The 57,671-nt window shown below is 46.3% G+C and carries 51 protein-coding genes, 2 pseudogenes and 1 other annotated feature (1 of these 54 running past the window's edge); of the genes and pseudogenes, 44 read left to right on the forward strand and 9 right to left on the reverse strand.

Annotated elements, in window-relative coordinates; translation table 11 throughout:
• The 9 genes and pseudogenes from OB236_RS19265 to OB236_RS19305 all read left to right on the forward strand — a co-directional run.
• A pseudogene (locus tag OB236_RS19265) lies at nucleotides 1–507 on the forward strand (hypothetical protein); the annotation flags it as partial.
• Nucleotides 508–801: 294 nt separating this feature from the next.
• A pseudogene (locus tag OB236_RS19270) lies at nucleotides 802–1,591 on the forward strand (sensor domain-containing protein).
• A 462-nt stretch (nucleotides 1,592–2,053) separates the two neighbouring features.
• Nucleotides 2,054–2,431: a MarR family winged helix-turn-helix transcriptional regulator gene (locus OB236_RS19275; protein WP_256711410.1), complete on the forward strand. Its 378-nt coding sequence runs from the start codon at nucleotides 2,054–2,056 to the stop codon at nucleotides 2,429–2,431.
• Nucleotides 2,432–2,759: 328 nt separating this feature from the next.
• Nucleotides 2,760–3,461, forward strand: a complete 702-nt coding sequence (locus OB236_RS19280; protein WP_076233748.1) for an SDR family oxidoreductase — start codon at nucleotides 2,760–2,762, stop codon at nucleotides 3,459–3,461.
• A 488-nt stretch (nucleotides 3,462–3,949) separates the two neighbouring features.
• A complete protein-coding gene (locus OB236_RS19285) occupies nucleotides 3,950–4,600 on the forward strand; it encodes a DJ-1/PfpI family protein (protein WP_262685458.1) in 651 nt (216 codons plus the stop codon).
• Between the two features lie 115 nt (nucleotides 4,601–4,715).
• Entirely contained in the window at nucleotides 4,716–5,480 is a 765-nt protein-coding gene (locus OB236_RS19290) for a DeoR/GlpR family DNA-binding transcription regulator (protein ID WP_262685459.1), read from the forward strand.
• Nucleotides 5,481–5,523: 43 nt separating this feature from the next.
• Nucleotides 5,524–6,147 carry an HAD family hydrolase gene (locus OB236_RS19295; RefSeq protein WP_262685460.1) on the forward strand — a complete coding sequence of 208 codons (624 nt, stop codon included), beginning with the start codon at nucleotides 5,524–5,526 and terminating at the stop codon, nucleotides 6,145–6,147.
• A 49-nt stretch (nucleotides 6,148–6,196) separates the two neighbouring features.
• On the forward strand, nucleotides 6,197–7,492 hold the full coding sequence (locus tag OB236_RS19300; protein WP_262685461.1) for an ankyrin repeat domain-containing protein: 1,296 nt from the start codon (nucleotides 6,197–6,199) through the stop codon (nucleotides 7,490–7,492).
• Nucleotides 7,493–7,593: 101 nt separating this feature from the next.
• Nucleotides 7,594–7,791: a hypothetical protein gene (locus OB236_RS19305; RefSeq protein WP_372237370.1), complete on the forward strand. Its 198-nt coding sequence runs from the start codon at nucleotides 7,594–7,596 to the stop codon at nucleotides 7,789–7,791.
• Nucleotides 7,792–7,815: 24 nt separating this feature from the next.
• Here the strand turns inward: OB236_RS19305 and OB236_RS19310 are convergent, their stop codons facing one another.
• Nucleotides 7,816–8,733 (reverse strand): LysR family transcriptional regulator, encoded by a 918-nt coding sequence (locus tag OB236_RS19310; protein ID WP_262685462.1) that lies wholly within the window; start codon nucleotides 8,731–8,733, stop codon nucleotides 7,816–7,818.
• Nucleotides 8,734–8,860: 127 nt separating this feature from the next.
• Here OB236_RS19310 and OB236_RS19315 point away from each other — a divergent pair, with 127 nt between their 5' ends.
• Nucleotides 8,861–10,015, forward strand: a complete 1,155-nt coding sequence (locus OB236_RS19315; RefSeq protein WP_262685463.1) for an MFS transporter — start codon at nucleotides 8,861–8,863, stop codon at nucleotides 10,013–10,015.
• A 72-nt stretch (nucleotides 10,016–10,087) separates the two neighbouring features.
• Here OB236_RS19315 and OB236_RS19320 read toward each other — a convergent pair whose 3' ends face one another.
• Together OB236_RS19320 and OB236_RS19325 are read right to left on the reverse strand one after the other, a co-directional pair.
• The gene (locus tag OB236_RS19320; protein ID WP_262685464.1) at nucleotides 10,088–11,335 is read right to left on the reverse strand and encodes an acyl-CoA dehydrogenase family protein; all 1,248 of its coding nucleotides are present in this window, start codon (nucleotides 11,333–11,335) and stop codon (nucleotides 10,088–10,090) included.
• Nucleotides 11,336–11,382: 47 nt separating this feature from the next.
• Nucleotides 11,383–12,750, reverse strand: a complete 1,368-nt coding sequence (locus OB236_RS19325; protein WP_262685465.1) for an LLM class flavin-dependent oxidoreductase — start codon at nucleotides 12,748–12,750, stop codon at nucleotides 11,383–11,385.
• Between the two features lie 309 nt (nucleotides 12,751–13,059).
• Between OB236_RS19325 and OB236_RS19330 the strand changes: the two genes are divergently transcribed.
• Entirely contained in the window at nucleotides 13,060–14,250 is a 1,191-nt protein-coding gene (locus tag OB236_RS19330) for a M20 family metallopeptidase (RefSeq protein WP_262685466.1), read from the forward strand.
• Between the two features lie 48 nt (nucleotides 14,251–14,298).
• Nucleotides 14,299–14,571: a glutaredoxin family protein gene (locus OB236_RS19335; protein WP_262685467.1), complete on the forward strand. Its 273-nt coding sequence runs from the start codon at nucleotides 14,299–14,301 to the stop codon at nucleotides 14,569–14,571.
• Between the two features lie 109 nt (nucleotides 14,572–14,680).
• Here the strand turns inward: OB236_RS19335 and OB236_RS19340 are convergent, their stop codons facing one another.
• The gene (locus tag OB236_RS19340; protein WP_262685468.1) at nucleotides 14,681–15,604 is read right to left on the reverse strand and encodes a LysR family transcriptional regulator; all 924 of its coding nucleotides are present in this window, start codon (nucleotides 15,602–15,604) and stop codon (nucleotides 14,681–14,683) included.
• A gap of 217 nt (nucleotides 15,605–15,821) precedes the next feature.
• Here OB236_RS19340 and OB236_RS19345 point away from each other — a divergent pair, with 217 nt between their 5' ends.
• The 16 genes from OB236_RS19345 to OB236_RS39830 all read left to right on the forward strand — a co-directional run bounded on the left by OB236_RS19345 (nucleotide 15,822) and on the right by OB236_RS39830 (nucleotide 34,540).
• Nucleotides 15,822–17,411: an ABC transporter substrate-binding protein gene (locus tag OB236_RS19345; RefSeq protein WP_262685469.1), complete on the forward strand. Its 1,590-nt coding sequence runs from the start codon at nucleotides 15,822–15,824 to the stop codon at nucleotides 17,409–17,411.
• A gap of 25 nt (nucleotides 17,412–17,436) precedes the next feature.
• The gene (locus OB236_RS19350; RefSeq protein WP_076233733.1) at nucleotides 17,437–18,384 is read left to right on the forward strand and encodes an ABC transporter permease; all 948 of its coding nucleotides are present in this window, start codon (nucleotides 17,437–17,439) and stop codon (nucleotides 18,382–18,384) included.
• A gap of 17 nt (nucleotides 18,385–18,401) precedes the next feature.
• Nucleotides 18,402–19,316, forward strand: a complete 915-nt coding sequence (locus tag OB236_RS19355) for an ABC transporter permease (protein ID WP_083689485.1) — start codon at nucleotides 18,402–18,404, stop codon at nucleotides 19,314–19,316.
• Nucleotides 19,317–19,352: 36 nt separating this feature from the next.
• Nucleotides 19,353–20,402 (forward strand): ABC transporter ATP-binding protein, encoded by a 1,050-nt coding sequence (locus OB236_RS19360; RefSeq protein WP_262685470.1) that lies wholly within the window; start codon nucleotides 19,353–19,355, stop codon nucleotides 20,400–20,402.
• Nucleotides 20,389–21,420 (forward strand): ABC transporter ATP-binding protein, encoded by a 1,032-nt coding sequence (locus OB236_RS19365; RefSeq protein WP_262685471.1) that lies wholly within the window; start codon nucleotides 20,389–20,391, stop codon nucleotides 21,418–21,420. Before OB236_RS19360 ends, OB236_RS19365 begins: the two co-directional genes overlap by 14 nt.
• Before the next feature lie 27 nt (nucleotides 21,421–21,447).
• Entirely contained in the window at nucleotides 21,448–21,969 is a 522-nt protein-coding gene (locus OB236_RS19370; protein WP_262685472.1) for an OsmC family protein, read from the forward strand.
• Nucleotides 21,970–22,024: 55 nt separating this feature from the next.
• Nucleotides 22,025–22,289 (forward strand) — a binding site (T-box leader).
• 91 nt (nucleotides 22,290–22,380) lie between these two features.
• On the forward strand, nucleotides 22,381–23,448 hold the full coding sequence (gene asd / locus OB236_RS19375; protein WP_262685473.1) for an aspartate-semialdehyde dehydrogenase: 1,068 nt from the start codon (nucleotides 22,381–22,383) through the stop codon (nucleotides 23,446–23,448).
• A gap of 226 nt (nucleotides 23,449–23,674) precedes the next feature.
• Complete coding sequence (locus OB236_RS19380; RefSeq protein ID WP_262685474.1) at nucleotides 23,675–24,637, forward strand: ABC transporter permease; 963 nt, start codon at nucleotides 23,675–23,677, stop codon at nucleotides 24,635–24,637.
• A gap of 14 nt (nucleotides 24,638–24,651) precedes the next feature.
• Nucleotides 24,652–25,539 (forward strand): carbohydrate ABC transporter permease, encoded by an 888-nt coding sequence (locus tag OB236_RS19385; RefSeq protein WP_262685475.1) that lies wholly within the window; start codon nucleotides 24,652–24,654, stop codon nucleotides 25,537–25,539.
• A gap of 44 nt (nucleotides 25,540–25,583) precedes the next feature.
• Nucleotides 25,584–27,128, forward strand: a complete 1,545-nt coding sequence (locus tag OB236_RS19390; RefSeq protein ID WP_262685476.1) for an ABC transporter substrate-binding protein — start codon at nucleotides 25,584–25,586, stop codon at nucleotides 27,126–27,128.
• Nucleotides 27,129–27,149: 21 nt separating this feature from the next.
• A complete protein-coding gene (locus tag OB236_RS19395) occupies nucleotides 27,150–28,007 on the forward strand; it encodes a sugar phosphate isomerase/epimerase family protein (protein WP_262685477.1) in 858 nt (285 codons plus the stop codon).
• A gap of 108 nt (nucleotides 28,008–28,115) precedes the next feature.
• The gene (locus OB236_RS19400) at nucleotides 28,116–29,876 is read left to right on the forward strand and encodes a sensor histidine kinase (protein WP_262685478.1); all 1,761 of its coding nucleotides are present in this window, start codon (nucleotides 28,116–28,118) and stop codon (nucleotides 29,874–29,876) included.
• Between the two features lie 36 nt (nucleotides 29,877–29,912).
• Nucleotides 29,913–31,031: a Gfo/Idh/MocA family protein gene (locus OB236_RS19405; RefSeq protein WP_262685913.1), complete on the forward strand. Its 1,119-nt coding sequence runs from the start codon at nucleotides 29,913–29,915 to the stop codon at nucleotides 31,029–31,031.
• 186 nt (nucleotides 31,032–31,217) lie between these two features.
• Nucleotides 31,218–32,825 carry a response regulator transcription factor gene (locus tag OB236_RS19410; protein ID WP_262685479.1) on the forward strand — a complete coding sequence of 536 codons (1,608 nt, stop codon included), beginning with the start codon at nucleotides 31,218–31,220 and terminating at the stop codon, nucleotides 32,823–32,825.
• Nucleotides 32,826–32,865: 40 nt separating this feature from the next.
• On the forward strand, nucleotides 32,866–34,299 hold the full coding sequence (locus OB236_RS19415; RefSeq protein WP_262685480.1) for a M20 family metallopeptidase: 1,434 nt from the start codon (nucleotides 32,866–32,868) through the stop codon (nucleotides 34,297–34,299).
• Nucleotides 34,300–34,423: 124 nt separating this feature from the next.
• Complete coding sequence (locus OB236_RS39830) at nucleotides 34,424–34,540, forward strand: VOC family protein (RefSeq protein WP_317259360.1); 117 nt, start codon at nucleotides 34,424–34,426, stop codon at nucleotides 34,538–34,540.
• Between the two features lie 134 nt (nucleotides 34,541–34,674).
• Here OB236_RS39830 and OB236_RS19425 read toward each other — a convergent pair whose 3' ends face one another.
• The 5 genes from OB236_RS19425 to OB236_RS19445 form a co-directional block, all read right to left on the reverse strand.
• On the reverse strand, nucleotides 34,675–35,925 hold the full coding sequence (locus tag OB236_RS19425; RefSeq protein ID WP_262685481.1) for an MFS transporter: 1,251 nt from the start codon (nucleotides 35,923–35,925) through the stop codon (nucleotides 34,675–34,677).
• A 55-nt stretch (nucleotides 35,926–35,980) separates the two neighbouring features.
• On the reverse strand, nucleotides 35,981–36,832 hold the full coding sequence (gene opp4C / locus OB236_RS19430; RefSeq protein WP_408638502.1) for an oligopeptide ABC transporter permease: 852 nt from the start codon (nucleotides 36,830–36,832) through the stop codon (nucleotides 35,981–35,983).
• Nucleotides 36,833–36,924: 92 nt separating this feature from the next.
• Nucleotides 36,925–37,875: an ABC transporter permease gene (locus OB236_RS19435; protein ID WP_262685483.1), complete on the reverse strand. Its 951-nt coding sequence runs from the start codon at nucleotides 37,873–37,875 to the stop codon at nucleotides 36,925–36,927.
• 24 nt (nucleotides 37,876–37,899) lie between these two features.
• Complete coding sequence (locus OB236_RS19440) at nucleotides 37,900–38,898, reverse strand: ABC transporter ATP-binding protein (RefSeq protein WP_262685484.1); 999 nt, start codon at nucleotides 38,896–38,898, stop codon at nucleotides 37,900–37,902.
• Between the two features lie 20 nt (nucleotides 38,899–38,918).
• Nucleotides 38,919–39,923 (reverse strand): ABC transporter ATP-binding protein, encoded by a 1,005-nt coding sequence (locus tag OB236_RS19445; RefSeq protein WP_076233715.1) that lies wholly within the window; start codon nucleotides 39,921–39,923, stop codon nucleotides 38,919–38,921.
• 86 nt (nucleotides 39,924–40,009) lie between these two features.
• Between OB236_RS19445 and OB236_RS19450 the strand changes: the two genes are divergently transcribed.
• From OB236_RS19450 to OB236_RS19525, 16 genes are all read left to right on the forward strand, one after another.
• Nucleotides 40,010–40,222, forward strand: a complete 213-nt coding sequence (locus tag OB236_RS19450) for a hypothetical protein (protein ID WP_262685485.1) — start codon at nucleotides 40,010–40,012, stop codon at nucleotides 40,220–40,222.
• A 243-nt stretch (nucleotides 40,223–40,465) separates the two neighbouring features.
• Nucleotides 40,466–41,026 (forward strand): ANTAR domain-containing response regulator, encoded by a 561-nt coding sequence (locus tag OB236_RS19455; protein WP_076233714.1) that lies wholly within the window; start codon nucleotides 40,466–40,468, stop codon nucleotides 41,024–41,026.
• Nucleotides 41,027–41,083: 57 nt separating this feature from the next.
• Nucleotides 41,084–41,722, forward strand: coding sequence for a transglutaminase-like domain-containing protein (locus tag OB236_RS19460; RefSeq protein WP_262685486.1), 639 nt, complete (start codon nucleotides 41,084–41,086; stop codon nucleotides 41,720–41,722).
• A gap of 174 nt (nucleotides 41,723–41,896) precedes the next feature.
• A complete protein-coding gene (gene speB / locus OB236_RS19465) occupies nucleotides 41,897–42,883 on the forward strand; it encodes an agmatinase (RefSeq protein ID WP_262685487.1) in 987 nt (328 codons plus the stop codon).
• Between the two features lie 88 nt (nucleotides 42,884–42,971).
• Nucleotides 42,972–44,615, forward strand: a complete 1,644-nt coding sequence (locus OB236_RS19470) for an ABC transporter substrate-binding protein (protein ID WP_262685488.1) — start codon at nucleotides 42,972–42,974, stop codon at nucleotides 44,613–44,615.
• 156 nt (nucleotides 44,616–44,771) lie between these two features.
• Complete coding sequence (locus tag OB236_RS19475) at nucleotides 44,772–45,767, forward strand: Gfo/Idh/MocA family protein (RefSeq protein ID WP_262685489.1); 996 nt, start codon at nucleotides 44,772–44,774, stop codon at nucleotides 45,765–45,767.
• A 6-nt stretch (nucleotides 45,768–45,773) separates the two neighbouring features.
• On the forward strand, nucleotides 45,774–46,526 hold the full coding sequence (locus tag OB236_RS19480) for an IclR family transcriptional regulator (protein ID WP_262685490.1): 753 nt from the start codon (nucleotides 45,774–45,776) through the stop codon (nucleotides 46,524–46,526).
• 38 nt (nucleotides 46,527–46,564) lie between these two features.
• Nucleotides 46,565–48,337, forward strand: a complete 1,773-nt coding sequence (locus tag OB236_RS19485) for a sensor histidine kinase (protein WP_262685914.1) — start codon at nucleotides 46,565–46,567, stop codon at nucleotides 48,335–48,337.
• Complete coding sequence (locus OB236_RS19490) at nucleotides 48,330–49,952, forward strand: response regulator (protein WP_262685491.1); 1,623 nt, start codon at nucleotides 48,330–48,332, stop codon at nucleotides 49,950–49,952. The genes OB236_RS19485 and OB236_RS19490 overlap by 8 nt, the downstream gene beginning before the upstream one ends.
• Nucleotides 49,953–50,050: 98 nt before the next feature.
• The gene (locus tag OB236_RS19495) at nucleotides 50,051–50,941 is read left to right on the forward strand and encodes a carbohydrate ABC transporter permease (protein WP_262685492.1); all 891 of its coding nucleotides are present in this window, start codon (nucleotides 50,051–50,053) and stop codon (nucleotides 50,939–50,941) included.
• A 15-nt stretch (nucleotides 50,942–50,956) separates the two neighbouring features.
• Nucleotides 50,957–51,844 carry a carbohydrate ABC transporter permease gene (locus OB236_RS19500; RefSeq protein ID WP_262685493.1) on the forward strand — a complete coding sequence of 296 codons (888 nt, stop codon included), beginning with the start codon at nucleotides 50,957–50,959 and terminating at the stop codon, nucleotides 51,842–51,844.
• 26 nt (nucleotides 51,845–51,870) lie between these two features.
• Entirely contained in the window at nucleotides 51,871–53,259 is a 1,389-nt protein-coding gene (locus OB236_RS19505) for an ABC transporter substrate-binding protein (RefSeq protein WP_262685494.1), read from the forward strand.
• A gap of 74 nt (nucleotides 53,260–53,333) precedes the next feature.
• Nucleotides 53,334–54,797, forward strand: a complete 1,464-nt coding sequence (locus OB236_RS19510) for a fibronectin type III domain-containing protein (protein WP_262685495.1) — start codon at nucleotides 53,334–53,336, stop codon at nucleotides 54,795–54,797.
• A 39-nt stretch (nucleotides 54,798–54,836) separates the two neighbouring features.
• Entirely contained in the window at nucleotides 54,837–56,102 is a 1,266-nt protein-coding gene (locus tag OB236_RS19515; RefSeq protein ID WP_262685496.1) for a sialidase family protein, read from the forward strand.
• A 14-nt stretch (nucleotides 56,103–56,116) separates the two neighbouring features.
• Nucleotides 56,117–56,860 carry an RraA family protein gene (locus tag OB236_RS19520; RefSeq protein ID WP_262685497.1) on the forward strand — a complete coding sequence of 248 codons (744 nt, stop codon included), beginning with the start codon at nucleotides 56,117–56,119 and terminating at the stop codon, nucleotides 56,858–56,860.
• Nucleotides 56,861–56,906: 46 nt separating this feature from the next.
• On the forward strand, nucleotides 56,907–57,671 hold the 5' portion of the coding sequence (locus tag OB236_RS19525) for a sialidase family protein (RefSeq protein ID WP_262685498.1). 252 nt of this gene lie beyond the right edge of the window; the window shows 765 of its 1,017 coding nt (coding positions 1–765); it begins with the start codon at nucleotides 56,907–56,909; its stop codon lies beyond the right edge, outside the window.

Here is a 57,671-nt window from a genome sequence, read left to right on the forward strand (position 1 = left end):
GTCTATGTCTTCGCTTGGAAACCAACCAACTTCCTGAACAATTTTAGTTCAACTTATATAGATGCTGATGCAGAGGCGTTTTGGAAGAGTAATCCAACATTATGGAATAAGTATAGACCGATTGGTAATGCTTTGATGGAAGAAAAATTTAATGAACAAACTATAATAAGTTATAATGGATCAACTGTTACCTTAGTTAATAATGAAAAAGAGTATACAGTCACTTTTGCTTCAATGAAATCAATTGAAGATACCTTTTTGACGAGCGATCCTTTAGGTGATTATAATTGGTCTGAAAGTATTAAATCAGCTATTCGTCATGAAAATGTAAAAGTTGGTATGACAAAAGAAATGGTTGTTCTCACTTGGAGAAATCCAAATGATATAAAAAAATATTCTAATAAAAATAGCTATATCGAGCAGTGGATTTACAAAGGAAATAGGGAATTTAAGTACGATTTCGTTTATTTCGATGTGTCAGGTAAAGTTACTAGCGTTCAGGAATAGATAGAGTTGACAATTAGGTCCTATGCCAAGAACTTCCTAAAGAGGAGGTTCTTTTTTTACACATTTTGACTCACTTAGACAGAAAAATAAGGGCTAGTAGAATGAAGAGATCAGAGCGAAAGGATCGCGGAAAATTAGTGTCTTTGCTTCAATAAGTTTATCTGAACAGGATCAGTCCTAGTCTAAAGCCTAGGTTCAGACCCTCCCTAAGACGGTTATGTCAGGCAAATAAGACGGATATAATGGATTTATAACTTAGAGCGTGACTTATGAAACCAAAGGAAGTGTTTGAATATGAAAACAATAGAAGCGACTGCAAAAGCGCCAACAGGTAGAGTGAGTTGGGTGCTTTTTAATCCAAAAACCTATGCAACGATCCTCTTTTTATTGCTGTCTCTCCCGTTAGGGATTATCTATTTTACAGTAGCGATAACGGGACTTGCACTATCAATCGGTTTAACTCCAATATTTATCGGAATACCGCTGTTTTTTGGAGTAGCTAAGCTGATGAATGGGATTGTAAATTTTGAACAAAGCATGATTAGACAAATTTTAGGTTTACCGACTCCTCCTGTTTCGTATACCTACAATCAACAGTCTGAGGCTGGGCAGAACTGGTTGATGCGAATGGTGAGAGATTTTGACAGTGGGCTATTCATTCGAAATCTGCTGCTCGTATTACTAAAATTTGTAACAGGCATTGTCTTTTTTGTTATTATGGTAACGGTGATTTCACTAGGACTAGGACTTATTGCTCTTCCAGTCGTGCATATCATTTTGATGAATGAAATGCAGCTTGATATATTAGAGAATAACTTGTTTAGTTATTTTCATATAGATTGGACCTATAATCAGCAATATATGCTGTACGTAGGCGTTGGCCTTGTACTTTTCTGGATCGCGCTTCGCGTTGTGAATGGGCTCATGCAAATTCAGCGCAGAATCATGTATGTGGATGAGCCATATCAGCAGCCGCCAGTGCCAGTGGAAGCACAAATACATGCGCCGGTTCAGTCGCAATATTATGAGTACCAAGGATCAGCCCACTCAAGGGATGATGCAGCCAGCCTATAGAGAGCTTTAGAGCTCTCTTTTTTTGATGTTTGAAACTCTCTACTCAGGGCGTCCAATTTCCCTATTGCAAAAAGGGATGTATGAAGTGACGTTCGAAGGAACGGGCAATGTAGGTTTTTACGTGAAAAATTAATAATCAATTAAATCCGTAACACCTCCATTAAACAACTTTATTTATTTTTCAGGAAAATGAATTCTCTTTTTTCTCAAACAAAACCTAGCATATGATTAAACATCTTTATTTCATCTTGCCATTGTTAAGGACTTACATATCAAGGGCCTCGGCAACCTTGGCCAAATTAGTCATTGTAATATCCTTTTCACCACAAAAATAAACTATGAAGGGAGCTTATTATTAGAGCAAAAAAATTGTATGTCATAAAAAAAGCTTGCTTTTGTGCATATACACATATATATTGAATACATGAATGATCTTGGACCTTTATCCTGTCACTGTTTAGTCGCGCGGCAAATGACCCGGTACGTAACAAAACTGTATGAACGTCATCTTGAACCGTCTGGAATAACTTCGACTCAATTAGCGATACTAAACTTCATTGAGCGCCATCAGGAACTGACAATGAATGAGCTGGCCGAGATGCTGCTGATGGATCGCACAACTTTAGTGCGCGCCCTGAAGCCTTTGCAAATTCAAGGTTATGTATTGACCACTCGTCATCTCAACGAGCCGCGTCGGCACTTGCTCTCTCTGTCGCCGAGCGGATGCCTCAAAATCGAAGAAGCAATGCCTTTATGGGAAGCAGCGCAACATGAATATGAAACTGAAATTGGTTATGAGCACGCACGCGCTCTTCGAAACGACTTGTTGAGGATCACGGGAGCACTGTGAAACGTCTCCCGATGATTTATTTACTTCAAACTGTGCATATACACATTTTGATTCAGCTGGGATGACATTTCCATTGTAATCATTCGCTGTAGCAGGGGGATCTAGCATCATTCAAAATTCATTTCGAGGGAGTATCAACTCATGACAAAATTACTAGAAGGGAAGATGGCTGTTAGTACTGGATTTTTTCGTTTTAAATTAACTTAATTTTTTTTAACTTTTTGAGAACGATAGTTCTCAAAAGGATTGAGACAAGATTGAATAAGCTGGTGACGATAAAAAGCAATAATTGAGTACACTAAAGAACAAACAAAAAAGGAGTAGTGACATGGATATTTCTAAACAAGTTGCAATTATCAGTGGTTCTAACCGAGGTCTTGGCAAGAATTTGGCCCAGGAGCTTCTTAAAAGAGGAGCTAAAGTATATGCTGGAGCGAGGAATCCAGCTTCAATTGATTTGCCAGGCGCTATGCCGCTTCAACTCGATATTACAGATCCCGAATCCGTGGCCGCCGCTGCAGCCGCTGCTGGCGATGTAACCCTTCTGATCAATAATGCCGGTACATCAACAGGAGCTGACCTTTTGACGGGTAAGTTTGACGATATTAACTTGGAATTCAACACGCATGTTTTTGGCACATTATCTATGATTCGTGCCTTCGCACCGATAATTGAAAAAAATGGAGGGGGGACGATACTAAACATTTTATCTGTATTATCTTGGTTCAGTATTGGCAATGAAGGAGCTTATTCTGCTGCTAAATCAGCCGAGTGGGGAATGACGAATGCATTACGTTTAAGTTTAGCCTCAAATAATATTAGAGTTGCAGGACTTCACGTTGCTTTCATGGATACGGACATGACAGCCAACGTCAAAGCACCGAAGGCAGATCCAAGGGATATTGCGAAAATCGCAATAGATGGAGTTGAGTTAGATCTATATGAAATTATTGCTGATGATGTAAGTAAAAAAGTGAAAGAGGGACTATCTGGAGAAATTTCTTCTTTGTACCCACAATTATTTCAATAAATTTGCCGAGAAAACTTCTAAAACAAAGAGTTACGGGTAGAAAAGCAATTCCCGAAATTGTCGAGACATTAATCAAACAACGTATTAAAGTATAAAAAGCCGCCTCCAATCCCAGGATCATTATGGATTTAGAGGCGGCTTTCTGTATTGTTTGGGACGGTTACTTTCTGCTATACATTACCGCCTTAATCGCTAGTAAAATAAGCAAGACAATCGAAGCTTTCCAAAGCACGGCTGTTTATTGTTATTAAGAATAAGCAGGGACAGACAATTGACTTCTCGGAGGTGAAGATAACACTTGGGATGTCGCGATAATGGAGTTTGTTGAATTGCTCATTATTATATTACTGACATACTGTTGTCAACATTATACGTTTACCATTAGCTGTAGGAAAGGAGAGCGGTACTAATCGACAGTCAAGTCGACGGCATATGGAAACGAACGATCCTTTCAAGTGAAGAAAATATAGATAATCAAGGAGGAGTCCATGAAATACGCTTATGCTTATGTGCTAGATACGATGGCGGATTGGGAGCTTGGCTTTGTAATTGCAGAGCTCAACTCGGGTCAATATTTCAAAAGTCGAGGGAGCCGTATTCCTGTCAAAATGGTTGGGGCTTCCAATCGTCCGATCACGACAAAGGGCGGCATGACGATCCTACCGGATCTGACGGTAGATGAGATCACGCATGAAACATCCGCGATATTGCTCTTGCCGGGGGCAGACAATTGGAATGATCCCGAACATGCGCCAGTTGTCGAAAAAGCAAAACAACTGCTGGACGTCGGCGGCAATGTTGCAGCAATATGCGGAGCGACCACCGCACTTGCCAATTCCGGTTTATTGGATGATCGTCAACACACGAGCAACAGTCTGGAGTATTTGACTCTGTTCTGCCCCACATACAAAGGCGCTGCCTGTTATAAAGACGAGAAGATCGTTGCAGATGGCAGCAATCTTATCACAACCGGTGCTGCCGGCGGACTTCTATTAGCGCGTGAGGTTATTGCGCTGCTGGATCTATTTAAAAATGAAACGTTAGAAGCGTGGTATAACTACTTCAATACTGGCGACTGTAAATATTTTTATACCATGATGGAGACGCTGCAAGAGAGCAATTCATCCATCAGAAATTAAATTCCCACCAATATTGTTATAAGAATAAAAAAGTCATCACAAATTAGGTTAGTTTAAGTGATAATTGTTGAGTTATCGCTTAAACTAACTTATATTTATGTTAAGGAGGGAATTTATGAATCAAGAGGAACGATTAATAAGTATCTTAAATTATTTAGAACTGCATAAAACGATTAATATTAAACAAATATGTGAGAAGTTCAACGTTTCTCGGGATACAGCCAGACGAGATATTGTAAATCTGACTAATCAAAATTTAGTAACCAGGACATACGGTGGAATTGCAATACCCTCTTTTCATAAGCAAATTGAGGATTATCAGGAACGACTTCAAATCGAGCCATTTTCAAAAAATTTACTTGGTAAAGCTGCTGCAAATATGATAAATGACTCGGATTTGGTATATTTGGACATTTCTACGATGGTAAACTTTATACCTCAATATTTGGAATCAAAAGAAGTTACAGTTGTTACAAATTCAATTGATTGTGTGTACGAACTGGTGCAATCAGATAAAGCAACCATTCATATTTTAGGCGGTATAGTGAACAAATCATCACGACATGTTTCTGGTTACTCTGCTATTGAGAAGTTAAGTGACTTTAACTTTAATAAAGTGTTCATTGGAACTGCTGGAATTACAGAAGATGGCATTTATTATGGTTTTGAAGAAGATATTTACTTTAAGCGAGAGTTAATAAAGAATGCGAATCACGTCATTTTATTAGCTGATTACACGAAGTTTAATAAACATCATAAATATAAAGGGCTGCCATATAGTTCAATTCATACAATAATTACGGACAAAACGCTACCAGATAATCTTAATAAAGTTATTTCGAAAAATGGCATAGAGATTAAAGTCGTGAACAAAGAATAGATCAGTTTTGGTTTCTAAAAGTAAATGAAGAGGAGTGTTGGTAATGCCTGAATATAACACTGTAATATTTGATGTTGATGGTACATTGATTGACACTGAAAAAGCGGTCTTAGCTTCGCTTCAGAAATTGTTAAGCATAGATTATAACAAAGATATTGATCAATCAGATCTCAAATTTGTACTAGGAATTCCAGGCGCTATTGCATTACCACAACTCGGAATTACTGACATTGCTGAAGCAAATGAGAGATGGAATTATTTCATGAAGGACTTCTTTCATACAGTTACTATATTCGATGGTATTATTGATTTAATGAACAGGCTAGGTAATATAGGTATACAACAAGGGATTGTGACTTCAAAAACAAAGATTGAACTACAAAACGATTTTGTCCCGTTTGATCTGATGAAATATTTATCACATGTTGTTTGTGCAGATGATACTGCAAAACATAAGCCTAATCCAGATCCATTACTAAAATTTTTAGGGATTTCAAACGCTAATCACGAGGCTTCAATTTATATTGGAGACACTATTTATGATTATGAATGTGCTCGCGATGCTGGCATTGATTTTGGTTTAGCTTTATGGGGATGCAAGAATCATGAGCATATACCTGCAAAATATAAGTTTGTTAAACCGCAAGACCTACTTAAGATCATATAGATAGGCGGTACAGGGGAGCCTATACGAAAGTTGATTGGAGGCTAAAGACATGAACGAGCAGATGGTCGTTGAACAGTTCAAACAGGCGATCATGAGCAATGATACGGTCGCGACGAGCCGATGCCTAAACGAGCATCCCTTTCTCGTCAAGCAAATTAACGAGCCGTGGTTTGCCTTCGATACGCCCGCGATCGTCGCCGCAGCGGCAAACGGGAACCGAGAAGCCGTGGACGTATTGCTTGCGTACGGCGCTGATTTGCATGCAAAAAGCAGCTGGTGGGCTGGAGGATTCGGGGTTTTGCATCATGACCATCATGAGCTTTCCCGATATTTGATTGAACGAGGAGCTCCCGTTGATATACACGCGGCCGCAGCGCTGGGCATGTTGGATACTGTGAAAGAAATGGTCGAGATGAATCCCGCCGCCGTCAATCAGCGCGGACCCGATGGACAGGTTCCACTTCATTTTGCAACTGAACCTGAAATCATTGATTTTCTGCTCGCTCACGGCGCCGATATCGATAGGCGCGATATCGATCATGGCAGCACACCAGCTCAATGGGCGATCGATAACACGGCAAAATGCAGGTTTCTCATTGAGCGTGGCTCGGCAGCGGATATTTTTATAGCGATCCATATCGGAGATCCGGAGCTGGTCCGCTCTTTCATTCGTGCTGACCCCGAGTGCCTTCAAGCTCAAGTCGGACGGGGTAGTTTCACGTCCGGCGATTCAAACGGGGGACACATCTACACGTACAAAATAGGCGCAAATACGCGACCGTTCTATCTTGCGGCGCGCATCAATCATCCCGAGATTGTGGATCTGATCTCGAAGCATAGTCCTTCAAATCAGCGTCTGCTACTTGCCTGCATGCAGGCCGATCCGGCGGCTGTGCAAACTCTGCTTGAGCAGGATTCAAAACTGGTACAGTCGCTCTCGCCCGAGGATCTAAGCTTAATTGCCGATGCCGCATGGAACAATGAGGTTCAAGCTGTTCGTACGATGCTCGAAGCCGGGTTCCCTGCCGATTCCCGCCGCGATGACAAGGATTTTACGGCGCTTCATAACGCAGCTATGCGAGGAAACAACAAAGTGGTACAGTTGCTGCTTGCCTACGGCGCATCCGTTCATCTAACCCACGGTTACGGAGGCAAAGCATTGGACAGCTGCATGTGGGGATCCGTTCACTTTCGAGATCTGGCTGGGGATTATTCGGCAGTGGCGGAGCAACTCATTCAAGCCGGCGCTCCCTTGCCCAACGAAGCGTCGGGCAGTGAAGAAGTAAAGGAAGTGCTAGCGCGTCACGGAGTCAGGGTCATGAAAGGACAGGATAGTTCGAATTAATATTTAAGGCTTTATTTTCACAGGACACCGGTAACACTCAGGGCGATTTTCTCATATGCTGATTCGAGGAGGGATCACCAGTGCCCTGGCAGCAGAAAGCCATGTCTTTGATCGGCCGACCGGTAGGTGTTTCCTTGGCGACCGGCCAAGGGGTTTCCGGTATTTTATGCGGAATGCATAATGGCCAAATATTTGTACTTCAATATATGTACCACTCCCAATTTGCAACCATGCACTATACTTTTGCACAGGTTCAGGATATTCATCCTTTTCCGTCCTGCTATCCGCACCCTACATGATATTAAAACGAAAGCGTCCTTCTCTTAATAGAGAGCAGGACGTTTTTTATTTGTACTATTTGTTCCATCGAAGAAGTCAATAAGCCCATCCGTTAATAGTCGATGAGAGCTGCTAATAAATCGATCCGTACAGTAGATGAGCTCCAGATGACGTACAGGCGTTGGTCCTGTAAATGGTATAGCTACAATATCGGTGCGTTCTGGATGCTGTTTAAGCAATTCTTTAGGCTGTATAGTAGCACCTACACCAGCAGAAACTAATTGTAACAGTGAAATGGCTGAACTGGTCTCCATAACTGTAGCTAATTCAATCCCCTCAATTATGCAAACCTTATCAACCAAATCACGACCCAGAAAGCCTTTCGGATACATAACTAATGAATGCTGCTCCAGTTCTTGCAGCGTGATCTCCTTCCTGCTAGCGAGCTCGCTTGCCGAATTAGCGTATAGATAATAGGGCTCTGATCTCAGCGGAACTTGTATTAATCTTTTATCAGGTGGACCTTGTATTCCAATACCGATATCGACTTTATGGTTAAGGACCTCTTCTTGTACATGTATAGTAGAGAAAACTTGCAGCTGGATGTCAGGATATTTCATCTTAAATTGAACGAACAGTGGAACAAGCTGAAAATCCAAATCAGAGGGCAGCACGGCTAGCCGAATGGTTCCCCGTTCGCCAGACAGGAGTTCTTTGATAGCATCTTTGGCATCCTGTTCGGCTTGGAGCATCTTCACTCCATACAGCCGCAGGAGGTTGCCGGCTTCAGTTGCGACAACCTTTTTACCGATGCGATCAAAAAGCGGTGTTCCCAATTCCGCTTCAAGTATGCGAATTTGCTGACTTAATGTAGGCTGTGAGATTCCAAGCTTTTCGGCAGCCTTTGTGAAATGAAGATGCTCAAATACGGCCATAAAGTATTGTATATTTCGAGAGTCCATGCAACGACTCCTTTTATCGATAGTTTTTTACTATCATAATAATATAAATTATAGGATTGAACAATGATATTTGAGTCGATATACTTGATTGAGTGTTACACAGCTAAGAAGGAGGGAGGCAGCGCATATGAAGAATTATTATTTATTGTTAGCCATATTTATCGCAGCTTTAAATCTAAGACCGATTATTACATCTGTTGCCCCTTTAATTGGTACTATGCAAAGTGATCTGGGAATGAGTGGACTAACAGCAAGTCTGCTAACTACATTTCCTGTGTTATGCATGGGGATTTTTGCACCCGCGGCAACCGCACTACGTGATCGAGTAGGTCTTGAGCGTACCATTTTTATTGCTTTAATACTAATTACTGGGGCAACCGCATTGCGGGGCGTAGTTAGCTCAGTCTTTATATTGGTTGTAAGTGCTCTAGTTGGCGGAATCGGGATCAGCTTGGCAGGACCTCTGCTGTCCGGATTTATTAAAAAGTATTTCCCCACAAAGCCCGGTATTGTGAGTATTTATTCCGCATCCATGACCGTAGGGGCCGCATTGGCTTCTGCATTTTCTATTCCTATATACAATCGAAGTCATCACAGCTTAACGTTGACCTTGTCATGCTGGGCCATTTTAGGCGTTCTTGCAGTAATCGTGTGGTCGGTTTTTCTTCGAAATAGAGCTAATAAAGAAAGCTTAGTACGTTCCAAGCTTCCTATCCGTAATAAAGGAGCTATTCTGTTAACGATATTTTTTGGATTAATGGCAAGCATATTTTATTCTCTTACGGCATGGATTTCACCGATAGCACATAGCTTTGGGTACAGCCCGGCAAGCTCGGCTATGCTCCTTACGGTCTTTACTATTATTCAAATTCCTGTATCATTAACGATTCCCTTTTTAGTATCCAGAACGGGTAAACGAAGGTTTTTTCTAATCTTTTGCAGTGTGTCTGAGCTGGTAGGGATTGTTATGCTATTACTCCATCTGCCAATGCTGCCAGCTGTAATATTCCTCGGAATTGGAGCAGGAGGATTATTTCCACTAGCCCTTATGCTGCCGATTGTCGAGACGGATACCCCGGAGGAAGCTGGGGCATGGTCGGCGATGTCTCAGTGCGGCGGGTACCTTATAGGTGCGATGGGTCCATTATTAATTGGAGTGATTTATGACAGCAGTGGAAGCTATATGGCTGCGCTTCTCGCCATGCTTGTAATTATTGTTGCGATGATCGGAGTACAACTGCTTATCACCAGCCGTAAAACTGTAGGTCACACAAGCGCCTAGTTCCTTTTCCCGATAAATAAAGTAAATGCCAGTTACCCTCAATTCCGAAGAATGAGGGTAACTTTTTGTATATTAGCGAGCTTTGTCTGGAAGGGGGACAGGCTCTGCCAAGCCCAGCTCGTATTTGCCTACAGCTTCCCGTCTGCGATCGACCGGATCATGCAGGGTTAGCGTTCTGGCGTTGCGGTAATAAAGATCGAAACCGTATTTTTGCGTTGCCGAGGAAGCTCCCATAACCTGAAAAATCGAATTCGTTACATCTAGCGAGACCTCGGTTGCTGTAATCTTGGCATGGGAAGCGGCAATATGAATGCTGCTGCGCAGGTCGGGATACGTCATATATGCCAGCAGCATTCGAGCGGCGCGAATGACCGATTGTTGTGCAGAGGCGAGCTTGGTCGCCATATCGGCTACGCGCAGCTGAATAAAAGGATCTTCAGAAGCATGCGCATGCTCGCCCCAAGGACGAGCGCGGTCTTTAACGTAATTCAGCGCGTCACGATAAGCGCCCTGAGCCATGCCGACGAACTGGGCTGCGAAGTTGATCTGGAACTGAGCCGCGAAATAATCGGCGCATTCCTGGTAACTGCCGGGCTTCCCGAATAAATGCTCGTTCGGAATCCATACGTTGTCTGCCGTCACATGGCCGCTGCCCGTACCCCGTTGTCCGATCCCGTTCCAGTCATCGGTTATGGTAACGCCGGGTGCGGACAACTGAACAATGGGCATGACATAACGGTCATCCTGTGTGCCTCCCACATCCCCGGACACCGAGCGCCAAAATGCCCATTTGGAGCCGGTAGACGAGGTGGCGAACTGCTTGCTGCCGGTCAGTCGATAGCCGCTGCTGCCGTCGGCTTGTCGAAGCGTGCTGTCAAGCTGAAAGCGATTCGGTCCGGCCTCACTGCCGAAGCTGGCAAACAAATGGCCATCCAATGCCTCCTGGAAAAAGTATCTCTGCTGCGCCTCATTGCCCATGGCATGAACGAGCTGCACACCCGTATGATGCAGCGTAAACACCTGCGAGGTCGAGGAGCACCAGGAAGCAATTTCCATTAATGCGAGCGCGAGCATCAAGGTGTCACCGTATACGCCTGCCCCTGAACCGCCTGAGGCTTTGGGTACACACAAGCCTGTTAAACCGGCTTGCCTGAGTGCGTTGATACCAACAGTCGGAAAAGTTCCGTCGCGATCGGTTTGTCGTGCTGCGGGTCCAATCTGTGTGCGCCCGATTCTGCGTATTCGCTGAACGAGATCGTACTGCTCGTTCGTATATTCGAATTGTTCGACACGGCTGGCGTGATCATCAAAGCTGAACATGTGACTTCCCTCCGGGTACATTCATTGATTTTATCGACCCAAGAGCATTAACTCAAGCGGCTGGCGTCACGATAGACCGCGCCTGGATGATGATGAGGCAGCTTGGCTACGCCTTGGCCGAACAAGCGCTCACGGAACGTGCCCGGTGCGTAATCCTTTTTGAAAATTCCTCTTTCCTGCAAAATAGGCACAACCAAATCGACGAAGTCGAGATAAGAGTCAGGCAGTATATAAGGCTCCAGATTGAACCCGTCAACATCGGTTTCTTCCACCCAACGCTCGATTTGGTCGGCTATTTTATCCGGTGTGCCGATGACCGTCAGCCCGCGAAATCCTTTGGTAGAAAAATCGTCGATCACATCCTGAACCGTTTTGCGGCTTTGGCTGTGCTTGGTAAAGCGATCGGTATGGGTTTGTCCCTGCTCGGTATGGATATTTTCAAAAAATGACTGCGGGTCCAACTGCGTCAAATCGATTCCCGTTACGCTCTGGTAGCTGAGCAGGGTCGCTTCCTTGCTTTTGTAATGCTCGTATTCCTTATATTTGCGCTGCGCTTCTTCCTCTGTACGGCCGACGATGGCTGAGAGTCCGGTGAAAACTTTAATGAAGCTTGGATCTCTGCCGTACGATTGGGCAATATTGCGGATATCCTTGACTTGATCGCGCAGCACCTGTGTTGTCGGTGCTTTAAGGAAAACACCTTCGGCGTGCCGTGCCGCAAAGGCTCTTCCGCGGGCAGAGCTACCAGCCTGAAATAAGACCGGGGTACGCTGTACCGACGGCTCTGTGCCGTGATAGCCGGTCAATTTGAAATATTTGCCGTCGTGGACGATTTTGTGAACCTTGGCAGGGTCGGTGTAGACGCGGTTTTCCCTGTCCATACGTACAGCATCATCGTCCCAGCTGCCTTCCCACAGCTTGTAGCTCAGCTCCAGATATTCATCAGCGATATCATACCGTTCATCATGGGGAACAAACACATCACGTCCGAACAAATCGGCAGCGGCTTTACTACTGGTCGTTACAACATTCCAGCCAATTCTTCCCTTGGTTACATGATCAAGCGTAGAGAAGCGGCGTGCATTGGCATAAGGCGCTTCATAGGTTGTTGAGGTTGTCATCGTAAACGCAATATGCTGGGTAGAAACAGCCAAAGCCGGGATGATCAGCATGGGATCGTTCGAGGGGGAGCCGGAAGCTTCGCGGAATGCCAGCTCCTCTTTTTGCTTCGGATAGCCGTACGAATCGGCGAAAAACATAAAATCAAATTTACCTCGTTCCAAAATTTGCGCAATCTCGATCCAGTAGTTGATGTCCTTGTAGTTCACCCGATTTTGATTGGGATGTGTCCAGATGCCTTGGGTCAAATGATTGATGCCGTTGACTTCAAAAACGCCGAGATGAATTTGCTTCATGGGGATTCCACCTTTATCCATTGTATTTAAATTGAGTTAACCGATTGGAATAATAAATAATTTCGTATCAAAAGCATAAAACATAGGTCATGATTTGTAAAATTGAAAAAAGCAAACAGCAAATTTAGTAATTATAAATTGACTGAGGCTTTTCTGTTAAAAGTATGGATAATCGGTCAGTTTATATTTTATAAACAGAACGATTAGTTTTTCCAATTATACATATCGGATTGGATGAATTATTATTGCGTTATGCAAAACCAGAAAACAGATTCACATCGATGATGTGGAATAAGGGGGTTAGCTGCGATGAGTACGACTTTGCAAGCGGGCTATGAGCTGCCTGAAGCTTTCAAGGCACAGGTGATTGAATGGCGGCGGTATTTGCACCGGAATCCGGAGCTCTCGTTTCAGGAATTCAAGACGGCCGAATTCGTTGAGGAAACACTTCGAGGTTTTGGTGGACTCGAAATCAGCCGTCCAACACCGACCAGCGTACTGGCGAGGCTGATCGGGCCGCGTCCCGGCAAGGTGCTGGCAATTCGCGCCGATATGGATGCGCTGCCGATCCAGGAGGAGAATGAGCTGGAATTCGCATCCGCCGTGCCAGGTGTCATGCATGCCTGTGGCCATGACGGCCATACGGCTATGGTACTGGGCGTCGCCAAGTTATTGACTTCGAGGCGAGAGCAGCTGAGTGGAGAAATCCGATTCATATTTCAGCATGCTGAAGAAATGCCGCCTGGCGGAGCACAGGAAATGGTGGATGCGGGAGTGATGGAAGGGGTGGATTTCGTTGTCGGCAGCCATCTCAGCTCGAAGCTTGCGATTGGCCGGATCGGTATCGCATATGGTGCGATGATGGCTTCACCCGATAATTTCACCATCACCATTCGCGGAAAAGGCGGACATGCGGCTGCTCCTCATTTGACGGTCGATCCGATTATCATCGGAGCCCAGGCTGTTATCAACCTGCAGCATATCGTTTCCCGCAATATTGATCCTATGGAGCAGCTGGTCGTATCCGTAACGCAGTTTATCGGCGGCTCAGCCAATAATGTAATTCCGGGGACGGTCAAGCTCGGAGGTACGGTACGCAGTTTTGATCCCCATATACGCAGCGCGGCTCCCAAGCATTTTCACAGGATTCTACGTGGGATTACCGAGGCGCATGGAGCCGAATACGTGCTGGAATATGAATATGGCTATAGTCCAGTGCTGAACGAACAGGAAATTACGCGTGTTGTCGAACAAGCTGCCGTTGATTTATTTGGACGGGAAGCCGTTGTGCATATTCCACCCAGCATGGGAGGGGAGGATTTCTCTGCTTACCAGCAGGTAACGCCGGGCGTGTTCTTCAATATCGGGGCCGAGAATAAAGACAAAGGCATCGTCTACCCTCACCACCACCCAAGATTCACTGTAGACGAGGATGCCTTGGCTATGGGTGTGCAGGTATTTCTGCGGACTGCTGATAAGCTGCTGGATTGGTCTGAATAATTTATTTTTTAATAGCATTACAACATTGGGTACAGGAGGCAATTAAATATGTCAGCACAGCCAAAAATCGTTTTATGGAGCAAGCAGGAATGTCCTTATTGCGATCAGGTCAGGAATTATTTGAAAGCAAACCAATACGAGTATGAGTCCATCGATGTGGAAGGACATGATATCCTAAGGGATGTGCTCGAAGCCAAGTACAATATTCGCCGTATCCCTGTAACGGAAATTGGTGGCGACGGCCAATATCAAGCCGTGTTTGGTGCCGATTTAACGCGCCTGGCTGAAGTGCTGGAAGCCTCGAAATCATCCAGCTCATAACGCCGGTTCATATTACGATTTTAAGGCTGCCGTACGGCCTGAAGTCAAGCAGAAAGACTGTTCCGTCAGGCTATGATGGAACAGTCTTTCGTTTTGTCCCCAATTAGTCTCAGGCCATTCGGTAAATCATACTCGAATGAGCCACTTTATGCCGAGAAATGAGAAACTGCTCGACTTCCTCCATAAAACGGACGACAGCTGTTCCTTGTGGGGGATCGTATCGCCTTCTCAATATTCCGATTTGAAACGCTTCCTGAAGATCGACGATTGGCTTGAGCAGCGTTCCCGGAATTTCCGGATAAATCGCTACTATCGGTGCCAGTGCAATACCGAGATTAGCCTGCACGTAGTATTTGAGCGAGGAGATGTTGGCGACCTCGATGCTTTTGTGCAGCTCATCGATTTTTTCGGATATGATGGATTCCACTTTAATACGTATCGGGCAGTTGCCCATCGTCATCAAAAACTTCTCGTTTTTCAATTCCTTGACTGTGATTTCTTTCTTGTTGGACAAATGGTGGGTTTGCGGAATCAACAGTGCCATCGGTTCTTTCAGAAGCGGCTTGAACTGAATTTGCAAATTGGCCTCGGGCTCGGTGCATACGGCAAAATCGATCAGATCGTTCGCAAGCATTTCGCTGAGCTTGTTGCTCGTTCCACTCATAATACTGATCTGTACCTTCGGATACAGCTTGACGAACTCGGGCAGCAGCGTGGGCATAAACTCGCTCACCCAAGGCTCGGAGCCGCCGATGCGGACAAGTCCTGCTTCACCATGCCGAAAATCGGTGATGGCATCGCACAAATATTCGTACTCCTTAAGCATTTTGTCGGCCCGTTCATAGAAAATGCGCCCTGCTTCCGTCATTTTGATCGTTTTGGCTCGAACCAAAAGCTCGACCTCCAGCTCCTCCTCCAGCTTTTTAATATGCATGGTTACCGTCGGCTGCGAGTACTGTAATGCCTCAGCGGCTTTTTGAAAGCTGCCAAGCTTGACGATCATCTGGAACGTTCGAATCATACGTATTTCCATGCTGCTACCTCCGTTATCAAGTAAATTTACGTTTTCTAAACTATTCGTTTATTTTTTTCAATTATACATAATGACGATTCTGCTTTATTATATCAAATATAAACATAATTAAAACAAGCGGATTACAGGGAATTGTGAACGAAGGAAAACAATTCGGCAAACAAGGCTTTATTTTACGCGAAACTACACTATTATGCTTCAAGGGGGAGAACAGCACATGAAAACACATCGCAAGCTTACAATTATTACTTTATTATTATCAGCCTTACTGGTTACAAGCGCATGCTCCAAAACCGACTCGGCTGCAACCGGAACCGCAAGCACTGGCGGCAAGGATACGAAAGAGGTCGCAACCGTAAGTGAAGTCAGGTACCCGCTCTCGCTCACCTTCGCCTCGTTAGATCCGCATCTGGTTCCTACGGGCGGCGTGGCCAATATCGACAGACACATTTATGAGCAGCTGGTCGCCTTCAATACGAAGTATGAAGCCATTCCGGTACTTGCTGAATCGGTTGATATTAGCAATGATGGTAAAACGTACACGTTTCCGCTGCGCAAGGGCGTAAAGTTCCACAACGGCAAGGAAATGAAGGCTGAGGATGTGGTTGCCTCGCTGAATCGTTGGAAAGAAATTACGGCCCGTGCCAAAACGTCGATAGGAGCCTCGAATTTCGAAGCGAAGGACGAATACACCGTTGTCCTGAATCTTAGCCAGCCAAGCAATGACATCCCGTCCCAGCTGGCCAGCTATTTGCAGTTTGCTGCTATAATGCCCAAGGAGGTTATTGCAGGAGCCGATGCTAAAGGTGTCAAGGAATTTATCGGCACCGGACCTTACAAGTTTGTTGAATATAAGCAGGATCAGTATGTGCACGTTGCCAAGTTCGATGATTATAAATCGGTGGATAAGCCGGCGGACGGGGTAACGGGCAAGAAAGAAGCGTTTATTAAGGATATATACTTTGATCTCGTTCCCGATACATCGACGATGTTCTCAAGCTTCTTGGCAGGCAACTATAACTTCGCCGATATTACGGTAGATAACCTGAATCAGGTGAAAAGCCTTCCGGATGTAGAGGTGCAAAAGGTTTTGTCTTCCGACTACAATGTCGTGTTCAATAAAAAGGCGCCAATTACCTCCAATCTGAAGTTCCGTGAAGCTATTGCCGCCGCTCTGGATGTGGAAAAAATTCTTGTCGGCTCTACCTCCGATCCGAACCTGATTCAACTGAATCCAAGCCTGATCAACAAGGACAGTACGGACTGGTACAGCGAGGCGGGCAAGGAGAAATACAATCAGAAAAATCCCGAGAAGGCCAAGCAGCTGTTGAAGGAAGCAGGCTATAACGGTGAGGAGCTGAAGCTCCTGACAACTCGCGATTCGGGTGGCGTATTTTATAACCCTACCGTGCTGGTCAAGGATCAACTTGAAAAAATCGGTGTGAAATCGAAGTTTGAGGTATACGACTTTACTACGATGATCAGCAAAAGAAGTGATCCGAGCACCTGGGATATTTATGTAGGATCATTCGCATTGCAATCCAGCCCGTCCCAGCTGCTTTATCTTGGAAAAACGTACGGCTGGCCTGAAGATGAGAAGCTGCAAAATCTGGTTAAAGCGACGACGACCGCTTTGACTAAGGAAGACAAGCGGAAAGCGGCTGATGCGCTCCAGGCTTACGAATATGAGTACCTGGCGGCCATTAAGATCGGCGATTTCGCTACCTATAAGGCAGTTCGTAAAAATGTTACGGGCTACAACTATTTTGAAGGTCCAATTTTGTGGAACACGAAAGTTCTTAAATAATCGGCGATGAAAGAGGAGAAGGGTATTGGCGATTTATTTGCTCAAACGAATTTTGCACCTGTTTCCCGTCTTGTTCATTTTATCGATTGTCGTGTTTTTCATTATTTATCTGATTCCCGGAGATCCCGCATCGGTTATGCTCGGGGATGGAGCCAGTCCGGAAATTGTTGAACAGCTGCGCGAGCAGATGGGGCTGAACACGCCCCTATACTTGCAGTATGTGCACTGGATGTCCGATGTGCTTCACGGTAATCTCGGCAATTCTTACTTTATGAAGAAGTCGGTGACGGAAACGATCATCGAGCGGCTGGGACCGACGTTATCGCTGGCGATTCTTGCGGAAATCATTGCGGTCATTATTGCTATTCCGGTAGGCATATTTGCTGCTGTGCGTCATGGCTCGGCCGCCGATAAAACGGTCACGGCGTTTTCCTTGTTCGGCATTACGGTACCGGGATTTTTATTGAGCTTGTTTTTGATGCTTATTTTCTCCGTTGAACTCAAATGGCTTCCTGTCGCAGGCTACAAGCCTTTGAGCGCGGGACTGTGGGAGCATCTGCGTCATTTGATTTTGCCGGCCGTTGCGCTTGGCGTTGTGCATTCAGCTTTTCTGGCACGCATTACCCGATCGTCGATGCTGGAGATTTTGAACGCAGGCTTTATTAAAACAGCCCGCTCCAAGGGGGTAAAGGAACGTTCCGTGATTTACAAGCATGCGCTGCGGAATGCATTTATTCCTATTCTGACGATTATCGGCCAATCGTTTGGCTCACTGATTGCGGGAGCGACGGTCACGGAAACGATCTTCAATATTCCCGGACTCGGACAGCTGCTGGTTAATTCGGTACAGCGGCGGGATTATGCAGTCATTCAGGGAGCGGTCCTGTTCGTGGCGTTCCTGACCGTCATGATTAATTTGCTGGTTGATTTGCTATATGCAGTGATTGACCCAAGAATAAGACTGAACCGTTAGCATAAAGGAGCTTGGTTATGGCAGCAGATAACGCAAAAAGCCATGCAATCGGCAGCTATACGGCACCGTCGGTAGCACCGGAGCTTGGCAAGGAGCAGCGCAGGCGAATTTTCCGAAGATTTATTACGAACACAGGAGTCGTTGCAGGCAGTGTGATCCTGTTGATCATTATTGTGCTCTCCTTATTTCCCGAATTGTTTGCCACGCATGATCCTTATTTGATTGATGTGGCAAGTCGATTTCAGAAGCCCAATGCTGAGCACCTGTTCGGGACTGATAATTTTGGCCGTGATGTATGGAGCAGGGTTGTGTACGGGGTGAAAATCTCGGCGGAGGTCGGATTCGCCGTTTCCATTGGCTCTTCGATTCTAGGCTTGATCATTGGCTTGTATGCGAGCTATTACCGGACGCTGGATCATCTGTTCATGAGAATTTCCGACGGCTTGATGGCGTTTCCTGGTATCCTGCTTGCACTTGCGATTATGGCGATGCTTGGACCGAGCATCCGTAATCTGGTCATCTGTCTGATTGCTGTCATTACGCCGCATGTAGCGCGAGTTATCCGTTCAACTGCTCTCATTATTCGGGAGCAAACTTACATCGAGGCGATGAAAGCCTTAGGCGCTTCGTCAACGCGAATCCTGTGGGGGCATATTGCGCTCAACTCCATATCTAACCTGATCGTTCAAGCCTCTTTTATATTTGTTGAAGCGATCATCGTGGAGGCGGCGCTCAGCTTCCTTGGCGCAGGCGTGCCTTTGCCTACACCGAGTTTGGGCAACATGCTGATTGACGGCAAAATGTATATTTTTAACTCATGGTGGATGACGGCCTTCCCGGGTGCAGCGATCCTCGTATTGGCGCTAGCTTTTAACTTGTTTGGTGACGGCTTGAGAGATTTTCTGGACCCGCACACGACAGCTAAGAAATAAAGTCATAACTATTTATACAAAGGGGTGAGGCTTCCTTTGAAACAAGCGCATTTGTTGGAAATCAAGGAATTGAAAACCCACTTTCATACGGAAAAAGGGCAGGTTACCGCAGTGGAGGGGATCAGCTTTCATATCGATTCTGGCGAATTCATTGGGATCGTAGGTGAATCCGGCTGCGGCAAAAGTGTTACCTCACAGTCGGTTCTCCGGTTATTTGATGAAAAAAGGACGGTACGATATGAGGGTGAGGTGCTGTATCAAGGCGAGAATTTGCTGCAGGCATCAAATGCAAGAATGCAGGCGATCCGGGGCAACGATATTTCAATGATTTTCCAGGACCCACTCAGCTCCTTGAATCCGGTGTTTACGATTGGTGACCAAATAGCCGAGACGCTGCTGCTCCATCAAAAAATCTCCCGCAGGGAGGCGCGGCAAAAAACGCTTGAGCTGCTCAAGCTGACTGGCATTTCTGCTCCTGAGCAGCGAATTGACGACTATCCCCATCAGCTTTCAGGTGGAATGCGGCAGCGAATCATGATAGCTATTGCGCTTGCCTGCAGACCTCAGCTGCTTATAGCGGATGAACCCACTACCGCACTTGACGTGACCATCCAGGCTCAAATTCTGGATTTGCTGACCGAATTAAACCGTGAGTTCGGCATGAGCGTCATGCTCATCACCCACGATCTTGGTGTCGTCGCGGAAATGTGCAGTCGTGTTATCGTGATGTATCTTGGACAAATTGTTGAGGAAGCCGGTGTGATGGAGCTGTTCACGAGGCCACTGCATCCGTACACTATCAGCTTGATAAAATCGATCCCGCGTCTGAATGGCGACCGCTTGGAGGAGCTGCATGTGGTCGAAGGAAATGTCCCATCGCTGCATCATATCCCTGCAGGGTGCCGCTTCGCAGGCAGATGCCAGTATGCAGACGAACGCTGCCGCGAAGAGGAGCCGCCATATATGCGTACGGACGACAATCATGCCGCGCGCTGCTGGTATGCCGGGCAGTTTTCGGGAGAATTACTGGACAGCATTACGGCTGAAGACGCAGCTCGGGAGGTTACTCATTATGCCGGGGATTGAGCCTCATCCTTATCAGGAACCCATTAGAACGGCACCTCTTGACCAGCAGCCACTGCTGGAAATCAGGCACCTGAAGAAATATTATAAGGCTGGCGCTTCGTTTGGATTGAACAAAAATGTGGTCAAGGCGGTGGATGATGTCTCCTTCCACTTATGGGAGGGGGAAACCTACGGTCTTGTCGGTGAGTCAGGCTGCGGGAAAAGTACTCTTGGCAAGTCGCTGCTTCGTCTTAATGACGTTACATCGGGCGAGGTGCGATTCCGCGGAACCGATATCCTGAGCTTGTCCAACCGCGCCTTGCGCCCGCTGCGCCAGCAGCTGCAAATGGTATTTCAGGACCCTTATACGTCATTGAACCCGCGTAAACGAATCGGCAGTATTCTTGAGGAATCGCTCGTGATTCATGGTATTGGTTCACGCCAGGAGCGTGAGCAGCGGATATTTGAGATTTTGGACAAGGTCGGTCTGCAGCCTGAATACTATTACCGTTATCCGCATGAGCTGTCGGGCGGGCAGCGGCAGCGGATCGGACTGGCCCGGGTGTTGATACTGAATCCGAAGATCGTCATATGCGATGAACCCGTATCTGCCCTTGACGTGATTATCCAGTCGCAAATTATTAATCTGCTCAGGAAGCTCCAGGGGGAGCTCGGACTCACCTATCTGTTCATTGCTCATGATATTAGCGTGGTTCGGCACATTTCGGATCGGATCGGTGTGATGTATCTCGGCAAGCTCGTAGAAGAGGCCGAGACCGATAGTCTGTTTCTCAACCCGCAGCATCCGTATACGAGGGCATTATTGTCGGCGGTGCCGATCGCTGATCCGACAGTCAAAAGGGAGCGGATTATACTAAAAGGCGACCTGCCTTCGCCGCTGCATCCTCCGTCCGGCTGCGTGTTTCATACGCGTTGTCCGTTCGTCATGGATGTGTGCAGGCAGGAAATGCCCATACTGCGTGAGGTATCCCCCAATCACAGGTCTGCCTGTCATTTGCAGGCTGAAATAACGAAATAATATGATATAAAAAGGAGCAAACCTGATATGACTACACTTAACGAGTATTTGGTTCAAAAAAAAGCGGCTGTAGAGGCCAGAGCTGCAAAGGCGGAAGACAACACCGAGGTCATCGTTCACCGGGCCAAGGTGCGTGCGGCCGGTAGAAGCGGTGTCCGTGAAATCAGAATCCGGGATTTTCAAATTATTAGCGATAGCCCGGACGACTTTGCCGGATATAATCTGGGACCCAGCTCACCGGAGCTGCAGCTTGGCGTGCTGGGCAGCTGCCTGACACACATAACGCTAATCCAGGCATCGATTCGCGGTGTTTCACTGGAGACACTGGAGGTTGAAGTAACGGGGGAATTGCATCCGCTTGCCGGCAAGCCTGGTTATGAAGAGATTCCCGTGTACCCGCACAATATCGCTTATACGGTTACTCTGGGTTCAACTGAAACCGATGAAACGATTCAGGCGCTGCGCGAAGCCGTAGAACGGGTATGCCCGATCTACAACCTGTTGGTGAATCCGCAAACTATCCAAGGTCAGTTCGTTAAGAAATCTTGATTGGATACTTTTAGATTTACAATTCGGTCAGTATTTGCTATCATAAGCCTAATATTCAAATGCGATGAAGAGAAAAGTAAATAAATTGATTTTTTCACAGAGAGCTCCGGTAGCTGAAAGGGAGTAAAAAATGATTTATTGAAGAAAGCCTCTGAGCTGCACATCGGAACCGGACAAAAGGGATGGTGTGACAGGAGCTCCTGTTATAGAGCTAGAGTATAAGCATTCTATGTAATGCCGTACTTGAAGAGGCTGCTATGGCGACGTATCAGCAAATCTGGGGTGGTACCACGACGAATTTAACAAATCTCGTCCCCAAGACTATAAGTCTTGGGGGTGGGATTTTTTTGTTTGCACGTAACTATCTGTAATTGAATTGTATGTACTATCCAATCAGAAGGGATGCTGGTTATGAGTCGATTAAAAGCCGCAATCGTAGGAGCAACAGGAATGGCAGGGCAGCAATTTGTTCTGGCGCTTACAGAACATCCGAATTTTGAGGTCGTCCAGATGGTTACCTCGCGCAATGCAGACAATTATGAAAAAGCCCTGATTGAAGCCAATGGCAGTTCAAGGTGGACACAGAGCTTACCCATACCTGAAGATATGAAAGGTATTCCTGTCGTTTCTTCAAAAGACTTTTCACCTGAAAAGCTGGATGTGATCTTTACAGCTGTAGAGTCAGATTTGGCAAAAGAGCTTGAGCCGTGGTTTGCTCAAACCACCCCTACGTTTTCAACAGCTTCTGCATTTCGTTATTTTGAAGATACACCGCTTTTGATCACAGGAGTTAATGATGATCACGCACAATTAGTTCAGATACAACGTATGCAGCGGGGGTGGAAAGGTTTTGTACTCCCTGTGCCTAATTGTACGGTTACAGGACTTGCAATAACGCTTAAACCTTTGCAGCAGCATTTTGGCATTAATAATGTGCTAATGGTTTCGATGCAGGCCGTGAGTGGAGCGGGAAGAAGTCCCGGAGTAAGAACGCTGGATATTCTGGATAATATTATTCCTTATATTCCGAATGAAGAAGGAAAAGTAAGAATTGAATTATTGAAAATATTGGGTGAGTTCAATAAAACTTCCATAGAACAAGCCAAAATAAATGTTAACTGTTTGTGTACAAGAGTGAATGTGCTTGATGGGCATACGGAAGCCGTTTTTGTAGGATTGGACAAGAAAGCGGATATCGCAGAAGTCAGGGCAGCGATACAAGGCTACAATCCGTATAAAAACAGAAAATTGCATTCGGCTCCGAACAATATGATTCATGTGTATGAGGACCCTTACAGGCCACAACCAAGGCTGGACAGGGAAATCGGGGATGGCATGACTACCAGCCTGGGACGACTAGAGGAAGATCCTGTATTGGGCGGGGTTAAATACGTGCTCGTTTCACATAACACCAAGATGGGTGCGGGCAAAGGCGCCGTACTGCTTGCTGAATCGATGCTTGAGCAAGGTATCTTATAGTAGATAAACGTTAAAACCCGCTGGATGGATGCATTCGGCGGGTTTTGACGTAATCATAGGGTATACTGGACTTTTATCGTAATATTTACTATTTGATTGAAAGGTGTTGTTTGGTCTTATTAAGTCGTAAAAACGTTATTTAACGTCGGAATTGGGGTAGGGAAAGCTGTTTCATTATCTTATAATTCTCTATATAAAGCGCTAGAGACAAGGGAGAGGAAACGATATGGAACAAGCAGAAACTGTCCAACAAAACGCTTTGAACCCTTCATATGCAAGGACATGGAAGAAATTAAGGCGATATAGTGTACTATTTATTATGATGGTGCCAGGCCTTCTTTACTTATTCATCAACAACTACTTGCCCATGCTGGGGATTGTTATCGCCTTCAAGGATATCAATTTTACGAAGGGGATACTAAACAGCGATTGGATTGGCTTTAAAAACTTCGAGTTTCTTTTTAAAACGACAGATGCGTATATCATTACCAGAAACACGTTATTATACAATATATCTTTCATCATTATGAATCTGATCGCGGCAGTGACGCTGGCTATTTTATTGAATGAGCTGAAAAATCGCTTCCTGTCACGATTCTATCAAAGCGCTGTACTCTTGCCCTATCTGATATCTACCGTCATCATCGGCTATCTCGTATTTGCTCTACTTAGTGGCGATTCCGGAATGATGAACAAGCAAATATTGCCGATGCTAGGCATCAAGGAAATCAGCTGGTATGGCGAGACCCAATATTGGCCCTATATTTTAACAATAGTAAGTGTCTGGAAAGGTGCCGGTCATTTATGTGTTATTTTTCTGGCGGCAATCGTCGGCATCGATAAAGAATATTATGAAGCAGCGACAGTGGATGGGGCATCCCGTTGGCAGCAAATCCGAAGCATTACACTTCCACTCATTACACCGGTCATTACGATCATGACGTTGTTTGCAATCGGCCGCATTTTTTACTCCGATTTTGGATTGTTTTATCAGGTTCCGCTGGATGCAGGCGCTCTGAGCTCTGTGACCAACACCATTGATACTTATGTATATCGGGCCTTGCTGACGCTTGGGGATATCGGGATGTCTTCCGCAGCCGGCGTATATCAATCCGTAGTCGGATTTGCATTAGTGATCTTGTCCAATTATATTGTGAGAAAAATCAATAGCGATAATGCGTTATTTTAAAGGGAGCGATTCAGATGAAGCAAAAGGAAAACTTGTATCAATTCATTATTCATCTTCTGTTTGTTGTCTTAACGGCTTTAAGTCTGCTTCCGTTCCTGCTGTTGGTCACCTCGTCAATTACGGACGAGAATGAAATTATCCGAACCGGTTACTCTTTCTTTCCTAATAAAATCAGCTTTGCTGCGTACGAATATTTGTTTCACGATGCCAGCACCATTCTGCGTGCGTATGGGATCTCCATTTCGGTAACGGTCATTGGCACGATTATCAGCCTGATCATTATCTCCTTACTCGCTTATCCCTTATCGAGAAGAGATTTACCATACCGCAAGGTGCTAGCGTTTTACGTATTTTTCACGATGCTATTCAATGGTGGGCTCGTATCGACCTACTACATGTATACACAGGTGTTTGATTTGAAAAATACGATTTTTGCTTTAATCATCCCTTATTTGTTACTCAATGGATTTTATGTTCTGCTGGCCAGAACCTTTTTCATGAATTCCATTCCTGTAGCGATCATCGAATCAGCTTACATTGATGGTGCTGGCGAATTCAGAATTTTTTACCAAATCGTCATGCCGTTGTCTCTCCCGATTTTGGCTACCATTGGTTTATTTCAAATTATTCATTACTGGAACGACTGGTTTAACAGCCTGATCTTTATTACAGACAGTAAACTGTTCAGTCTGCAGTATTTGCTTAATAAAATATTGCTCGATATTCAATTTTTGAGCACCGCCGATCTAGGTGGCAATCAAGGACAAATGCTCGCTGCACTTCCCAAAGAAGGCGTACGTATGGCGATGGCTGTCATCGGTGTTATTCCGATATTGATTACGTATCCGTTTTTTCAGAAATTTTTTGTTAAGGGTCTTACGGTAGGTGCGGTGAAGGGTTAGGCTACGCCGCCATTGCCATATCATATAAAAACAGGAGGGTTAGTATGAAAAAAAGAGCAAGGTCATTACAACTATTTACTGCAGCTGTTCTCGTATTCACATCGTTATTGGCAGGATGTTCTTCCGGCGCTAAGCAGGCAGGAGATACTGGAGCGCCGGTAGGCAGTAACCAACAAGAAGCCGGTTCCGCAGCTAATTTGGCTCCGTATGAAATCACAATGGCATTCTTCACAACGAACTCTCAGACACAAGGCATTCCTGAAGTGGAAAAAGCCGTGAACGAAATCACAAAAAAGAAAATCAATGCCACGGTTAAATTTGTTCCGATCAGCTATGGCTCCTACGCGCAGCAGACCAATTTGATGGTTGCTTCCAATGAAAAGCTTGATTTACTGGTCAGTGGGGTGGGAGGAACGTACAGCACACATGTGACACAAGGACGTCTTGTTGCCATGGACGATTTGCTTGCCAAATATGGTCAGGATATTACGAAAACGTTGGATCCTGCATTCCTCAATGCTGCCAAGGTTAACGGGAAATTATACGGAATTACGAGCAACAGAGATTTGGCGGCAGACCGATCGCTTACGATGAGAAAGGATCTTGTTGATAAATACAAGATAGATTTAAGCAAGCTGACTTCCTATAACGACCTGGATAGTGTGTTCCAAACGATCAAGGACAAGGAGCCAGGTATTACACCTTTGGTTCTTTACACTAGCTCGGTGACACCAGTCAATATTATTGCCAATAAGGATTTTGATGTGCTCGGGGATTATATGGGCGTTCTGGATTATGAAAACAAGAATCTGAAGGTTATCAATATGTTTGAATCACCGAAATATGCAGGAATGCTGGACACCGTCAGAAGATGGTATGAAAAAGGATATGTACTCAAGGATGCCGCAACATCCAAGGACAATGGTTCCGATCTGATCAAAGCGGACCGTGCCTTCTCCTTCTTAACGACATCCAAGCCAGGATATGCGATGCAAGCTTCCCGGGTAACGGGCAAAGAGATGGTTGAACTCAAAGTTTCCGAGGCTGTTTCCAATACCAACCAGATTACACGATTCATGTGGTCGATCGCCAACAATTCCAAGGATCCAGCAAGAGCGATGATGTTCCTGAACTTGATGTTCTCGGACAAGGATATTATTAACCTGATGGCCTGGGGGATTGAAGGAAGAGATTACGTGAAAAAATCCGCCAACGTGATCGATTATCCTCAAGGAGTCAATTCGACCAGTGTACCTTATGGCGTCAATCAAGGCTGGTTGTTCGGTGATCAATTCAAGTCTTATGTATTTACCGGCGATCCGGAAGACATTTATCAGCAAACCGATAAGTTTAATAAAACAGCTATCAAATCGCCGGCTCTTGGTTTCACCTTCGATGCCACTCCGGTAAAAACCGAAGTAGCAGCGGTTACCAGCGTATTTAACCAATACAAATCCGGCCTGGAAACTGGAACCATTGATCCGAAAACAGAGCTTCCGCAGTTTATTGCCAAATTGAAGTCGGCCGGTCAAGACAAAATTATTGCAGAAAAGCAAAAGCAATTGGATGCATGGGCACAAACAAAATAAGAATCAAAAATGGAGGCTATTATGACATTATCAATCGGATTACAGTTATTTTCGGTTAAGGATGCGTTACAACGTGATTATATCGGGACCTTGGAAAAGCTGGCGCAGATCGGCTACACCAATCTGGAAATGGTCATTCGTAAAACTGATGAGGGCTTAAGTCTTGGGGGGAATATTACTCCCTCTGAGGTAAGGAGGCAGTTGGATCGCCTTGGCATGAAAGCTGTCAGTTGCCATACCCGAGTGAATGAGGAGACCGACTGGGAAGGTATCATAGCGGCTAATCAAGAAATTGGAAGCACAGGAATCGGGTGTTCAATCGCTTTCTTTGCCAATAAACAGGATGTACTGAATTTCTGTGAATCATTTAATAGATATGGGGAAATATGTAAGAGTGGCGGTATGCAATTATATTATCACAATCATTTTCAGGAATTTCAGGTGTTTGAGGGTGAAACGGTTATGGACCTTATGCTTGCGCATACCGATCCAAAGCTGGTGAAGTTTGAACTGGATACGTATTGGGCGGTTAGAGGCGGAGTTGATCCGATAGAATGGATGCGCAAGCTGGGAGATCGCTGCATCATGCTGCATCAAAAGGATCTGCCTGCGGCGGCTCAGCCAGTTAATTGGTTGGATGTATTCGGGGCTAACAGCAGCATCACGATAGACGAGCTTTATAAAACTCAGGACCCGACTCATTTTACCCAAATTGGTCAGGGAACCCTCCCTATTGCAGATTATTTAAAGGAAGCCACATCGCTTGGACATGCCAAGTATGTATTTGTTGAACAGGATGTAACCGCTGGTAACGAGGTTGAAGGAGTAGCCACCAGCTATCGCAACCTGGAAAGACTGCTGCAGCAAATAACAGTGTAAGAGATCTCAATTCGAAGCCGCAAGGGGTCATCCGGAACGTATTCTGGTTGACCTCTTCCATGATATAATTATCGGTTATAGACATCACGATCATGGAGGTCAGAAGAAATGGGATTTATGAACAAGGAATTTTTTAAATCTCTGAGATTTCGAATCGGCTTGGCTTTTTTTGCAATCTTTATTCCTTTGATGGTTTGGATGATCTATTACAGCTCTTATGCGGGTAAGGTTGTCAGGGACCAAGTTGCCCAATCCAATAAGAATCTCGTTACCCTGTATATGGGGCAGATCGATCGTACGCTCGGAGAAGCGGATGAGTACTTATACAATATGGTTGCTGAAGAAACCGACTTGATCATTATTGATCAACCGGATGCCTACTATTCAGTAAGATACCAGGAAGCCCGAATCCGATTGTTCAATAATATATCGACGACTATAAATAACAGTAAAACGATGGATATGTTCTTTGTTTATTCGGAAAATAATGATGATTTTTTAATCGGACCGAACCTGGCATTAAGCTTCGATGAGAGGGATCAAGCTCGAATACTTCTCACCTCTATGCTGAAGAATAACGCACAAATGGAGCAGGAATGTACACTGAAATGGTGTGTCCAGCAAATTGACCAAGAGCATTATCTGAGTCATGTTGCCAAGATAGGCAATGTATATGTAGGGGCATGGGTGAATGTAAAAAGGATGATGATTCCGCTCAATTTGATCGATTTGGGGGAAACCGGGATTTCCGTTTTGTCTACGGAACACCATGAACCGATGGATCATCATGAGTTTATTGCACAGAATGGCATCGATCTGACACTCGAAGATGAAATATACAAGCTAACCGGCAACAACCACACCTACTTGGAGGTTGCAGAACGTTCCAAGAAGGGCAGCTTCTATCTGACGGTGCTGATCCCGGAAAATGGAATTATGGAAAAGCTGCCTATTTTTCAACGGGTTGTGCTGGTTGTGCCTCTCGGCTTTGTTATTATGCTGCTGCTGCTGCTGTTGTTTTTGAGAAAGCTCATTCTGCGTCCGATCTACAAATTATTAATGGCGATGCGGAGATTTAAGGAAGGCAAGTGGGATACCCGAATCGTGCCTTACCCATCCTCCGGTGAATTTGAAGTGATAAATGCGGCGTTCAATGATATGGTTGCACAAATTGAACAATTGAAAATCGATGTATATGAGGAGCAATTGAGCAGTCAGCGTGCGGAGCTTAAGCATTTGCAGCTGCAAATCAATCCGCATTTTTACTTGAATTCCTTAAATATTGTGTATCATCTGGCTCAGGCTCAGAAGTACGAGCTGATTCAGGAAATGTCCTTATCGCTGGTTGAGTACTTTCGGTATATGTTCCGCAGTAACCTGACGTTTGTCCCTTTACAAGATGAAATCAGACATACGTGCAATTACTTGAACATTCAAAAAATGAGGTTTCCGAAGCATCTCGATTACGAGGTGACCCTGCAGGATGACTTGGAGGAAATTCAGGTTCCACCCTTGATCGTGCAAACTTTTGTCGAGAATACAATTAAACATGCGGTCACGATGGACGATTCGATTCATATTCATATTGTCATAGACTCCGAGTCATCTGCCGAAGGGGACTTGTTGAAAATTTCTATTGAGGATTCGGGTAAGGGATTTCCCGATGATGTGCTTCAGCGGCTGCAATCGGATGTGGATCTGATGAACGATAAAGGAGAGAACGTCGGGATCTGGAATGTAAAACGCAGAATTGCGCTGCTGTATCCGAATCGGGCTCACGTGGTGTTCATGAATGGACCCGAAAGCGGCGCGAAGGTTGAAATCCAGCTGCCGATGGAAGCGATGGATAATGAAAAAATGACAGAATAACATAAAACTTAGATGTATAAAAGGAGCGGTTACATGATGAATGAACCTTTAAAAATCGGAATTATCGGCTGCGGAGCCATTGCACACCAGAAGCATATGCCATCACTAGCCAAACTGCCTCATCTGGGAAAAATGGTTGCCTTTTGCGATGTCGTGGAGGATAGAGCTATTACAGCAGCGGCGGAATTTGGAGTTCCTGATGCTGCCGTGTATACGGACTATAGGGAGCTGCTAAAGGACAAGTCTATCGATGTCGTTCATGTGTTGACGCCTAATTTGTATCATTCCTTTATTACTGTAGATGCATTGGAATCAGGCAAGCACGTGATGTGCGAAAAACCGATGGCGATTAATTCTGTCGAGGCCAAAAAAATGCTGGATGCATCGAAGAGAACTGGCAAAAAGCTGACCATTGGTTATCAAAATCGGTTTAACGAGGAGTCCCAGGTATTGTACCGTGCTTGCTCGAAGGGAGATTTGGGTGAGGTCTATATGGCTAAAGCCCATGCAGTTCGCAGAAAAGCTGTTCCGACATGGGGTGTGTTTACCGACAAGAAGCTGCAGGGCGGTGGGGCTTTAATCGATATTGGTACCCACGCACTCGATTTGACATTATGGTGCATGGACAACTACAAGCCTCAATCGGTGACAGGTTCAGTATATTATAAAATGAAGGACAACGTCGAAGGCAATTTATTCGGACCTTGGGATCCGGCGACCTTTGATGTAGAGGATTCGGCTTTTGCTTTTATCAAAATGGAGGATGGTGCAACCGTATTCCTGGAGTGTTCCTGGGCGCTTAATACGACTGATGCCAAAGAAGCGAAGACTTCCTTATTTGGAGTTGATGGTGGTGCTGAAATGAAGGTTGGGGCGAATAGAAAAACAGAGCTTGTCTTTAATAAGGCACAGTATGGCAAGCTGGTTGAAATCAAGCCGAATACAGGCGCGAGTGTTGCTTACTTTACCGGTAAGGATGAAGCTCCTGGCGTGTTGGAGGCTGAGCAATGGCTGGAGTGCATCATCCATGATACGGACCCGTTGGTCAAAGCAGAGCAAGCGTATGTAGTAACCCAGATACTGGAAGCTGTCTATCAATCCGCCGAAACAGGGAAAACCATTGATTTTGCTGAATTTGTTAACCTTAATCAATAAGGTCAGAAGGCAAGATAGTAAGGTCCTCCTATGAATAAAGTCCATGGTCATGGAGATCATGGACTTGATGTGCGCTAAATCTGACAACCTTCCTTGTGACGGAGGGTAGCTCCCTTTACCCATCGGGTTTAATGTTATAATCATCCTATACAGTCAGAATACGTACTTGGGGACGGAGGGTTGATCATGGATGGAGTGCTTATTGTAGATGATGAAATTCATGCCGCACATGGAATAGAGACCGGAATTGATTGGGCGAGGCTTGGGGTTACTCAAGTATATGTAGCCTACAACATTCGTCAAGCAAAGGAGATTTATACAAGTCAGGCCGTCAGTTTGATGATCTGTGATATAGAAATGCCTCAGGGAAACGGAATTGACTTATTAACCTGGGTTAAGGAGCATTATCCGGCAACCGTGAGTCTGTTTTTAACCTGCCATGCGGATTTTGAATACGCCAAAAAGGCGCTTCAATTGGGAAGCCTTGACTATCTGTTAAAACCGGTTCGATACACGGAACTCGAAGCTGTGCTCCAAAAAGCCATTCAAAAAATTGAATCCGATAGCGAAGCTGTTAAATTTACCGAAACCTTAAAGCATTATTATCAGCTATGGTCTGCACACCATCCGTTATTGGTGGAGCGTTTTTGGTTGGATCTGATTCATCAAACGGTATCCTCCCATCCCGAGCAGATCAGCGAGCTGATCTATAAGCGTAATATACCTTATCTCCCCGATGATCAATTTGTGCCGATTCTAATAGCCGTTCGCGGCTGGAGCAAAGGGTTGTCAGAACGCGAGAAGAAGATCATGGAATATGCGCTTCGTAATGCAGCTGAACATAGCTTTCATCTGGATGGGCTTGAGGGGGGTTGTGTGGTACCCATTTCGGAGAGGAATCTGGTCGCCTTACTCCCTCGGGATCATGCGCTTCTTGTATCCACAGCCTACCTGGAGGCAGAGCTCATGAGTTATGTTCGTTCTTGTGATGAGTATTTCTATTGTGAATTATCGTGCTATATTGGTGAGGCTACGGATATTGTTGACATTCATAAAGCGGTACAATCCTTGATTGAAAAGGATAGAAATAATGTAACCAATGCGCGAAAGGTTTATCGTTTGGACGAAATATTCGAGCTTCAGGACCACATCCAACAACCGAATATAAGCAGCTGGCTGGAATTACTTAAACAAGGTTCGAAAACATCGCTGCAGGAAGATATTCATCATTACCTTGAAGATATGAAGCAAACTGAAGGCAGCGCCAAAATGCTGCAGGAATTTTATCATAATTTCCTCCAAATGGTTTATCATGTGCTTCAATTAAAAGGGCTGCAGGCTCATTTGATATTCTCGGAAAGATTGTCTACCCAACAAATGGCATCTGTTACACGTACCGTTTCCAATTTGCAGGAATGGTCCAAAGAAGTCGTTGAGCTTGCTGTCGATTTTATTCAATCCATTGAGGAATCCCATACTGTCATCAATCAAGTGAAGGCCTACATTTCCGAGAATATGGACAAGGATATATCCCGTGATGACATAGCTGCGAATGTATTTTTAAGTCCAGATTACTTATCGAGAATATTTAAAAAAGAGACAGGCACATCCTTATTCGATTATCTGATCGAAGAGCGCTTTAAATTAGCCCAATCGTTACTCATTCAATCGGACAAGTCGGTTAGTGAAATTGCAACCTCAATCGGATACACCAACTTTTCCCATTTTTCAAAAATGTTCAAGCGAGTCACAGACATGAATCCTCTGGAATTCAGAAAGAAGCATCGAAAGTAAAATTCCTGAGGGAGATTTACGATATAGGAGCTGATAGGCCATGACAGACGTACAACATATTTCAGACAGAGTTCAAGAAATTGCGGATTTGATAGAGAACCAGAGAGACTTGTTTATCAAGGTCAGTAATCAAATATGGGAATACGCAGAAACGCGCTATGAGGAACGGCAGTCGGCTGCATTGTTTGCCGAGGTGCTGGAACAGGAGGGCTTTACGGTACAGCGTGAAGCAGGTGGTATTCCAACAGCTCTCGTTGGAAGCTACGGACAAGGCAAGCCGGTCATTGCTGTACTCGCAGAATACGATGCGTTGTCCGGGCTCAGTCAGAAGAAGGGAGAGTCCCGGAAAGCTCCGATCGTTAGTGGAGCCAATGGGCATGGCTGCGGACACAACCTGCTTGGCAGTGGCGCATTGGCTGCCGCAGTAGCTGTGCGTCAATATATGGAGAAGCATAAGCTGCCAGGCACGGTTCGCTTATATGGATGCCCTGCTGAGGAAGGTGGCGGCGGTAAAGGTTTCATGGTGAAAAATGGGTTGTTTGCCGATGTCGATGCCGCAGTAACCTGGCATCCGGGGACAACCAGCCATATTATGAGCACGTCGAGCTTGGCTACTTGCCAGGTTTACTACAGGTTCAAGGGGCGTAGTGCCCATGCTGGTGGAGATGCACACTTGGGACGAAGCGCGCTGGATGCAGTCGAGTTAATGAACGTTGGCTGTAATTATTTGCGCGAGCACATTATTTCGGATGCGCGCCTTCATTATGCGATTACGAATACCGGCGGCTTATCGCCAAATGTCGTCCAGTCGGAAGCCGAGGTGTTGTATAAAATGCGCGTTCCGCGTTCCGAGCAGCTGGCCGATTTATATGAGCGAATTTGCAATGTCGCCAAAGGAGCGGCGTTAATGACCGGGACCGAGCTTGAGATTATATTTGATTCCGGCTCGTCTGAGCTGATTGTCAACCGGACCTTGGAGCAGGTGATGCATGAACAATTTATTCAACTGGGCTGCCCGGTTTTTGATGAAACCGAACAACAATTTGCGAGCGAAATACGTGCTACTTTATCGGATGCTGAGAAAAACCACAATTTGCCGCAGGAGCTGTCAGGTAAGGTGCTGTCCGATCGTCTGGAACCGTACGAGGTTAAACAAGAAATTACTGTCGCTATGGGTTCAACCGATGTGGGAGATGTCAGCTGGAACGTACCTACTGTGCAGAGCTGGATCACCAGCATGGCGCTGGGTACGGCTCTCCATTCCTGGCAGGCGGTCAGTCAGGTTGGGATGTCGATCGGCCACAAAGGCATGCTGCATGCAGGAAAAGTGATCGCGGCGACAGCTGTTGAGTTGTTGTCCACGCCCGAGGTACTGGAACAAGCCAAGGAGGAACACACGAAGCAGCTGAGTGGCAGAAGTTATATATGTCCGATCCCGGATGGTTTGATTCCAGGTCCTGTCAGAGGGGCTTAAGGGGAGGGGAATATAGGCAGGAGGATACGGCGTGAGGGCGCAGTATCCTCCTGCTTTTTGGCGGTGGACAAGTCACACCAAAGAAGCTGATAATGAAAGATATACTTACTCAGGGAGGTTAACCATGATACAAATAGATCGCTTGGACCATCTTGTATTGACGGTCAGTCAGGTTGAGGCATCATGTACGTTCTACCATCAGGTACTGGGAATGGAAGTCGTTACAGACACCACTGCTTGAAGTGATCCGTCATTTGGAGCTATGCAGCATTCCTGTCGAGCAGGGCCCCGTTATTCGTACAGGAGCCTGCGGCAGGATTGAATCGGTCTATTTTCGCGACCCGGACATGAATTTGCTAGAGGTGTCCAATTATGTTAATACGTAACGACACTGCTGCTGACCTTGCTTTTCTTCTCCTTATGCAGTGCGGCATGCATCAGGAAAAAAACTAGTGAAACAACGGACGCACAGGTTCCGGCCAGCAGCACGGGGACAATGCCCCAATGATCGTATAAGTTGCCGTATAGAGTAGGCCCCGTCATTCTTCCCACATTGCCAAAGCCCCCGGATAAGCCCATAAAGAAAGGTGCAGCCCGGCCGGTACGCTCGGAATAAAAAGTAGGGATTGCAGGCAGCAGCAGCATTTCGCCTATTGTGCATACGATCATGCCCACCACGAGAAACAGGTAGGAATGGTGAAATAGCATAATAAAGCCGAGTCCAAGCGAATAGCATAAAGAGCTCATGACAATTTGCGCGACAAGCGATTTGGCGATGGTTGACTTGATCAATCCGGTTACGGGTTGCCCGGCAAAAATCACGATGCCATTAATCGTCCATAGCAGGCTGTACATCGTTAACGGATACCCCTGCTCGGTCAAATACGGGGCGATCCCGTTGCTCCACAGCGTAAAAGCGATATAGTAGAACAAGGCTCCTAATCCGAGAAACAGGTAGATGCGGAAATTCACGATATGCTGGTAAGCACTTTGATTCTCTCCCAATGTACCGGCAGTCTTCGTCGCGGAGACGCTGTCATCCGGAGAGGTTTTCATAAAGAAAAACAGGAACACCCCAAAAGCAAGCGTTGAGACCGAGGTTACGGTATAGGTCAACGGGAATGAGATCGAAGCGATAGCACCACCGACTGCCGCACCTATCGCGAGCCCCGTGTTGTTCCCCACATAGATGGCGTTATACAGCTTGCGTCGATGCTCTTTCCATCTGAAGCCGACATAGGCATTAATGGAAGGAATGGCGATACCATTCATAAAACCGTTCACACTGACAATGATGACAAAAACCCAGTAATCATGGACGAAAACGACGGAGCCTAACAGGGACGCTGTGAGCACCATGGAGCTGACGATCAGCTTTTTGGGTCCGAGCTTATGGTAAAGCGCCCCTCCGACGATTTCTCCGAGAATCCCTGCCAAAGCCTGATACAGCAGGACGAGTCCCGCCTGCCCGTAGGAGCGACCCAGCACTTCGTGGACGTACAGCGTGGTTAGTGGCCACAAAATCGCTTTTCCGGTTGCATTAACAAAGCTTGCCGCCATAAAATATAGCGCATCCTTCGGATACGCCTGGAAAAAAAGAAGCCATCGTTTTTGAATAAGGTTCATAATAAGCAATTCCACCTTCGGTCTGTATGGCATGTATGGCTTGCGCGCGCTTTATTTATTTCCTTTTGGGGTCCAACGCATCACGCACGCCGTCTCCAACAAAATTGATAGCGAGTACGGTAAAGACAATCATCAAGCCAGCAGGAATCCAGAGCCATGGCTCGCTTTGCAAGGTTGTGATCGATTGGGCGGCTGTCAGCATGTTGCCCCAGCTGGCTGTCGGCGGCTGAACGCCCATACCGAGAAAGCTGAGCGACGACTCGGAGAGTATGGCCGTGGCGGCGCCGAAGGTGGCATTGACGAGCAAAGGGCTCATCGCATTCGGCAATATCTCGTGGAAAATGATTTGCCGCTTGCTTAATCCCAGCGCCTGGGCGGCTTTTACAAACTCCATCTGTTTGATTGACAGCACACTGCCTCGCACAAGTCTCGCAACGCTGGGCCACCCGAGAAGGCCGAGCACCAGGACGATGTTGGACAGTCCGGGTCCGATGATTGTCACCAAGACGAGGATAACCATCAGGTGAGGGAACGACATGAACACATCGATCACGCGATTGATAATCATATCCACCTTGCCACCATAATAGCCTGCGATGGCGCCGACTACGGTTCCGATAGCCACATAGATGGCGACGGACCCGAGACCGATCGATAAGGATATGCGTGATGCGTAAATCAGTCTGCTGAGCACATCACGGCCTACCTGATCGGTGCCCAGCCAATATTTGCCCGAGGGCGCGGCGCTGAATTCATCCTGGATAACACTTGGATCATACGGAGCTAATAGCGGTGCGAAGCACGCCATAATGAGAAGCAGCGCAAACACCAGCAAACCGGCTACCGCCATTTTATGCTTCATGAATTGACGGCTGACCGAACGGAAATAGCTTTCCTGTTTATCCATATCCTGCTTGGCTAGCGGTTCCAGTCCTTGAATGGCTCTTTCATCTGTTGGTTCTCTCCATGATACTGCGGGCATAGCTGCACCTTCTTTGCTTAATTGTATTTGATTCGCGGATCGACAAAGGCATACATCAAATCGGCCCATAGGTTGGACAGCAGCACGGAAACGGCGGCGACCAGATTAATGCCCATCAGGGCGGGATAATCGCGGGACAGAATCGACTGGATCGTCAATTGGCCCATTCCCGACCATTGAAAAACCGTTTCTGTAACGACTGCGCCGCCGATCAGCATCGGAATGTCCAGACCTGCTACCGTAATGATTGGAATCAGCGCATTTTTGAGCGTGTGCTTGTTAATGACTTTCCATTCAGGCAAACCTTTGGCCCTCGCCGTACGGAGGTAGTCCTGATTCAGCACCTCCAGCACGCTTGCTCTTACATAACGCACCATACCTCCTGCAATTGAGGTGCCGAGCGTAAGGGCCGGGAGTATCAAATGCTTCAGCGTATCGATCAGCTCGCCTTCTTGGCCGATCGTATTCATGCCTCCGGTTGGCAGGATGCCAAACGTAACGCCGAATAAATAAATGACGCCCAATCCGAGAAAAAAGCTGGGTACGGATACGCCAAGAAACGATCCGGTGGAGGCGACATAGTCGAGCCAGGAATACTGCTTGACGGCACTCAGGATGCCAAGTGGAATCGCAATCAGATAGGCGATCAGCAGAGCCGCCCCCATCAACAGCAGTGTGGCTCCGAGTCGTTCCACAATCATATGCGACACGGGTTGAAAGGAGCTGAACGAAGTGCCAAGATCACCGATCAACAGACGACCCAGCCATTTTACATATTGAACGATCAGCGGGGCATCCAGACCGAGCGCTTCACGCCGTACCAGCTTATCCGCTTCCGTCACATCCGGGTTGGCGTATAAATCCACGGGATCTCCTGGAGCCATATAGATAATGAAAAAATTTAACAGCGTGACGCCCAGCAGTACAGGCAGCGCTATAAGCAGCCGCCGAATCGTATAATCCAACATAGCCTGTGTCCTCCTTTAATAAATTCAGCTTAGCGGGTAATGACAAGCCACCAGATGCTGTCCGCCGAGCAACTCCGGCTGCTCCTCCCGGCAGCGCGGCCGTGCCATCGGGCAGCGGGTATGAAATCTGCAGCCCGATGGTGGAGCGGCGGGGTTAGGCACATCGCCCGACAGAATAATGCGTTCCTTGTCGCGGAAGAGCGGGTTGGGCACCGGATACGCATCAAGCAGTGCCTTCGTATAGGGATGCTTCGGATGATTGAAAATATTACTTGTCCTTGCCAGCTCGACAATTTTGCCCAGGTACATCACCGCGATGCGGTCGCTCATAAATTTGACCGCCCCAAGGCCATGGGCAATAAACAAATAGGTTAGCTGGAAATTATTTTGCAGCGACTTCAGCAAATTCAGGATTTGTGCTTGAATAGATACATCAAGCGCCGATACAGGCTCATCGCAGACAATCAGCTTCGGCTGCAGGATAATCGCCCGGGCGATGCCGATTCGCTGTCGCTGACCACCGGAAAATTCATGTGGAAATTTATTCAACGAATGCTTCGACAGGCCGACGATATCGAGCAGCTCCATCGCTTTTTTGCGAGCTTCGTCCGGCGTCATTTGAACATGGACCAGCAGAGGATTGATCAGCAGCTCGCTTACCCGTTTTCTTGGGTTAAGTGAAGCGTAAGGGTCCTGGAATATAATTTGCAGCTCTGAACGGACCCGGCGCATATCGGATTCGGACATGCGGTGCACATCCTGCTCTTTATAGTAGACCGAGCCTTCCGTCAGCGATTCCAGCCGGACGATACTTCTGCCGAGGGTCGATTTGCCGCAGCCCGACTCGCCTACGATGCCGAGCGTTTCCCCCGGGAACACCAGCAGGTCGATGTCATCTACGGCTTTTACATGGCCTACGGTTTTGGAAAAGATGCCTTTGCGGATCGGATAATATTTTTTTACACGCTCGATGCGCAGAATAGGATCGCTGCTGACCTGTGCTTTATGCAATATAGCGCTCATGGATAACCCTCCGTTTGGAATTAATGTACAGCTTGTGAATCCAGCGCAGTAAGCGTCAGCTCGTCTTCGGCCAACCAACAGCGAACGGTGTGCCCTGCGGCTACCTCAAACAGTGGAGGATTGTGTCTTCGGCATTTGTCGGAAGCGAGCACACAACGTGCTTGAAAGCGGCAGCCCGTTGGCATTTCATGGATGGCCGGTACCGATCCCGGTATGCTGGACAGCTTGTCGTCGGGGCTGTTGAGATGCGGAATAGAGGACATCAATCCCTGTGTATACGGATGCCTCGCGGCTTCGAACAGCGTGAATACATCGGTTTCCTCCACTACCTGACCGGCATACATGACGAGTACACGGTCGGCCATCTCAGCAACGACGCCCAGGTCGTGTGTAATGAGCACAATTGAAGTGCGAAACTCGTTTTTCAACTCCTTGATCAAGGCCAGAATCTGTGCCTGAATCGTGACGTCAAGCGCCGTGGTCGGTTCGTCGGCAATCAGCAGCTTGGGCTTGCAGGACAATGCCATAGCGATCATGACACGCTGCCTCATGCCTCCAGATAAGGAATTCGGATACTGCTTCATCAGCGCTTCAGCTCTGGCGATACCGACTCGATTCAGCAGCGCAATTGAACGATCGCGGGCTTCCTGCATGCTCACACGCTCATGCTGGAGGATGGTTTCCGTCATTTGGCTGCCGATCGTCAGCACTGGATTGAGTGAGGACATGGGGTCCTGGAAGATCATCGAGATGTCTTTTCCCCTCAGCTTTCGCAGCTGCTCGGGTGTCAGCTTCGTCAGCTCAACGTCCTCGAATTGGATGTTACCGCTTTTGATGTAGCCGTTATTGCCCAGGAGATTCAGAATGGAGAGGGAAGTGACGCTTTTGCCGCAGCCAGATTCCCCAACAACCGCGACGGTCTCACCATACTTGACCTGAAACGAGACCCCTTCAACCGATAGGACCTCTCCATGCTCTGTGCGAAAGGCAGTCCGAAGGCTGTCGACTTCCAATACATGCTTCATGATTTGCATACCTCCGGGTTTTATTGTCGTTGTGTTATTACTCAATTGCTTTAAAAGTCCGGTGAATAACGGAGTGGAGCGGCCAAATGATCCTGGAGAAGCGTCAGCGTTCGCCTTTGTTTCCGTACTTTTACCGCTATATTTCTTATAAAATCAAAAAATACGGAAACAACAGCGATCGGAGGGATATTTGGACGCGCAGCGGGACTTATTCACCGGACTTTAAAAAAACACAGAAAGCCGCCTTCTCTTGTGCAGAGAAAACGGCTCCATTGCCTATTCCAGACTGGCATCATTGACAGACCGGAAATATATTCGATTGATATAAATCATCTTATGTCACGTATATTAACATTAAAAAATAATTATTGTCAATATTCGGTTTTAAAAAACAGTTGACTCTTTTTTTAGTTAGATTCATGATATATAACATAACATTCATACAATACTTCTGTCACCTCGTGTTCAGTGCTCATGAGTTATGACACGACACAAATGTTTTCGGCATGACAAGAAAATCCATACCGAAGGTGTTGCTGCTTATGAAATCATTGCTGGTATTTTTTTCCGACTCCTGTCAGCCTGCAGCTCATATGATAGATTGTCTGAACGCTATAGGTATGGATGTCATATCGGTGTATGAAGCCGAGGATCTTACTGTCAAGACTTACGAACCCGACGGCATTATTCTTTGCTGTACCGAGCAGAGGCTGAATGTTTGGCTGGATGTATTGGCCAGGCAGTTCGAGCTGCCTGTATGGTGGTGGTGCCAAAGCTCGGGCTTCATGACGGGTCCCGCCCATCACATTGAAGGCATCCTCACATCCAGTATGAGTCCCCCGGAGCTGCAGTGGGCGCTTGTAGTCGGGCTCAACAACTATGAGAACCGGAGATCGGTGCAGCGGCAGATCGAACAGCTGCAGGAAAAGCTTGACGAAAGAAAGCTAATTGAACGAGCTAAAGGTATACTGGTAAAAACGACGGGTATGTCCGAGGACGAGGCTTTCAAGTATCTTCGTAACAAGGCGATGAAGGAACGCAAGAAAATGGCTGCAATCAGCAGCACAATCGTCGATTTGTACGGACCGCTTATGGAGCGCTGACCTGAATAATGCAGGCAGTGCGGCGTACCTCTTACCCCCGAAAGGAGTTCTGTAACTATGATGTTGACCCGAATGAATGCACCCATGGACAGCTATGTGCAGCCCTCGATCTGGCTTGACTATGACCACCCGCTTATACAGCAAACCTTACATCAGCTGGTTCCTGTCGGTAGCGACGAGATCAGGACCATCGAGGTCCTGTATACCTTCGTGCGCGACAAGATCCAGCATTCATACGATGCGCAGCTGAACCAGGTGACGATCAGCGCATCGGATACGTTGAGCGAAGGACATGGTATCTGTTACGCCAAGTCCCATCTGCTTGCCGCTATGCTCAGGGCCTGTGCTATTCCCTCAGGCTTGTGCTATCAGCGGCTGACGTTGTATGAAACGGCAGAGTCCGGGTTCTGTATCCACGCGTTGAATACCGTCTATATCAAGCAGCTGGATACGTGGATTCGTCTTGATGCGAGAGGGAATAAGCCAGGCGTGGACGCCCGGTTTTCCCTTGAGACCGAACATCTCGCTTTTCCTGTGCGTCAGGATATTGGCGAGGTTGATTATGACGTTAATTTTAGTGAGCCCCATCCCATCATTATCGAAACCTTGATGGCGCATACGCATAGCATTCGCATGTACGAGCGGCATCTCCCGGATTCACTGCCCTTGCCGGAATCCATTTTGCCCAAAAAATAGGGTTGACGAATTCGTTAGGTGCATGTTAGAGTATGTCACATGAACAACTTGATATGTTATTCCGGTTTGTCAATGATGCCAAACCAGTGAATCCGGCAATGAAGCCGTCTTTCCTCCGACCAGGAGAAAGGCGGCTTTCTGTATTTTTATAAACCTCAATAAGGAGTGGTTACATTGTATCGTCCAATGATCGAAAGAGGTATCCCATTATTTTCAGGTATTCGCACGTTTATGCATCTTCCTTATGTTCAGGATTTGGAGCACGTGGACTACGCAGTGATTGGCGTTCCGTTTGATACGGGCGTCAGCTATGCTGTAGGAACCCGATTCGGCCCTTCCTCGATTCGCGAAATGTCCCAGCGTCTTCGGCCTATCAGCCAGGCACAGGGCATCGATACCACTGAATATGTATCCGGTATTGATTATGGTGATCTCAAGATCGTTCCGGGCTATATCGACCTGAGCTATGAGGCAATCGAGGAGCAGCTCAAACCGATATTTGCCAAAGGCATTATTCCTATACTGCTCGGCGGAGACCATTCCATCTCTTATCCTCATGTGAAAGCGGCCGCCAGTGCCTACGGACCTGTCAGCCTGGTGCATTTTGATTCGCATACGGATACCGGTAAAAGCATGGATGAAAGGCGCAAGCATTCCCACGGCACGATGTTCCGTTATGCAGCGGAAGAGGGTTACATTGATGCTTCAACCTCTATTCAGATGGGCATGCGTGGAACGCCGTTTACGCTGACCGGTCTGGATGATTCCCGTGAACTTGGATATGAGGTGCTAACGACTGATGATGTCAAAAAGCTGTCGATTCCTGAGCTGTGCAACAAAATTAAACAGCGTGTTGGCAATAATCCGGTGTTCCTCACATTCGATATTGATTTTCTTGATCCGGTGTTTGCTCCAGGGACAGGTACCCCGGAGGTTGGAGGGTTCAATACTTATGAAGCCCAGCAAATGCTGCGTGGCCTGACCGGTCTGAACATTATCGGCTTTGATCTGGTCGAGGTGCTGCCTGATCGTGATTTAACGAGAGTGACTGCCCTGAATGCGGCCAACATTGCCTTTGAGTTTATTACACTGATTGCGCTGAACCGTCGTGAGCAAGCCCTTAAAGCAGCAGAGAAAGCTGACGCAACCATCATCGGCTAAGGTTGGTGTGGACGGAGGCGGGATTCGCGGCATAGGTTTCCTACCTCCAGCCCTGTTTATCATTCATTATCCGATAGGAGGCATGACTGTGAGACTGACAATGAAAAAGGTATCTTGTATATGCGTGGCGGGCTTGCTCTTACTGACAACGGCATGCACTCCCAAGCCGGAAGCCTCACAAAGTCCGGCAAGCTCAGGCACCGTCAACGCCGCATCCAGCCATCCGGATCGAATTACGATCGGAATGACCAATCCCCCCACAATGTTCAATCCTATCGATACCGATGCTTCGGGTTCCAATGCGGCTACGTTCATTAACCGTTATTTGTACGATACCTTGCTGAAGATGACGGCACCGCTTGAGTTCAAGCTGCAGCTGGCTGAATCGTTCGAGCAAAAAGACAGTAAGACGTATGTAATCAAGCTGCGCAAGGATGCCAATTGGTCGGACGGTAAACCTGTAACCGCGCAGGATTTTGAATTCACGGCTAATCTTGTAGCCCATCCCAAAACATTGACGACAATCCGAACCTATATCAATTATTTGGACGGCCTTAATGAGAAAGGCAGGCTGCCGGAAGGTGTCACCGTGCTGAGTGGTGTCAAGGTCATCGACGACAAAACCTTCGAGCTGGTGACCGCCAATGCGGTTGACCCGAATATGGTAAAGGAGCGTTTGTGCGATTTTCCTATAATTCCTAAGCATGTATTCGAAACTGCGGATCCATCTACGCTCAACAGTCACGCATTTTGGAAAAATCCGAATGTGACCGATGGACCGTATACCTTTAACAAATTTGAGAATGGCGTCGTCCAGCTGGCTGCCAATTCGTCGTATTATCGTGGTACGCCGAAAATTAAAGAGGTAGTTGTCAAGGTAATGCCTGCGGCGAACATGGTCGCTCAGCTGCAATCGCAGGAAATTGATATGAATGCCGGGCAAGGACCAGGTAACATACCACCCAAGGAATGGGAAACAATTAAAAAAATGAATCACGTACAAACGACAGAGGAACCGACCCGCCGTTACAACTCAATTGAAATCAATACAACCAAAATCCCTGATAAACGGGTTCGGCAGGCGATGGCATACGCCATTAACCGTGAGGCGATTGTTAATCAATTGATGAAAGGCATCGGTGAGGTGCAAAATGGTCCTTATGCGGTAAGTCATCCTTATTATGACAAGGACATCAAGAAGTACAGCTATGATCCTGAGAAAGCGAAGCAGTTGCTGAAGGAAGCGGGCTGGGATTCGTCGAAAACGCTGGATTTCATCGTTCCTACTGGAGATGCTGTGCGGGAGATGGCGGGGAACATTATTCAACAAAATCTGGAAGCCGTCGGTGTGAAGGTGAAGCAGGTCAATTTCGATTTTGCTACAGCTGTCCAACGCGCGGTCAAGGGTGATTTTGATCTGCTGATCTCCAGCTTCAGCACGATTATCGATCCTGACGGCCCGAGTAATACGTATAAATCAACAGCTGCGCTGAATGATATGAGATATAATAACCCTCGTGTTGACGAGCTGTTTGCGCTGGGCATGAAAGAAACAACCAAGGACAAGCGGTTTGCCATTTATAAGGAGCTTCAAAATGTGATACAGGAGGACGTTCCGCTGATCACGATTTACTCCGAGAAAAATTTGATCGCGCTCAACAAGTCTGTTACGGGTCGAGGCGGGACGATCTATGGTATGCATTATGATGTTAATGAGTGGACAATAAAGTAGAAATTGGAGTAGCTGCTCCTAATAAGAATCTTCCTCAGAAATGAGGAGGATTTTTTTGTCTGTATGTGTTCAAACTTCACTTGAAAATTACAGTAGCATAGCCTACTATTATATATAGAACTATGTTCTCTATTATAGAACGACAAGGAGAGAGATATGAAACTTCGTATCGGTTTTATAGGAACAGGTAGATATGCGGATAAGCACCAACGTATACTTTCACAAATGGAGGGTGTATCGGTCGTAGCCTTTTGCGGCAGAAACAAGGAAAATGTGGAGCAGGCAGCAAGCAGCTGGCCAGACGCGAAAGCGTATACAAATGTGGTACAAATGCTGGATACGTGTACATTGGATGCTGTCTATATATGCGTACCACCGATGGGGCACGGTGAAATTGAAAGGCACTTGGTTGATCGTGGCATCCCTTTCTTTGTGGAGAAACCGCTCGGAATCGAGTTGACCGAGGATATGGAGCTGCTGCGGAAGCAAGCAACTGACAGACGCCTTATTACTTCAGTTGGCTATAATTGGCGTTATCTCGATTCTGTAGCCAAAGCGCGAGAGCTTCTGTTGGAAGGCACGATGGGTATGGCACTGGGTTACTTTATGAGTTCTTTCCCGCAGATTGCATGGTGGAGACGAATGAACGGCTCGGGAGGGCAATTCAACGAACAGACCACGCATATTGTTGATCTTGTACGTTATTTATGCGGGGAAGTTGAAGAATTGTACGCAGCATTCAGCAAGCGACGTTTACATGAAATTCAAGAAGGCATGGATATACCGGATGTGGGCACCGTTACACTCAAGTTGGTGAACGGCATGGTGGCCACCATATCCAATACATGTATACTTCCAAGAGGTCACCATACAGGCTTGGATGTGTACACGACCTCTGGCGTTGTGGAAATTCGTATGGATAGCCTGAAGGAAATCGGTCGTGACCGAACGGTAGAGTACCGGAATAGCTCGGACCCGTACATATTGGAAAATGCGGCTTTTGTGCATGCATTACGAACGGGGGATACTTCTCGTATCTTATCTGATTATGACGATGCCTTCCGCACATTCGAAGTGACCTCTGCTGCACATGATTCTGCGACCGAGGGCCGGATCATACGGTTACCTAGCTATACAACGAAAGAGAGTTGAATCGAATTGTCAGATGAAGGAAAAGTGAAATCATTAATTAAAGCGCTGAAAATTCTCGATTGCTTCACGGTACAATCGCCTGAGCTGGGCATTACAGAAATAAGTGAGAAGCTGGGACTATATAAAAGTAATGTTCACAATATCGCAGATACTTTTTTAAAGGCAGGGTATCTGGAGCAAAATCAGGAGAATGGGAAATACAGGCTTGGATTTAAGCTGTTGGAGTTCAGCAATGTGATCCATAGTAACATTGATTTCAGGACCATCGTGCTGCCTTTGATGCAAGAGCTATCGGACTTTACGAATGAAACCGTGTATCTGGGTACGCCAAGAGAAAATGAAGTCGTTTATTTGGATTCTACCTGTCCGCGAAATCAGCTCTCCACGAGATCCATGCTTGGTGTTAAGGCGCCGCTTTATTGTACCGGGATTGGCAAAGCGATGCTCGCTTATTTACCCGACGACAGGATCAAGGCTGTCATAGACAAGGGTCTTATCGCCATAACGGATAGTACGATAACCAGCCAAGAAGCGCTTATACTGGATTTGCAGCAGATTCGGGTAAGAGGATATTCCATTGATCATATGGAGCATGAATACGGAATTAAATGCATGGGAATGCCGATTCGCAACAAAAAACGGGAAGTCATTGCTGGAGTAAGCATTGCTGGTCCCTCCCTCAGGTTTGATGATTCCACAATTGAAAATTATGCGGTTAAGCTGCAGCAGGTGGTTAGCCATATCGAGGATAAGCTGTAAAAGCATGAAACCAGATAGGGGTGATTTAAGTGGCAACGATGGCAGGTTCACTTCGTAATATGAGGCTTAAATCCAAATTAATCGTATCCTTTGTACTACTTATTGTAATATCCACGTCTATTATCGGCTGGATATTTTTTCTTATTTTAAAAGAAACCATCGTTAATGAAGTGGGTCAATCTGTCCAAGAGGTTCTCAAGCAAACGATGCAAAATATCGATTACAAGCTCAAGGATATTGACGAATTGTATGTAAACATCGTATCGAACAAAGAGCTGCAAATCATTATGGAATCCGATGCCTCTACCGACTCGGTCAGAGCTAATTATGAAAAAATATTTTATGAAACTGTGTATCCGAGTATTTTTGGGGGGCGCTCTGAACAGATTCAATCCGTAAGTTTTTTTGGCCCATACGGCCTGAACTTATTCGTGAATACTTCTTATACCAATCGGACAAGAGAGGAAATTGAACAAACAGCCATTTATCAACAGTCGTATGCAGCCAAGGGCAAGCCCTTATGGCTGTTTGCCAACAAGGACATATTCTCCAACCGCGATTCAGGGCCCAAGGTGATTTATAATGCGCGAAAAACATTGGGGTTGTTAGCCCTTAAAGACTGGGGGCTTATGCTGATTGGTGTCCGGGAAAGCTTTATATTCGACAGCTTCAAAAATATTCTTACGGATATGAAAGCGATTACGTATATAGTTGACGAGAATGGATTCATTATTTCTCATGTTAACAAGGACCAGGTCTCTACCAAGGCAGATCCTGATGTATGGAGGATGATTACCGGCTCGTCCAATGGAAGCTCACTGATTATGCTGCAAGGAACGATGTATTCCGTTCATTATTTTACATCGCAATATACGGGCTGGAAGCTCGTTACGATGATTCCGCAGTCTGTTGTCTACAAGCATATTGAGCTAGCCAAAGGCACGATTGTGATGATTATACTTATTACCGTGGCGTTATCGATTCTACTGTCCGTGTTCATTTCATCGAGCATTACCCGACCGCTCATGAAATTAATTCGTCACATTAAAAAAGTAAGGGATGGGGACATCCACACCAAGGTTCATCTGGGAACGCAGGAGGAATTTGGGGAAATATCGGAGAGCTTCAATGAAATGACGGAAGAAATCGGGACCTTGATCCACAAAGTGCGGGATGATGAAAAGAAGATCAGAGAGGCGGAACTGAGGGCCTTACAATCTCAAATTAATCCGCACATTTTGTATAATACGATGGATTCTATTTATTGGATGACCAAAACAAAGGAGTATGACGAAATTGCGGAAATGACAACGGCGTTTGCTCAATTTTTTCGGCTTATTCTCAATAAAGGCAGCGAAATGACTACCATTGCCAAGGAATTGGAAACGATCGAGCACTACCTGACTATTCAGAAGCTGCAGTTCAAAAATAAATTTGAGTATGCTATTGAAGCTGATCCCAATGTACTGGAGGAAGCGTGTATCAAGCTCATTTTGCAGCCATTGGTGGAAAACGCGCTGCTGCATGGCATCAAACCGTTAAAAAATAAACGTGGGACGATTAAGATTGTAGCCAAAAGGGAAGGTCAGTTCATCCTGCTGGAAGTTATCGATAACGGAATCGGTATGGATTTGGAACAAATTGAAGCGCTTCTCGAGCCGCCTTCGCAAGACGGAGGTTATGGCATCTATAACATTAACGAGCGGATTCATTTGGCTTATGGAGAAGGTTATGGCTTACACTTCGAAAGTCGGAGAGATGAAGGGTCCCACATACAAATCATACTTCCAGGGGGATATATCGATGTATAAAATGATTCTGGTGGACGATTCGGAACGCGTGAGAACAGGTCTGAAAATGAGTATGGATTGGTCCAAGCATCAGATTGAGATTGTTGGTGAGGCCGAGGACGGTGTCGAAGCGATGGAGTTGATCATGGACAAGAAGCCGGATTTGATCATCTCCGATGTATTGATGCCTCATATGAACGGATTGGAGTTAACGGAAAAGGCGCTCTGCATCGTACCGCATGCGAAGGTGATTTTGTTAAGCGGCTATGATAATTTTCCCTATGTGCAGACGGCGATTCGCAATGGTGCTTTTGATTATTTGTTGAAACCGAGCACAATTGAAGAGTTATTCGCCATCATCGAAAAAGCCAAGCAAAGTCTGGAACAAGAAAGGAGCCAGGTGAAGGACGTTGTACAATTAAGGCAGCAGCTGCTGCATAGCATCCCTGTGCTCAAGGAAAGGTATTTGCGCTACCTGCTTTCCGGCCAAATGTCTTTATTGGATATAAGAAACAGATGTGACTACCTGGATCTTTCCATCGGCAGCCATTTATTTGCATGCCTGGTTGTAGAAATCGATGATGAGGATGCTGTAGCACAGAGTGCCCGAATTAGTGATAAACAGCTCTTATTATTTGCTTTTCGCAACATTGTAGAAGAGCTGCTTCGGGAACAATTATACGCCGAGATCGTCGAAAATTATGATAACCAGCTCATTGTAATCGTTAGCCGAGCGGAGCTTATGGAAAGCAAATATTACTTGGAGCTGCTGCAAGCGATAGCAAGAAAAATAAAATATTATATCCAAACTTATTACAAGGTGTCTGTTTCAATCGGAATTGGCGGCATCTACGATGAACCGGAATGGATACCGGAATCCAGCAAGCAAGCGGTGGAGGCTGTTCAGTATCGTCTGTATTCAGGTAAAGAAAGCATCGTATACATCGGTGACGTCACATACCAGGCTTCAGTCGAGCATACCGTATACCCGTATGATCTGGAGAAACGATTGTGCCTGGCTTTGAAGATCGGGGATGTACACGGAGCAGTGGGGTATGCAAGGCAGTTTTTGCGCGCTATTGTCGACGACTTTACCCCAACTCCTGATCATTTACGCAAGATTTGTCTACAGTTGGTCTACGCGCTGCTTCGCCAATTAATCGAGTGGGATCTTTCAGATGGGAACATCATGGAAATCACGGCATTGGATGAACAAATTAAGAAAAGGAAAACCATTGAACAGCTTGAAATGTGGCTTTTGCATTATGTCAACGATCTGGCCCATAGCATCGAAAAGAAAATGCAGCAGCGTCATGTTTCGATCGTTCAGAAGGCAATTTCGTTCATGGAGTCGCAGTATGCCCAGGATATCTCCTTGCAGGACGTAGCCGACGTTGTCTATTTGACACCCAATTATTTCGCCAATTTATTCAAGGAAAGGACCAATGAGACGGTTTTGAATTTTTTGGCAGATATTCGGATCAACAAAGCCAAGCAGCTGTTAAAGCAATCCGATTTGAAAATATTCGATATTTCCAGTCAGGTCGGATATACCGATGCCAAATATTTTGGACAAGTGTTTAGAAAAAGGGTAGGTGTTACCCCGTTGGAGTATCGGAAAATGCAGCCCAATTGAATAACATTACAAACCAATCATAGGAATTTCACCTATTTATCCATGTGCAAATTACGGATAATAAGAGCAAGGGATGAGCATACAGGGGGTGAACGATAATGATCCCGAAAAGAAATATGTTAGTAAATAAACATACGGTTGGCTATTTGTTTTTGCTTCCTCTGATCCTGGGGGTCGTTACCTTTTCCTTGTACCCGATAGGAGAGGCTTTCCGTATCAGCTTGTATCACCATAACGGGGTAAGGGGGATTTGGGCAGGGTTCAGCAATTATGAATTTATTTGGTACGATAAGACCTTTTGGCGTGCACTTCGTAACACGATAATCATGGGTGTCATGGGGCTTGGAATGGGATTGCCTCTGAGCTTTATTATCGCTTCATTGATTAACGGTATCGCCGCCCGCAGGATAAGCATTCTGTTCAAAGCGATTTATTTTTTGCCAAATGTGACTTCAACGGTTGCGGCCTCAATTGTATTCCTGCTGCTGCTGTATCCGACGGAAAAAGGGATTGCCAACTCGGTGTTAAGCTGGTTTGGCGTAGCTCCACTCGGATGGATGGCAGATCCCAGACTCGCACAGTTTAGCGTCATTTTGATGGATACGTGGCACGGGTTGGGTTATTCCGTATTAATCTGGCTGGCAGGACTTCAAGGCATTCCGCGCGATCTGTATGAGGCTGCCAGCGTGGATGGTGCTAAGAGAATGCAGCAGTGGTTCTATATAACGATTCCCGGAATGAAGCCCGTCATTTTCTTTATGGTCGTCATGGGTACGATCAATGCTTTTAAAAGATTCGGCGATGTTTTCGTTATTGGGGGACCGGATGGAAACCCGGGCGGATCGTTGTTTACACTCATGCTGTACGTGTACCGATACGGCTTCTACACCTATGAGTTTGGTAAGGCTGCCGCCGCATCGTATGTGATTTTCATTATTATTTTGCTGTTTACTCTTTTTAACTTTAAAGCGTTTCAAAATAAGGATTAACCGGAGATGAGACATATGACCATGATGTCCACTGCAACAAAAACCGGGGTGGTACTGCAATCGAGGAAAAAAGTGGATAGGCTTGGAAGGCTTGTGACCCTGTTATTCCTATTCGCTGGCGGCGTAATGATCCTATTTCCCTTCATTGTTATGCTATCGATTAGCTTTGACAAGGATGCAATTTTCGAATTTCCTTTTCCCTTTCGTTTGATCCCGGAACACCTCAGTTTCGAAAATTTTAGAATTGCCATCATCAATACCCATATGCCGCGATTGTATGTAAATACGTTTATGATTGCTGTTGGTGTTATTGTGATTAGTACGTTTTCAGCGCTGCTCGCGGGTTATGCGTTGTCGAAGCTGAACGTCAAGGGTGGCAAAATCATACTGCTGGTCGTGCTGGCTACGTTGATGATTCCAAGTGAAGCGACATTAATCCCGCTGTTTATGCTGTTTAAGAAGCTGCAGCTCATCAACACCTACTGGGCTTTTTATTTGCCGGCCATCGCCAATATATTCGGTACCTTTTTGGCCAAGCAATTCATGGACGGCATTCCTGGCGAACTTAGGGAGGCTGCCATTATCGACGGCGCGGGAGAGTTCCAATGCTTCACTAAAATCTATTTTGCTTTATGCATGCCAATCGTCGCTACCTTGATTATTCTCACCTTTCTGAACGTATGGAACAGCTTTTTGTTTCCACTTATTATGCTGAATGATCCAGCCAAGTACACGATTCAAATTGGAATCGCTTTGCTTAACGCACGCACACAAACCGGACAATCACCTCCGGGTCTGAATATGGCCGCCACGGTATTGTCCATCATTCCTGTTCTGCTGGTATACCTGTTTTTCCAGAAATATATCATTCAAAGCGTTGCCCATTCAGGTATTAAACAATGAAACATCCACTTATAAGGAGTGATACGATGCGAGTAAATAGATGGAAAATGACACTGATGCTAACAATGTGCTCACTGCTTTTATTTTTAACCGCTTGCGGCGGTGGGGGGACGGGTGACAATAGTGCGACTCCAGGTCCCGCAGTAAACGCGGATAATTTATCCGGTGTTGTCAAGTTTGCTGTTTTTAGTTATCCGGTGGATGACGGTATCGATCCGGTAACGGGCAGCAATGTCAAAGGGATGAAAACGATGCTGAAGCCATTTTTAGACAAACATCCCAAGCTGACTGTGGAATATATTGAAGTTCCGCAAGATAACAGAAAGGCGAAGTTTCAATCTTTATTGCTTAGTGGAAGTGTGGACGTGTTAATTCTGGATTCGTCTATCGATTTTTATAACCAAGGGTTTCTGATGCCTCTGGACGATTACTTGAAACGGGATAATTGGAAACAAAATTATTACGATTCTTTATGGCTGGACAAAGAGCGCTTTACGAATGCTACCGATGGTAAAGTCATGGCGTTACCTGGAATCGTCAATACCAGTACGGTTATGTATGATAAGCAAATATTTGATGATTGGGGTGTGGCACCGCTCAGTGATAAACCAACCGCTCAGGAAATATTGGAAAAAGCGGCCAAGCTGACGGGGATCAATCCCAAGACCGGCAAACAAACCTACGGCATGTATTACGACCCGCGCAGCAGCAGTCACATGATGCTCGATTATTTCTCAGATGGGAACGGTGTACAGCTAGGCGAAACCGACTGGGCGAACTTTGGCAACAGTAAACTGAATTTCAATAACCCGCAAATTAAAAAGAGTTTGCAAACCTTGATCGATATGAACTCCAGTCTACCGCCCGGATATGAAATTGGACGTGGCTTTGAGAATTGGGGGAAGGTCGAGAACAATGTAGCGATTTGTTTATGGTGCAGCAAAACAGATGAAATCCTCAAAAACAAGCTGCAGGATCGTTATGTCGTGACCAAAGGGGTACGGGACAAGAACGGAAAAACCTCCTATGGTACAGCCCAAACGTATACGATGGCCAAAGATACGAAAAATCCGGAAGCGGCATGGCAGGTGCTGAAATATATTACGGGAGCTGAAGGACAAAAAGCTATCTATGATAACTATAAGTACCTGCCTTCCTGGAAAAATGCCGATTGGGTCAGCGAAAAGGATAATCCTTATGCCAAACAATTGCTAACGGTCGTGGAGGATACCAAAAACGTGCTGTTTCCGCCGATCATGTTCTCACTTATTCGTCCTTGGATGGCAGAGCTGATATCGAGGGCTAATCATGGTCAAAAGTATGATCTGACAGCTGAGATGGCAGACATTCAGGAAAAGATTAATAAATGGGTCGAAGAGCAAAAAGTCATCGATGCCTCCAAAAATAAAAAGTGATTCAAATCCGATAAAAATCGCAAAGAATGGGGCGGCAGCTGAAGGCTGCCGCCGTAAGAAGGGATGAATGGTGGATGAACGTTCGTAAAGAGAACCCTACGTGGAGCTATTCAACAGCCAAGGGAATCGCCTATGCTTCCAAGGGCTATGGAGCCCCATATAGTGAGTTAAATATAGTACGGCTTGCTCCGGGAAACCGGCAGCTGCAGTTGGATTGGCAGTATGAGGGATCATGCAATTCCGATGATCTTGTTTACGAGGTCAAGCTGACGGCAGGGGAAGAACGGACAGAAATTCAAACTCGCCAAATACCGGGTGACGCCACTTCGATTTTACTTAGCGATCTGGAGCATGCCGTAGATTACGAGGTTGCCGTTCGTGCCATCAAGAAGGATTCCAATGAGCAGTTGGCGGAAAGTCCGGCAAGAAAGGCGCGAACCGGAGAGGTACCCGGTATTGTCGTCAATTATATTCATCCCGATGACTACACGTATGACTTCTCGGGCCGTTCCCCGGCAAGTCCATCCATCGTAAAGCTTCCGGATGGAACCCTGCTTGCCTCCCATGATGTTTTTTGGGGGTTGGGCGGACAAAATCTGAGCAAGATTTTTCAATCTACGGATGACGGTCAAAGCTGGTCATTCCTATGCGATCTTTATCCGTGCTTTTGGGGGAAATTGTTTCTTCATCGCGGAGCGCTGTACATGCTTGGAACAAGTACGGAATACGGCGCTTTGCTGATAGGCCGCTCTGACGATGGCGGAGCAACCTGGTCTGAGCCAACGGAGCTGATACCAGCCGGAAGCAGGGAGGAAGGCGGACCTCATAAAGCGCCAATGCCTATCGTTGAGCACGAGGGGCGGATTTGGAGCGCGGTGGAATACGGGTCATGGTCTCTCGGTGGTCATGCCACCGGAGTCATATCCGCACCAGCGGATGCGGATTTGCTGGATTCGGCCAATTGGGCGATAGCTCCTTTTCTTCCATACAACAATGAATGGCCGGGTGTCATTGAGGGTGGTAGACCATCGCTGCTGGAAGGAAATATCGTAATCGCTCCCGGTGGCAGGCTCGTCAACCTGCTTCGTTATAATACGGGCAAGGGCAATCCTGATTATGGAAGAGCTATTATACTGAATGTGAATACCATACATCCTGATGCGGACCTGACGTTCGGCAGTGTCATTGACTTTCATGGCAATATGTCCAAATTCACGGTCCATTATGATCCTGTCAGCGGAAGATACTGGTCGTTAGTGAACAGAGTAACCTTGCCCAATGTATCTCAGCGCAATATATTGTCTCTGGTGTCATCAGCCGATTTGGAATCATGGCAGGTTCATACGGACGCTTTAAATTATCAGGATAACGGTTGGATGGAGGATGATCTTAAAGTCGGATTCCAATACGTCGATTGGCTGTTTAATGGGGACGATATGATTTATCTAAGTCGGACCGCGCTTAATGATGCCTACAATTTTCATAACGCCAATTATATGACATTTCATACCCTTGAGAAATTTCGTGCATTTCTTTAAACCTATTATCGATCATATGGAAAGGTTGTGCGTTATGCTATGAAGCCAATACAACCGCTTGCCCAGGATTATGTAACCGTGTATGAATCGCCCGATCCCGACAATATTTATACGTACAGTCCCGGCATTGCCGTCTTGCCGAATGGCAGGCTGGTCGCCACGCTTGATCTGAGCGGACCAGGTATGGACGATCTTCCGGGCCCAAAGCGTGTCATCGAGCACGGTCAATTATGGTTCGGTAAAATATTCACCTCCGATGATAAAGGAGCAACGTGGCAGTTTCGTGCGGACTTTCCATTCATGCATGCAAGACCTTTTATAGCGGGGAATTCTGTCTATGTCATCGGCCATTGCAACGATCTTGCGATAGTCCGGTCTGACGATAATGGAGAAACGTGGAGTGAGACCAGCTTTTTATCTAAGGGGGAAATTTGGCATCAGGCTCCTGCTAATGTCCTTTACGTTAATGATCATGTGTACCTGGTTATGGAAAGAATGACGTTCACCGGTATGAAAATATGGCCATGCAGCATTCTTGCTCCTGTTCTCATGAGGGGTAGCATCGACAGTGACCTGCTGATCAGGGGAAATTGGACATTCGCATCAGAGCTGGCATTTTGTGATACAGTGCCTGTGGATCAGCTGGATTATTTCGGCATTCCCTTTTATAATGCCGCACCGATTACGGGAACGATGATCGCTCCCGGACGCAATTGCGCGCCAGCTGGGTGGCTGGAGACGAATGTCGTGCAGATCGCAGATCCGGATCATTATTTTTACGATCCAGAGGGACGCACCTTCCATCTCTGGATGAGGGCGCATACCGGTGGGACGGGATATGCCGCCATTGCGAAAGTTGTGGAGAACGACGATGGCAGTATGACAACTCTGCTGGAGCAGGTTCCTTCCGGTAAAAATATCGTCTACGTGCCTTTGCCGGGTGGACAGATGAAGTTCCACATTGTTTACGACGATGTCTCGGAGATGTATTGGCTGCTTAGCACACAGGCAACGGATAGCATGACGCGCGCGGAAAAGCTCCCTGAGGATCGGTTCTGGACACCGAATAATGAACGGCATCGGCTGCAGCTTCATTTTTCCCGCAACTGCATCGATTGGTGCTTTGCCGGTATGGTAACGATGGGTGCTTCGCAGAAGCAGTCACGCCATTATGCGAGTCTGGCCATTGACGGGAATGATTTGTATGTACTCAGCCGGACAGGGGACCATCGTGCCAAGGATGCACATAATGTGAATCTGATCTCGTTTCATACGATTACCGATTTTCGTAATTTAATTTATTAAGGAGGAAGCTCAGTATGACTTTAACCCATAGCGAATTGCTGCAGCTCAAACGTTGGAATACCCCTTCAGTCTTTAATGGCTGGGAACAAATTTCTAAGCATGATCGCAGAACGGGCTTTAACCTGGAGGAAACCAAAGACTTCATGCCTCATATGGGAGTTATGGTTGGATATGCGGTGACTGTAGTGTGTGAACCGAGCAATCCCGACCATCAGACCAGAAATCCGAACGCTCAGGTTGAATATCGCGAATATATAGCCAGCATTCCCGGACCGAAAATCGTGGTCGTTCAGGATCTGGATAAACCGTATGCGTATGGTTCTTATTGGGGGGAGGTAGGTGCGAATATGCACCGTTCCCTCGGCTGCGTCGGGACAATTACGGATGGAGCGATTCGCGATCTCGATGAAATGAATAATGCAGGGTTCAAAGCGATTGCCAGCAAAATGTGTATCGGTCATGCCTATAGCTGGCCAGTGCGCTGGAACTGTGAAGTGGAGGTCTTCGGTACCACAATCAAGCCCGGGCAGTTGATTCATGCCGACAAACATGGCTTTCTCGTCATTCCTGAGGAAGATCAGGCCGGACTGCTTGACGCGACGCGGTTTATGGATAAAAATGAGTGTGACACAGTTATAACATCAGGGCGCAATACGGCAGGTATCGAGATGAATGCTTTACTGCAAGGAATGAAAGAGGCAGGAAATCAGTTCGGAGCTGCAGCTCAAGCCCAATTCGGACGAAAAGGCGAGTGGTAGAAGCGATCCGACACAACTAGCTTTTTGAGGAGGCGAGGGGCGGTCCATGATGTTTACTCAAGCGGTCAAGGAATTAGTTATGACTGCCCAGGCACCATTCAAGAGCTGTCACGCATCCAGCTTGGCGATACTCCCGGATGGTGACATGTTGACAGTATGGTTTGCAGGCAGCAAGGAAGGAGCGGGTGACTCTGCTATCTGGTATTCGCGGAGACACAAGGGAACATGGACGTTACCCATCCAGTTAGCAACTGCTGACGGAATTCCTCATTGGAATCCCGTCTTTTTTTGGAAGGATCATGGCGAGCTTGTGCTTTTTTACAAGGTCGGACAGCTTCTCAAGGAATGGAGCACTCAAGTTATCGTATCCAAGGATAACGGATACACATGGTCAATGCCGGTTGAACTGGTAAAAGGCGATCGCGGAGGCAGAGGTCCGGTACGAAATAAGCCCATTGTGCTCTCGGACGGTACATGGTTGGCGCCAGCATCTACTGAGGACGGTATTTGGAAGGCTTTTGTTGACATTTCTGCAGATCAAGGAGCCACGTGGATACGAAGCGGAGATATCTGGATCCAGGAGCTGGACTACAGCAGCATTGAAGCTGTGACAGGCAGCGATATTCCGGTTTCGGAGCAATCCTTTTTTGGTAGAGGTGTGATTCAGCCTACACTTTGGGAGTCGCAGCCCGGGAAGGTACATATGCTGCTGAGAAGCAGTGAAGGTTATATGTATAGGAGCGATTCATCAGATTCGGGACATACCTGGTGTAAGGCATATCCGACACCGCTTCCTAATAATAACAGCGGT

The sequence above is a fragment of the Paenibacillus baimaensis genome (assembly GCF_025567575.1).

Coding starts and splice junctions, on each gene's coding strand:
- OB236_RS19320 (WP_262685464.1), bottom strand. CDS start 11,335: ATGTTCAGCTTTGATGATCACGCCAGCCGTGTCGAACAATTCGAATAT.
- asd (WP_262685473.1), top strand. CDS start 22,381: ATGAGTCGATTAAAAGCCGCAATCGTAGGAGCAACAGGAATGGCAGGG.
- OB236_RS19325 (WP_262685465.1), bottom strand. CDS start 12,750: ATGAAGCAAATTCATCTCGGCGTTTTTGAAGTCAACGGCATCAATCAT.
- OB236_RS19345 (WP_262685469.1), top strand. CDS start 15,822: ATGAAAACACATCGCAAGCTTACAATTATTACTTTATTATTATCAGCC.
- OB236_RS19445 (WP_076233715.1), bottom strand. CDS start 39,923: ATGAAGCATGTATTGGAAGTCGACAGCCTTCGGACTGCCTTTCGCACA.
- OB236_RS19335 (WP_262685467.1), top strand. CDS start 14,299: ATGTCAGCACAGCCAAAAATCGTTTTATGGAGCAAGCAGGAATGTCCT.
- OB236_RS19275 (WP_256711410.1), top strand. CDS start 2,054: ATGACCCGGTACGTAACAAAACTGTATGAACGTCATCTTGAACCGTCT.
- OB236_RS19500 (WP_262685493.1), top strand. CDS start 50,957: ATGACCATGATGTCCACTGCAACAAAAACCGGGGTGGTACTGCAATCG.
- OB236_RS19365 (WP_262685471.1), top strand. CDS start 20,389: ATGCCGGGGATTGAGCCTCATCCTTATCAGGAACCCATTAGAACGGCA.
- OB236_RS19435 (WP_262685483.1), bottom strand. CDS start 37,875: ATGTTGGATTATACGATTCGGCGGCTGCTTATAGCGCTGCCTGTACTG.
- OB236_RS19450 (WP_262685485.1), top strand. CDS start 40,010: ATGATCCTGGAGAAGCGTCAGCGTTCGCCTTTGTTTCCGTACTTTTAC.
- OB236_RS19415 (WP_262685480.1), top strand. CDS start 32,866: ATGACAGACGTACAACATATTTCAGACAGAGTTCAAGAAATTGCGGAT.
- OB236_RS19280 (WP_076233748.1), top strand. CDS start 2,760: ATGGATATTTCTAAACAAGTTGCAATTATCAGTGGTTCTAACCGAGGT.
- OB236_RS19295 (WP_262685460.1), top strand. CDS start 5,524: ATGCCTGAATATAACACTGTAATATTTGATGTTGATGGTACATTGATT.
- OB236_RS39830 (WP_317259360.1), top strand. CDS start 34,424: ATGATACAAATAGATCGCTTGGACCATCTTGTATTGACGGTCAGTCAG.
- OB236_RS19400 (WP_262685478.1), top strand. CDS start 28,116: ATGGGATTTATGAACAAGGAATTTTTTAAATCTCTGAGATTTCGAATC.
- OB236_RS19300 (WP_262685461.1), top strand. CDS start 6,197: ATGAACGAGCAGATGGTCGTTGAACAGTTCAAACAGGCGATCATGAGC.
- OB236_RS19425 (WP_262685481.1), bottom strand. CDS start 35,925: ATGAACCTTATTCAAAAACGATGGCTTCTTTTTTTCCAGGCGTATCCG.
- OB236_RS19380 (WP_262685474.1), top strand. CDS start 23,675: ATGGAACAAGCAGAAACTGTCCAACAAAACGCTTTGAACCCTTCATAT.
- OB236_RS19355 (WP_083689485.1), top strand. CDS start 18,402: ATGGCAGCAGATAACGCAAAAAGCCATGCAATCGGCAGCTATACGGCA.
- OB236_RS19395 (WP_262685477.1), top strand. CDS start 27,150: ATGACATTATCAATCGGATTACAGTTATTTTCGGTTAAGGATGCGTTA.
- OB236_RS19370 (WP_262685472.1), top strand. CDS start 21,448: ATGACTACACTTAACGAGTATTTGGTTCAAAAAAAAGCGGCTGTAGAG.
- OB236_RS19475 (WP_262685489.1), top strand. CDS start 44,772: ATGAAACTTCGTATCGGTTTTATAGGAACAGGTAGATATGCGGATAAG.
- OB236_RS19290 (WP_262685459.1), top strand. CDS start 4,716: ATGAATCAAGAGGAACGATTAATAAGTATCTTAAATTATTTAGAACTG.
- OB236_RS19460 (WP_262685486.1), top strand. CDS start 41,084: ATGATGTTGACCCGAATGAATGCACCCATGGACAGCTATGTGCAGCCC.
- OB236_RS19440 (WP_262685484.1), bottom strand. CDS start 38,898: ATGAGCGCTATATTGCATAAAGCACAGGTCAGCAGCGATCCTATTCTG.
- OB236_RS19410 (WP_262685479.1), top strand. CDS start 31,218: ATGGATGGAGTGCTTATTGTAGATGATGAAATTCATGCCGCACATGGA.
- OB236_RS19490 (WP_262685491.1), top strand. CDS start 48,330: ATGTATAAAATGATTCTGGTGGACGATTCGGAACGCGTGAGAACAGGT.
- OB236_RS19385 (WP_262685475.1), top strand. CDS start 24,652: ATGAAGCAAAAGGAAAACTTGTATCAATTCATTATTCATCTTCTGTTT.
- OB236_RS19405 (WP_262685913.1), top strand. CDS start 29,913: ATGAATGAACCTTTAAAAATCGGAATTATCGGCTGCGGAGCCATTGCA.
- OB236_RS19315 (WP_262685463.1), top strand. CDS start 8,861: ATGAAGAATTATTATTTATTGTTAGCCATATTTATCGCAGCTTTAAAT.
- OB236_RS19515 (WP_262685496.1), top strand. CDS start 54,837: ATGAAGCCAATACAACCGCTTGCCCAGGATTATGTAACCGTGTATGAA.
- OB236_RS19520 (WP_262685497.1), top strand. CDS start 56,117: ATGACTTTAACCCATAGCGAATTGCTGCAGCTCAAACGTTGGAATACC.
- OB236_RS19340 (WP_262685468.1), bottom strand. CDS start 15,604: ATGGAAATACGTATGATTCGAACGTTCCAGATGATCGTCAAGCTTGGC.
- OB236_RS19510 (WP_262685495.1), top strand. CDS start 53,334: ATGAACGTTCGTAAAGAGAACCCTACGTGGAGCTATTCAACAGCCAAG.
- OB236_RS19310 (WP_262685462.1), bottom strand. CDS start 8,733: ATGGACTCTCGAAATATACAATACTTTATGGCCGTATTTGAGCATCTT.
- OB236_RS19305 (WP_372237370.1), top strand. CDS start 7,594: ATGTCTTTGATCGGCCGACCGGTAGGTGTTTCCTTGGCGACCGGCCAA.
- OB236_RS19330 (WP_262685466.1), top strand. CDS start 13,060: ATGAGTACGACTTTGCAAGCGGGCTATGAGCTGCCTGAAGCTTTCAAG.
- opp4C (WP_408638502.1), bottom strand. CDS start 36,832: ATGGATAAACAGGAAAGCTATTTCCGTTCGGTCAGCCGTCAATTCATG.
- OB236_RS19285 (WP_262685458.1), top strand. CDS start 3,950: ATGAAATACGCTTATGCTTATGTGCTAGATACGATGGCGGATTGGGAG.
- OB236_RS19455 (WP_076233714.1), top strand. CDS start 40,466: ATGAAATCATTGCTGGTATTTTTTTCCGACTCCTGTCAGCCTGCAGCT.
- OB236_RS19495 (WP_262685492.1), top strand. CDS start 50,051: ATGATCCCGAAAAGAAATATGTTAGTAAATAAACATACGGTTGGCTAT.
- OB236_RS19505 (WP_262685494.1), top strand. CDS start 51,871: ATGCGAGTAAATAGATGGAAAATGACACTGATGCTAACAATGTGCTCA.
- OB236_RS19390 (WP_262685476.1), top strand. CDS start 25,584: ATGAAAAAAAGAGCAAGGTCATTACAACTATTTACTGCAGCTGTTCTC.
- OB236_RS19485 (WP_262685914.1), top strand. CDS start 46,565: ATGGCAGGTTCACTTCGTAATATGAGGCTTAAATCCAAATTAATCGTA.